Origin of the sequence: Dorea sp. BIOML-A1, from assembly GCF_009875615.1 — a bacterium.
Taxonomy (GTDB): Bacteria; Bacillota; Clostridia; order Lachnospirales; family Lachnospiraceae; genus Dorea_A; species Dorea_A amylophila.
Map to the genome: position 1 here is coordinate 173,015 of NZ_WWSA01000004.1, position 57,671 is coordinate 230,685.

Here is a 57,671-nt window from a genome sequence, read left to right on the forward strand (position 1 = left end):
CAGTTGCTCCTTTTTCTCCACTCACTACTGGTTTTGCAGAATCAAAATCATAACTTCCATCTGCTTTCTTTGTAAGGGAAGATTTCAGATAAACTGTAAATCCAGCTCCGGATAACAGATCTGCATCTGTCTTTCCATTGTTGGCTGCTTTAATAATCTGGAATGGCTGCTTGATGACCTGCTCACTGGAAGTGCACTCTCTTTTCACTTCTGCTGTCATATCTCCTTCATAACTGCACGTAAGATCATGCTCTTCTGTATCTGCCAGGTATCCGGTCGGAGGTGTAATCTCTTTGATATAATATTTGCCAAGATACAAGCCATTTACAGAAGCCTGTCCTTTGTCATCTGTTGTAAGAGATGCTATCTGTTCTCCTGCTTTATAAATAGTTCCGGTTGCTCCGTCCGGATGCACAATATCTTCACGGGCATACAGACCATAAACTGCACCTTTCAGTGTGGCATCTCCCTGCGGTACTGCTTTTCCTGTTTCTTTATCAACTTTGAATAAATTGATCTTTGCTGTCACACGGTCATTACTGAAGGTATGGGCAAAAGATACGGTTGCTTCTTTATCATTGGTGTAAGAAAACTTGAACGTATACACATCTTCTGTATTTCTTACATAGCCTTCCGGTGCCTGATCTTCTTTTACAAAATAGGAATATCCAATCGGAAGATCCGCTGTGAATTTTGCATTCCCATCTGCTCCAGTAGTTGCTTTCTCAATCAGTGTTCCTTTTTTCACAACAACGGTTCCGTCTGCATTTCTAATATCATCGGATGCATACAGAGCAAAAATACCGCCATTCAGTGGTTTCTTGGTGTCTTTATCCTGTTTTACTACGGAAACATCTGCTTTCTGTCTCTCGTTGTTAAAAGTCACATCTGCAAATACAACTTCTTTATTCTGTCCGGCATAGGTCAGAGTCACTGGCTTTTCTTCGCTGCCGTTATAGAAATTGTCCGGTGCTTTTGCTTCTTTTACCACATAGGTTCCAAGATGCAGGTTTTTCAGTGTGACAGAACCATTCTCACCTGTTGTCAGATTTTCTTTTACCAAGTCACCTTTGCTGTACACTTTTGTGCCATAAGCAGTTACGATATCCGCTCCGGCATACACGTTATATACTGCATTTTTCTGTCTGCGGTTCTCATACTGGAATACGGTTCCACTCTCACTGACTTCTGCACCGATAAGAACCTGACCTTCTTTGTAAATGGTAAGCTCTGCCAGCTGCTCCTTGTTTTCCACGGTCACAGCCGAGGTCTTACTTGCTACCAGTTTCACATTTGTTGCCGTTGCATTTACTACATATCCCTGTGGCGCTGTGATCTCTTTCAGATAAACGGTATCCTGTGTCTTGATGATCGTAACAGAGGATTTTCCATTCTTATCTGTTGCCGGCATCTGAGTGATCAGCTTTGTACATGCCTCATCGCTGTATACACCGAATACTGCACCTGCAAGATTGACATCCGCTGTATCGTCTTTCTTTACGATTTCGATCGTAGCCTGTTCAATCCAAGACACTTTGAAATCAATATATTTTTCATCTGTCACACCTTCACCAAATACCAACGCAAGATCCTGCGTGTCAGATCCGGTGGTGATTTTATAAGCAGAGTAATCTTTTGTAATACTTCCCTTCATTGTAGAAGACCAGCTCTGTGCCACGTCACTCACCTGTGTCAGTGGTGCAGAAAGATAAAACTTTGTTCCTCCGCAAATTTCTACACTTGCACCAGCTTTACTTGTTGTGCCTGTGCTTAGATTATGAAGTTTCACACCAGACGGAAGCTTCATCGTAATTGTCTGTAGCTTATCTGCTTTGAATGTAATATCTTTGGTTCTCTGTGAATTGCCATCCACATAAGCTTTTACATCTCCATCAGAAAATGACATTGCTACATCCGGTATTTCTGGCTGTGAAACACAATAATTATACAATTTCATTGCTAAATTCTTGGCTGTACTATTCGCTCCGGAAAAAGCGTCGCCACTTCCATTAGCATAAGAAGCCGCCAGATGAACAAGAATGAATTTTGCTCCAGCACTAAGATTTCCATAACCATTCTCTTCTGTAAAGAATCCTTCATCTCCTGCTGCCTTGGTTCCGTAATAACATACCTTAGCTAATGTTTTTCCATCTCCGACTTTACTAATCGTGTAATTACCTGTTCCTGGTCCCGGTTTTGATGGCTGTACACAGTAAGCAGTCGCAGATACATTTCCAAACTGAACCGTATACTGATAGGTAAGATAAGAACCATAACCATAATCCGCATAACGATACAGAGTTCCTCTTGTAACAGATACTTTCTGTACACTTCTTGCACTTGTCTTTGCCATAAAAGTGACTGTTTCACCAGCTTCCATGGCGTATAAATCAATTCCTTCCTCTTCCGCCTGCTCCATTGCATCCGATACTGTAAGACCTGTTTCCGAATCCGTTGTATTTTCAGTATCTTCTTCCATATCCGGTAATAGTTCGCTTGCCTGAGAATCAAATTCTTCTATCTCGCTTTCCGTCACTTCCTCTGTTGGAAGCAATTCCGAGTCTGCTTCTGAATTCTCCGTTTCCTCTGTCTGCTGTTCACTGCCAGCTGTTTCTGATTCGGTTACTGCTTCACTCCCTGCAGTTTCTGTCTGCACTTCTGTTTCTTTCTCACGCACAATCAGCTTTCGGCTGATCTGGTACTTCGGATGCTCCTGATTTACCGGTTCCACATAATAGACCGCTTTGTAAGTGTCCGCATGATCTGTCGTAAAATCCTCATTCTTATCATTCTTTGCTTCCTCAAATGTGACTTTAACCTTGTTATCATCCTTGATTTCCAGTCCGGTATAATCTGATTTCACATTAAATACACTGCCTGTTTCGATTTCATAATCTTTGGCAGTCACCACCTCATCTTCATCCAGAAGGTCTTTCACTTCCTCATAAAGTGGAGGTTTCTCCTCTGGCTGGATCTCCGCTGCATATGCCGTCATCGGAGATAGCACTGTACTAAGCATTGTCATGCCTGCCAGCAAGCCAGATACTACTTTTCTAAAATTACCTTTTTTCTTCATGCTAAGGTCCTCTCTTTCATATATTTGTATTAAAACAGACAGTCCTTAGACTGCCTGCAATACACTACTTATCGTTGTGGAAAAATCAGATTGAACTGTACATTTCCCTCTCCGGGATCAACCATCTCCACAGTTGCTTCGTACTGTCTCCCTGTTTTTCTTGATACCAGATCCTTATAATGGATTTTTCCTTTAGACAGGAACTTCTTTGCTGCCGTCTTATCCATCTTTTTTCCCTGACTCGCAAGGAATTTATCATTCTTCCATAAGGTAAAAGTACAGTTCCGGTCAGAACAGTAAAAGTTTACTTTCCCTTCCTGGACATCTGCTCCACATCGGGGACATTTGCCAATGACTTCTCCTTTTGCCTTTCCCTGAAACTGATTTTTCTTTTCTTCTGAAATTCCCTGATACCTGGCAACCAGTTCCTGCATCAGTTCTGTAATCCCATTTAGGAATTCATCTGCTGTCTCTGTATTCTGGGCAATGTGATTCAATGCCATTTCCCACTCTGCGGTCATCTTCGGAGATTTAATCTCATCTGGCAGAACTGTAATCAATACATTACCATCATCTGTCGGCACCAGATTTTTCTTTTCCCTTTTCACAAAACCAGACTGAATCAGTTTTTCAATGATTGCTGCCCTTGTTGCCGGAGTACCAAGTCCTTTCTTTTCTGTATCTTCGGTCAGTTCTTCATTCCCTGCACGTTCCATCGCAGAAAGCAGGGTATCTTCTGTGTACTGTTTCGGTGGCTGTGTGAAATGCTCCGATACCAAAGAATCACAGGGACCGTAATGCTTGCCTGCCCAGATATCCAGCTCCGGCTCTTCTTTCTCAATCTTTACGCCAAAGAACTGTTTCAATTTATTTTCGATCGCCTTGAATCCTTCCTGCTTTGTTTTCTTTGCTGTGAGATAAAACGTATGATAATTGCAGGTGATCTGGCATTTATGGCTTTCATAAATATAAGGATCTGCAGTTGCTGTCAGAACCCTGGCGCTGATCAGATACAAAATCTTGCGGTTTCGTTCTTTCAGTTCACCAATATCTGCTTTGGCTACTTCCATGGTTGGGATAATCGCATGGTGATCGGATACTTTCTTTGAATTTAATACCTTACTCACGTCTGGGTGATATTCCAGACCTTCAGCATAAGGCATTTTCCCAAGTAACATCTGAATCAGTGTTTCAGTGCTTTCTCCCATCTCATCTGTCAGATACTGGCTGTCTGTTCTCGGATAAGTGACCAGCTTCTGCTCATACATCTCCTGCACGGCATCCAATGTCTGCTGTGCGGTATAACCAAACATTCTGTTTGCTTCCCTCTGCAGAGTGGTCAAATCATAGAGCTTCGGAGGACGGACCGTTTTTTCTTTCACATCATCCTTTTCCACTTCGCACATACGCTCCATACAGTCCGCAGCCACTCTATCTGCATCTTCTTTTTTCTGAAAATGCTCTGTGACCGCATCCATCTCGTCAAACTTGATATGAGCCATATAATATTTTTCTTTGGTAAATTCCTTGATCTTCTGATTTCGATCCACGATCATGGCAAGTGTTGGTGTCTGTACTCTTCCAACTTTCAGATTCTGGTTATACAGAACGGAAAAAAGACGGCTCGCATTGATTCCCACCAGCCAGTCTGCCTTTGCCCTGCAAAGTGCTGACTGATAGAGACTGTCATAACACGAACCGTCTTTTAATGACGCAAATCCATCTTTAATTGCCTGTTCCTCCATGGAAGAGATCCAGAGCCGCTTCATCGGCTTTTTGCATCCTGCCTGCTCATACACCAGACGGAAGATTAGTTCTCCTTCCCGCCCGGCATCTGTAGCACAGATTACTTCATCTACTTTGGAATCTCGCATCAGTTTTTTCAAGATTCCAAACTGCTTTTTCGTGCCTTCCAATACCCTGTGTTTCCAACATTCCGGCACAATCGGCAGATCTTCATATCTCCATTTTTTATATTTTTCATCGTATTCTGATGCATCACATAATCCAACCAGATGTCCTACGCACCAGGAAACGAGATAACCGTTTCCTTCCACGTAGCCATCTTTTCTTGTTCTGGCTCCAATCACGGAAGCCAGTGCCATCGCAACCGATGGCTTTTCTGCAATCACTAACTTCATTTACTCCTGCTCCTCTTCTTCATCTTCCAGCACAGCATCATCAAAATCCTCGTCTCTCAGGATTTCTGGTTCTATACTTTCTTCCTGCTCATCTGCATCGTCTACTTCCCGCTTTTCAGATTCTGAATCTTCGGATTCATCTTCATCCTCTTCCATCTCATCCTCGTCATCATATTCATGCTTTGGTTTATAGACTTTGAAGTAATATCCTCCTGCCGCAGCTCCTACTGCAACCAGTGCAATCAGAAGATACGTTCCAAATGGACTTTTATCTTCTGGCATCTGGATTTCATCCTCTACCTTATCTTTCTCAGCTGTCTCAGTTGTTTCCGGCTTTTCTTCTTCAGCCTGTTTCTCTGGTTCTGCATAAACAGTATCTACTTCCGGAAGTGTCACGGAATCAGAAAGTGTGAAGTTCATCAGATCTTTCTCGCTGACTTCTGTAAGGAAATACACATTATCCTGAGATTTTGAATTGTCGATGATCAGATAAAAAATCTTACCACTCTTAGTTGAAATGGTATAAAACTCTTTTGTGCCTTCCGTAGCTGTTTTAGTAACAGAATCTGCTGTCTCGCCTTCTTTATTAAGCTGTTCCTCAATACCTGTCACTGTCCGATCATCCACAGTTCCTTTTGCATCTGTTGGCTCAGAAGCTTGTGCATCCTGCGGAAGCGGAGAAGTCGTTGTTTTTTCAGTTCCCGTTGCATCTGCACTGGTCGTAGTTGCCATTGCACCATTGCTGTCACTGGAGGTTTTCTGTTTCTCTGCCTGCTTCTTTGCCCATTCATAATAAGGATTCTGCAACACATACTTTTCAGAAGTATTTCCGGCACCGTCTGTTACCGTAATCTCAATCTGTTTTGTAGTAAAATCTTTCTGTGTCAGTTGCACTCTCAGCATTCCATCCTTCAGATCTGTATAAGTGGTGCCATTAACTGTTACTGCAGTAATCCCGGATACTGTATCATTCCCCTGAATCGTCAGCACACCATCTGTCAGGGAAGCAGAGAGTGTCGGCTTTTCCGTGTCATAACACTTAATAGAACGATTCTGCTCATACACCTTTCCATCACCATCTGTCACACGCACATACACTGTCTGATTTCCTGTGATCGTGATACTTCCGCTTCCAGTTACATCCTGCCAGCTTCCATCTTTTCCTGCTTTTGCTTCAATCTTTGCTATTGAGAAACCTTCCGGCATATGGCTGGCATCTACCGTAACAGCAATGGTTGTTTCTCCCTGTTTCCAGCCATCCGGTTTCTCAATCGTGATTGCAGGCGTGGTATTCTCAGCTGCATAAGCAGTCTGTGTCTGGAGCAAAGGTGTTGTCAGGCAAAGAAATGTCGTTGCTGCAAGCAGACTCTTTTTTACCCTGCTTTTAGTATTTGTTCTCTTCTTCTGTTTCATTTTTTCCAGATTCATCATCGGCTTTTATTTCCTCCTTCTGTATTTCTACCCTGCCGGGCAACTCATTTTTCATTTTCTTTTTAAAAGCTTCCAATTCCGGAATACTCATATCCATTGCACGGATAATTCTTACAATTTCCAGATTTTCTGCTTCTGTTTTTGCAATCTCCGCAGCCTTGAACCGCTTTAAATCTGCTTCATATCTGGCTTTAGATGCTTCCATTTTTTCCTTGGCTTTCTCATAATCTGCCGTTGCTTTTTCAAGACTTTTCATCTCTTCTCCTTTCCGGGCGGCTGTTATACCGCCCTTTTCCTTACCATCGCCCGAATCCATAGAAATGGCTCTGCCAGTATGGAGAGTTGATGGACGTGTACTGAACCGGATGCCCACAATGGATCATCTGACCATTGCCCACATAGATTCCAATATGCGTTACTGGTTCTCCTGCATCGTAGGTTCCGGTAAAGAAGATCAGATCTCCTGGCTGTGCTTCTGACTGGGATACTGGCGTACAAATGTTGTACAGTCCCTGTGCAGTCAGCCTTCCCGTATTTCTTACCCCGGAATGAACCAGACAGTAGCTGACAAATCCGGAACAATCGAATCCACTTGGGGAATATCCGCCCCACACATACGGTGTTCCAAGATATTTTGCAGCCTCTTCCAGTAAACGTTGCGCTGCTTCACTGGTATATTCATTACCACCAAAGCCTGTCCCTTCTCCTGTTTCCAGATAAAAGATCGGGTTTAACCGCTCTCCATTTTTCAAAAGTTCAATGTGAAGATGGCTTCCTGTAGAATTTCCGGTATTTCCTACAAGACCGATCTCATCACCTTTCGTGACGGATGCACCTGCAGATACACTCCGGCTGCTTAAATGTGCATACCGCAGTTCATAGCCTTTACTGTCCTTGATTACAACATAATTGCCATAGCTGTCGTTATAAGCAGAAGTTGTAACCGTTCCGGTCAGCCCTGCCATTACTTTTGTCCCTTCCGGTGCTCCGATATCCATACCATTGTGTAACTGATTTGCTCCTGATATTGGATGAATCCGATATCCATAATAGCTGGTCACACTGGAATACCAGTTAAAATCAACCGGTGTTGCAAACATCTGCAGGTTGCCTTTGGTATCGTTGTAGGCACTGAACAGTTCTTTCTGGAAAAATCCCAACCTGTCCTGACAGATTGACATCAGGTTTCCACTGGTCAATGTTACATTCAGCGTGTCCACATCTCTGATTCTGGTCACTTCGACTTCATTGCTTCCGTTATCATCTGCAAGATAACATTCCCAGGTCTGATGTCCATGTGCAGATGCTGCCGCATGACTGTCATAATAGACATCAAATTGTACACCGTATCTTGCGAAAGCTCCGGTATCTTCTACGGTATATTCGACACCATTCATAACTACCTTTGTTCCCATTGGAACAAACGGATTGGAAGCATCTACCGCTAAGGTATGATTGGCAGTTGGATATGCTCCACTGGCAGTCGGTCCTCCGCTCCAAATACCACAACAGATTGGACAGTTACAATATCCACTGGTCACAACCTGTCCCAAAGATTCTCCAACTCTTACTGTTGCTGTCTCCGTTACAGTCTCATTGACTGCTTCAGTAGTTAAATGATATTGCTCTGCAAACAAGGCGTCCAGCTCCGGCTTGACCTGTTCAAAAGTAAATTCTTCATACTTTGCAGACAGATAACTAATCAGGATAAACGGATCATGCTCAATAGGTCCGATGTTATATCGGTATTCCTCATGTCCTGGTTCTTCAGATTCCATATTGTTGATCCACTCCTGCAGATTAGCTTCCAGCTGTGTGTAATACAGTTCCGCTTCCCGGATTGCCTGATCCGATGACAGATAACTGGTTCCGGTGTAAGTGATCACATTTTGTAAAAACACTGCAGAGCATGACGTGACATTCGTTATGATCAGAAACATCAATCCGATCAGAACTGCTACACTGATATACACCTTCCGGTTTTCTTTAAAAAAGTTGGTGACTTTGCCGCCAATCTTCTTGATATAATCAATCGTACCTTTTGTAGCTGTTCCTACTGTCTGTTCACTTCGCTTCGCTTTGGCATAATCCCGTTTGATCTGTTGCTTCTGAATCTGTTTTTTCAGTTTCTTCTGTTCCTGACGGGCTGCCGCCTGTGTCTGTTTCTCTTCCTGTCTTTCAAGTCTGCTTCTTTTTCTGAATGCCCTCTGTTTCCTGCGTCTGGCACTTCTCTGTTCCAGCCGGTAAACACCTTCGCCGCTTTCTTCTAACTTATGGGCACCTTCTACCGCCGCATTATCGTCTTCATTTTTGCTGATCTCACGGTGCAATGCTGCGGAAGCTGCACTTCCTGCTTTCTTGACAACAGAAGTTTTTTCTGTTTTCACAGATTCCCCTTCGCCAAACTTCAAGCGGGATTTCTTCTTTCCAGGAGCTTCTCCATCATTTGCCTGATAGACCTGTGCCTTCTTGGAATGCTGCTTTGCTTCCTTCTTCTTTTTTGCTTCCTCATAAGAAAACTTTTTGGCTTTTTCCTTCTGTTTCTGATGTCGGAAATTGACTCCATCCGTATCCATCTGGTTCAATTTCTCCATATCTTTATCATTTTTCACAGAAGCACCAGTTTCCTCATAAGCAAACTTCAAACGCTGTTTTTGTTTTGGCTTTTTGCTACCACCGGTCTGATTTCTCCGGCTGTCTCCTCTGTTTTCTGATAGATCCGCACGTTTTTCTTTCAGTCTCCCTGACTGTCCGGCTTCGGATTTTTCTGCAAGTCTGGATTCTTTTCCGACTTCAGCACGGATTCTTTTTCTATTTTGCTGTTTTCTACTCTGTCCAAGATCCTCACTTTGCTTCTCTGCCCGTATCAGTTCCGGTGCATCTCTGGATTTTTGCACAGAGGGACGAATATTTTTCCCACTCCGTTCAGACTGGCGGGAAGACTTATCCACAAGGCTTACTTCTTTTTCCCCCTGTTTTCCTCCCATCTGCACATCACTGGCACGGTTACTGACACGAACAGAAGATTTATCCGTCAGGTTTTCTTCCACCAGACCATCCTTGGTCATTTTCTGGACTTTCTTATCCCTGACTTTCATTCTCTGTTCTGCCACTGATTACTCCTCCTTCTTCGGATACCCTTTCCCTGCCTGTAATAAACAAAGAAAAGCGATGCCAAATACAGCACCGCCACAAAATGTCAATCCATATGAAATTACCTGTAACATTGTTTTACTCCTCCTGTATTACCCTGCTTCGGCTGTTTCCTCCGGGCGGGTTGTCATAATCTTATAAAGGGAATTCTTCGGGAATCTGTCTACAAACGGAATAATCACATTTCCATAGAACAGAAGTCCTTCACCCTCATTACTGTTGGTTACATAAGACAGCTGGGTTGGTGAAATATTCAACTGTTTAGCCAGAATCTGCCTGTCACCGGATGCCTGGTTGAGCATATAGATAAAATCAGAGTTTTCAAAAATATTCTCGATTTCCCTGGAAGCTAAAAGATCCTTAATGTTCTGGGTAATTCCTGTCGGAATACCGCCCCATTTACGGAATCGCTTCCAGATTTCCACGCTGTAGGCTGCTGTCTGTTCTTCTTTTAAGAGAAGATGGAATTCATCCACATAGTAACGGGTGGATTTATGAGCGGAACGGTTGATCGTCACTCGGTTCCATACCTGGTCCTGCACAATCAGCATCCCGATCTTCTTCAGCTGTTTTCCAAGCTCCTTGATATCAAAACATACGATACGGTTGTTGATGTCCACATTTGTGCGATGATTAAATACATTTAGGGAACCTGTAACGTAAATCTCCAATGAAGTTGCCAGACGCTGTGCTTCCGGCTCTTCCTGTTTCCGCAACAGATTATATAAATCCTCCAGTATCGGCATCTTCTCTGGCACCGGATCAGCGAGATATTCCTGATAGACCAGCCGCACACAACGGTCAATGATCGTCTTTTCTACCGGTTCCAGTCCATTCTTTCCACCGACAATCAGTTCACACAGGGACAGAATAAAATCTGCCTTTAAGGACAGCGGATTATCTTCCTCTGAATAATTCAGGTTCAGATCCATCGGATTGATATACTGGTCTGATACCGGTGAAATCCGGATGACCTGTCCGTGCAGTGCCTGCACCAGTGGATAATACTCGGCTTCTGGATCACAAATAATAATATCGTCCTCCGTAATCAGGAAACAGTTCGTAATTTCTCTTTTTGCTGAGAAGGATTTACCGGAACCAGGTGTACCAAGAATCAGTCCATTCGGGTTCTTCAGACGCTTCCGGTCAACCATAATCATGTTGTTGGATAATGCATTCAATCCATAATAAAGAGCTTCCCCTTCCTGGAACAGTTCCTGTGTCGTAAATGGCACAAAGATCGCTGTTGCCGATGTGGTAAGCCCTCTCTGAATCTCAATTCGATTGACTCCCAGTGGAATACAGGACATCAATGCTGCTTCCTGCTGATAGTCCAGCTGTTTTAAGGAACAGTTGTATTTTTGTGCGATACCCTGTACCTGGAAGATATTGTTATCCAGCTTCTGACGCTTCTTTGCGGTATTCATCACCAACACTGTCACAAGAAACATACGCTCATTTCTGGACTGTAAATCTTCCAGCAGATTCTTTGCTTCTTCCCCGTAGGTCACAAGATCCGATGGAAGCACATCCATGTCATACCCGGAACGTACCGCCCGCTTCTGCTCTTCAATCTTCATCTTATCCAAATCTGAAATCTTGCTCTTGATCATCTTGATCGCAGAACTCTGGTCAATGGACTGGATATGAATATTGACATTGATGCTGTCATCCACATCCAGGAAATCTGCAAGCATCCGGTCTGTAAGCTCCGGTGCCAGGATCTGCAGATAACTCACGCTTCCCATGGTCTTTCCCATCAGAAATGTCTGATTCTTGGAAAAGTTAAAGGAAGTTGGTGCAATAAAGTCTTTGGTCTTTAATCCTGTTTCCGGCAGCATCTTGTACTGGAACTTAAATGGTTCAATCCGATCCTGGTTGAACACATGATACAGAATCTCCAGTCGCTCCAGACCATTTAAGGAATGTGCCTGTGCTCCCAGAACTTTAAAGTTGTTCAGGATATCGGCTTCAATCCTTTCAAGCCTTGGTCTTGCCACCTTCAGGCTTTCTGCTTCGATTCCAAAAGTGATATACTTGGTTTTCACCAGACCATTGTTTCCCTTGGAAAGCTGATTTTTTAACATGGTCCGGTACTCCTCACGAATGGCATTGAAGTCATCGTTCTGATCCGGAATATCAATACTTTTCTCAAATTCAGCCACATCCACCTGCTGATTGATAAATGACAGCTGCACACTGATGGAAGAATCAAAGTAATTTAAAAAATCACAGTAATTCTCAAATATCGTGGTCTTATCCTCATTTAAAGCCAGCTGATAATTGATGTCATAAAACTGAATTGTCTTAGAGAAAAAGGTCTTTGTCACCTGGCAGATACCATCCTGCAGCATCCGAATATACGGAATACTCTGCTGTGCAGTTGTAGGAATGTTTTTCTGTTTCCTACGATCCCGTTCCTGCTTCTTCCTACGCTTTTCCTGTTCTCTTTCTTTTCTGCTTTTTTTGTTTCTTCTTTCCTGACGGTTTCTTTTTTCCGCCAGGGACAGACGCTCCTGCTGAGCCTCCTGCTTTGTCTTTTTTGCCATCCGGCACACCCTCCTTTTTTACAAGGGTGGAAATCTCCTGATAAAAATTTTCTGTCTTATATGGTCTTACCGCTGGACATATAAACTTCTGTCGAATGATATTTGCCACCACTTTTTCAAAGGGAAGCCCGTCTTTTTCATACATCGCCATGAAGAAAAACGGAAGCATGATCGTTACCATCAGAATGGCAGCGATACTGGAACCGATTGGTTTTCTCATGAACAGATAAAACGGAATTCCCACAACTGCGGCAAGTGAAAAGAAAATCAACTGCCGCTTTGTCAGATTTAACGCTACTTTTGTTTTGACCTTGGTAAGGTCTTTTGGTACTGGTACATACGCCATGGTATGCGCTCCTTTCCTGCCCGTTAGTGGGCATTGAATATTGATTTGCTAAGGCTTCCGGTCTTGAATAATGAAAATGCAAGAATCACGGTATACGCCGCTACTGAAAACATTGCTGCATGAAGGTCACTGGATATGGTCATTGCATTTACTAAAACTGCATAAATTCCCACACAGACCATCATGAAGAATCCCTGAAATGCCAGTGCGAACAAGCCTTTTAAATAGTTGTTTCCGATATTGCCCCATTCCTTATTGGTCATGGTGGCAAACGGAATTGGTGCTATGGAAGTATAAAGGTAAATTTCTATCATTCTTCCGTACAAAATAACGGTTATGATGATCGACAGAATCCGCATGGTAATACTGATCAACAGCGTTTCCATGGATAGCAGGAACAAATCCCCCAGTTCCATATCTTCCAGTGCATCCACAATCCTTGCGACTGCTTCTGATGCATCCACCGCTGTGTTCCCGGAGATCACCCCGGCGGCATTGTTGACCACATGCTGGCCAACATCAAAGACCGCCATCGTGATATTGAACGTATTTGTCACCAAATAAATGGCTACATACGCCTTGAAAATCCAGAGGAAAATGTTGTAAGTCTCAAATTCATGGAAATTGTTTTTCTGCGTTACCATCGTAATCAGCTCATAGCACAAGACAAAGGTGATGATCAGTCCCGCAATGGGGACAATTACTGTCTGGGAAATGTTCTGGATCAGATTAAAGATCCCTGCATTCCATCCCTGCGGTGTCTGTCCCACCTGCCCGGCTATGGTTCCCACCTGCTCATTGACAGACGTGAACATGTTATCCAAACATGACTTGATAAGCCCGATCAGGATATCCTTTATCGCTTCCGTAATTCTCTCAATGATGGTGTTCATCTACCACTCCTCTTAAGAGAACAATGTTGCCAGCTGTGGAATCAGGGTAGTTCCCAGCAGCATGATTCCGGCACCAGCCATCAGCTGTTTGATGCCCTGGCTCTTAGCGCCGGGATTGTCATTCCCATATCCTTCCAGAAGGTTTACGACACCCCACACGCCAAGACCTGCACCGATTGCGACTACAAGAGTTTTTAAAGTTGTAATTGCACTGCTAAAAAATGCCATATACATTCACCAAAACTGACTTTTTTCAGGTGTTTACGGGAATGAAAAAACACCGACTAAAAAGCCGGCGCACCTAATGTCAGTTATTCCTTTCCTTATTATTTTTCGTTCATTCCCAAGGTTACTCCGACAGATCTACTTGAATTACTTCCACCTCTTCTTCAGATTTCGGTGTGTACTGCGGATTTAACTCTTTCTCAACCTTGTATCGGTTCTTCTCGTTTTCATCTGCAAGAAGCCGATAGTTTTTGTGTTTCGTAATATCATATTTGTCTGAGAAAAATGGTCTGGCACCACGGATCTGCAGGATACATTTTCCTCCATCCATGACTGCAATCTCGTCCTCTGTCATCAACTGTTTCCCCAGTTTCTGATAATTCAGTCCAAAAGATTTCTGATTGCTTCTTGTCTCCGAAGTGTTATACAGGTCAATGGTTTCCTTACCCAGAAGCTCACTCATTTCCTTTAATGTGGTCTTCTCTTTCCCACCAAGGAATAAAGTCGTATCACAGTTGCCCAGAATGGTATCTGCACTATCCTTATACATTGCCTTTAACTGGCTCTGTGACTGCAAAATAATAGAAGCAGAGATTTCCCTGCTTCGGATGGTTGCGATCAGCTTGTCAAACTGAGGAATTTGTCCGATGTTGGCAAACTCATCAGCGATGACACGCACATGCACCGGAAGTCTGCCGCCATATTCATCATCTGCCTTGTCGCAAAGCAGATTGAAAAGCTGTGACTGCAGCATCGCAATCACAAAGTTGAATGTGGTATCCGTATCGGACATAATCAGAAACAAGGCTGTTTTCCTGTCTCCGATCTTATCCAGTTCCATTTCATCGTAAGACATGATCTCACGAAGCTCTGCGATATCAAATGGGGCAAGTCTGGCACCACAGGAAATCAAAATCGACTTCGCCGTTTTGCCAGCCGCCATTTTGTATTTTTTATACTGTCTGACCGCAAAGTGCTGCGGATCTCTTTCTTCCAGTTCCTGGAACATCATATCTACCGGGTTCTGGTAAGTTTCATCCTCTTCACGGGTTTCACTTTCATTCAGAAGATCCAGAAGAGTATTCAGATTCTTCTCCTCTTCATCACCCTCATACCAGATGAAGGCAATCAGTGCTGTGTACAGCAGTTTCTCCGCTTTCACCCAGAAATCCTCGGAAGATTTTTCTCCCTCCCCTTTGGTGTTTGCAATAATTGTCGTCACCAGTTTCAGGATATCTTTTTCAGACCGTATATAAGCAAATGGATTGTAATGAAGAGACTTAGAAAAGTTGATCGTATTCAAAACCTTAATCACATAAGGCTCATATACCACTTTCCCGGATTTATCTTTGATGACATTTCCATCTTTATCCCTCTTCGGCGGTCCCTTTGCTAACATCTTCCCGCACTCCTCGATCAGAGTGCCTTTGGGATCTGTAATGACCATGGAACAGTTCATCTGCATGACCGATGGTTTTACGAAAAAACGTGTCTTACCGGAACCACTGCCGCCGATAACTACAATATTTTTATTTCTTGCATATTTCGGTTGCTTCGGTCTGCTCTCCATCGTCAGTGCTTCTGTTGCTGTCAATGGAATGTTCATCCACGGATTTTCCGACATATAAGGTTTGATATCCTCAGCGTTTCCCCATCTGGCTGAACCATACTCGATTCCTTTTCGGAGTTTCTTTGCATCTGACTGTTTCTGCCAAACCAGCACTTTCAAAACGACTGCAACCGTAATCCCTGCCAGCAGATCTTTCCAGTTATTGCTTAACACAAAACCAGCAAAAATCCGATCTGCGTGTTCCATAGCATATAAGAGTTTGTTCCCCATATCTTCTCCCGGACTATTCCGGTAAAGAAAAAATGCCCGGTCTGCATAGAACGCAGCCAGAGCATATGGGAGATTGGTAAGAACCAGTTTCTTTTTATCCAGGGCGGACAGCCTGACCCCGATCTTATTCTTCCACTTCTGCATCAGAGGTTTGCCGATCTGTTTCTTCATCGACTCTGCTCCTGATGCCGGTTCTTTACTTTGTCCTTCGTCTTCTTTGGCATCATTGCCCGGTAAGCTGCCAGACGCTTGTGAATCGAAGGTTTATTCGCTTTTTGAATCTGTTTCTGGGAAAACTCACGGAAAGCAGCATTGAGGGCATCCTGATCACGTCCTTTGAAAAATACCAGATAAACTGGCGGCTCTTTGCTCTTGTCCTTTTTCAGAGCATAGTTAATTCCATATTTTCTGGCATAGCGTTCAAAGGACTTGATATTTTTGTTCGTGATCTCGATATTGACCATCCCGGCATTCTGCTTTGCCAGCTCTTTTACCGTGACCTTTCCCTGTTTCGGCTGATTTTTCTGTGCTTTCTTCTCTACCGATTTCTGCTTATGATGCCGCAGATACGCAGCAAGAACCTTTCTCAACAGGTCTGCTGTGATTTTGGTAGTCCGAATACAGAACGTGACCGTTTTCTGAGTTACCTCTTCCTGCATGACTTTTCCCTCCTTTCAGCGATTTAACTGCTGTCCAGATCTGTAATCATGGCAATCACCCCCTTTCAATAAAAAAGGACAGATTAACCGGTAATCAGGCTCTGTACCTGTACGAGTTTTTCTGTCCCTTCTTCTTTTCTCTTATCTTCTCCACCACAATAGATGGGAACACACATTTCAAGTATTCTGCTATAAATACGCTGATGGGCAGTATCTAAATCTGTGGATTTCATTTCATTCAGTCCCAGATTCGTTGTTACGATCAGCGGAAGCATTTTACAATAGCGGCTGTCTATCACATTATAGACCTGCTCCAAAGCAAACTCGGAATTTCGTTCTATTCCCAAGTCATCAATAATCAGCAACGGATAATCCACAAGATTTTGTATAATCTGGTTCTTATCTGCCTGATAGCTGGTCATTTCATTTAGGATCCTGGAAAAATTTGTCATCATGACACGTTCTCCCTGTTCCAAAAGTGCATTTGCAATACAGCCTGCAAAGAAACTTTTCCCGGTTCCAACTGGTCCCATCAAAAGCAATCCTACATTTTTTCTCTTCATATCTGTCCAGTTTTCTACATACTGCCTGGCAATTAGTATCTTCTGGTTGCTTCCGTTGTCATTTTCAAATTTCCATTCCCAGAATCTTCTTTCCCGAAGTCCGACGGATTTTCTCTGATAAAGCAGTCGCTGTGCTTCTTCCCGCTGCATCTTTTCATCCAGTTCCTGTCTGGCTTTCACCTCGCATTCGCACAAACAAGACACTACATGCTCAAATCCCATCAGACTGACTTTCATCTGTTTTCTTTTTCCACAGATGCCACAATGAAGACATCCCTCTTCGTCCACATAATCTGCTGTTACTTTATTTTCCATCACAGGCTTTCTCCTTCCTGAAATTCATATTTATCCATTCCTATCCTGGTTCCATCCCTTTCTGCCCAAAGACAGATTGTTGCAAAATGGTTCTGATATTCTTTTCCACTGGATTTCATATAAACAGAAAGATGATCAATCCGTTTCTGGTAATCCCATGGAAATAGCGTCATCAGCTCCTGCAGTTCAGCTTCCGACAGAACAACATTTTTAAATCTACCATACTGACTGAATTTTTCTTCCAAAGCGGGAGTATTGCCCTTACTCTTATCAGTATGATTCTTTTCAGTCTTATTTATCTTAGTATTACTTCCATCCAGATTCTTGCAGTCCGGACTTCTATTTTTTTGCGTTCCGGACTTCCAGTTTCTTGCAATCCGGATTTCCAATTCCTTGCAGTCTGGATTTCCAGTTTCTGGCGTTCCAGAAGCAAAGTATCTTACTGGCTTTCCTCTGCTCCGTTTCACAAAATTTTTCACGTATATGACAGAAGGACGATTATTCCCCTGCCGATACCGTTCGATCAATCCAATCCCATGCACACTGTCAAGCTCATAAAGAAGCTTTGTCACTGTCGTATGCGACATTCGCAACAGTTCCTGCAATTCTGCGATCGTATAAATGATATAGACATAACCATCATTGTCAATCCATCCATTTTTCTTGGATAGGCTGATTCGATCAAGCAGAATTCCATAAAGGAGCTTTGCGTCTGTGGACAGGCTTGCAAACTCTTTTTCTGTGAACAGAGCTTTGGGGATCCGAAAAAAAGAAAACTGGTCAGATTCTTCTGCTCTGAAATATTCAAAATCTGCCATAGCTTATTTCCTATTCTTCCTCACTATTAAAATCACACCCTGCTGCACTGCCTGTTCCATGACACATCTCATTAAACACAAAGTTGAAGCACATCATTAACTCGCTCAGATAATAATTCCTTGCTTCTTTATTGCAGGCATACATATCCTCGATATAAACCTCCTCGTTTCCATTCATTCGTGCGATTGTTTCCAGAACTTTCATAAACTTCTTATTAGAACAGCACTCATACTGTTCATTTACATATTTCTGAATTTCCAGCACATGTTCAGGCTTTCCTTCACAAACAGATAACACGCCAAATGCCAGATCCATACCAAACTCATAGCCATCGGCTTCTACGGCATCAATATCAAGATTACCTTCTTCATCGTAATAGCCTCGCTCTTCCATAGGAGTCAGTGGTGTCTCATATTCATCCAGATATCCCATATCTGCAATTGTTCCCAGAATATCTCTGGATGCTGCCACCATCTTGTCCATGATAATTTCTCTTTCTTCCATCGGCATATTTGCCATAATTCTGTCTAATGTCATCATTGATTCTTCCTCCATCTCATTTTCATAAATATCATTGATATAAAAGTGGTTCGCCTTTCCATTGTTTTGAACAATACGCACCAGCTTTCCAATCTTAACAAGTTCCTGTACTGCCTGATCTACGCCATATCGAGTCGTATTCAGGTCTTTCTTCATTTCGCTTTTTGGATAGATAACAAACAGATCTCCGTTATGATCTACCCAGCCATTCTGCACCGCAAATTTCAAACGATCCAGAAATAAGCTGTATAAAATTTTTGCTGTATTTGACAGATTTTTGAATTTTTCCACCTGGAACAGCATCTTTGGCACCTGCAGACAATCTACCGGCATATACTCCACCTTACTCATTGATTATTTCCTCCTTCTGTTTGTACAGCACTTCGGCTGAATTAATATTGATTTCCAGCATCCCTACAAATACCTGATAGTACAGCAGGCATATCTGTTCATCCTCTCTTGCCAGATACAATCCTTCCAGTTCATCGGACGGATGTTTCATTCCATATACCGCCTGACAGATATCATGGATTTTCTCACATTCCACACTTCTAAGATGCATCTCCAAGGTGTGGTTAAATCTCTGCCAGTCCTCCAGTTTCTGATTTACTGACATCATGCACTGGAACAGTTCCGCTGCTTCACATGCTGCTGACAGCACTACATTTTTGTTATTGATACTTCCATCGGCATTTTTCATATGCCCTACCATATACGCCTGATCTACTGAAACCATCTTTTATCCTCCTCTATCTAAACGGCATTTCCTCTTCCATGCCCTCTGGGATCTCTAAGAACCCTTCCGCATCTTCTGGAAACGGTGGTCTGTCAACTATTTTTGCACCTGCAAATTCGATCCGATTTGCATACACTTCAGTTGTATAGATCTTTTTCCCGGTATCCTTATCTTCATAATTACCTGTGACAATCTCGCCTTCCACCATGACCTTCGTTCCCTGCATCAGATAATCTCTGGCAAATTCTGCTTTCTTTGCAAAAGCCTTTACCGGAATAAAACTGACTTCATCGGAATAATTTCTTCTGACTGCCAGAACAAACTTGGCAATCTTATGAAGTCCTCTTTCATTCTCCACTTCGTTGTATCCAGGATTTCTTACCAATCGCCCGGAAATAACTGTTGTATTCATTGGCTTAACCCTCCTATGCTTTCATTGATTTGTAACAGATACCGATACATGGTCCACATTTTCCATAGGCACATCCGTAACATTCATCTTTTTCCAACTCTTCCTGCTTCATTTCATCGGCAAACATTCCTAACAGCGTTGTGTAAATCTTTTTCATTGCCAGGAACTTCTCTTCTGCTTTTTCCATCTTCTCTTTGTAAAATGGAATCAGTCCACGAAGAACTGGATGGAAACGTTCATTTTCATCATCCCAGGCACAGATTTTCATCATACAGCGTGGCTGTTTCTCATAATTGCCCAGATAATACGGGCAGAACGTACAACCTCTTTCTTTAACAATTTCCACCGGAATCACTGGCATCTGACTTTTGATTTCTTTTGTTACATGCTTACTTTCAATTCGCTCTCTCATCTTAAAAATCCTCCAGGTATATATATTTGCAAAAGGGATTTCCCCTGAATTGCCTGATTTTGGGTACAAAAAAAAGAGGCAAGCTTACGATTTTATTTTCGCAAGCCTGCCTCTTATCAAATATTCAATTATTTTCCGATGATATATCGTAAGAAAACGTATACCGCACGGATTACATACACTGGAATCATGATACTTCCAATCAAAGCTCCAATGATAACACTTAATGCAGCCATCCCAAGTGTTGCTGTTATATCCATTCCTTTTGGAATCAGGACCAGCCGCATTTTATGTATTCCAAATGGAAGTCCGGAAAGAAATATCCACCAGAATAAGTCTGTCTGTCCACTGACTTTCATGATGGTGGATACCATCCAGAACCAGAATAGCATAAATGCCAGTGGCAGTATTGATTTTTTAATTACATCTTCTATCATCATCTTTTCATTCCTTCTGTCCAACTTCGCATATCATATTATTGTTTTTCTGCCCATGATGCCAGGAGCATAAATATCACTTCTTCCATCTGAGCTTTAGAATATGACTCAGGAAAATACTGTTTCAGCTTTTTCGCCGGAATCTGTACCTGTACTTTCTCAGTACTTTCATTCATACAGATCTGGTCAATCTCTGAATATGTCAACATCTGCTCTTTTGCAATCTGCTTCAATTCCTTTGCCTGCTTCATAGACGGTACCATATTGTGATTACTCATATACTGAAGCAATATCTGTTGTTCTTCACTTCTCAAATATGAAACTTCAACAGCTGTATTAAAGGGAAGCTTCTTCTCGTCTGCCAGTTCTAAAAGTTCTGCGATTAACTCTGTCAGATGAATATATCGAAGAATCTGTCTGGAACTATCTCCTGTATTCTGACTGACTTCTTCTGCCGCCAACTTCTTGCCAACTTGGCAAGAAGTTAAATCAGACCGTTTTCCCTGACGCTTTAACGCCTCATATTTCATTTTATAAGCGAATGCCTTTTCACTGATCAGCAGCTCTTCTCGTTGAATGTTGGAATCTACCATGATCACCGTCGCTTCATCATCTGTAAGATCTTTGATGATAACAGGCATTTTCTCTAATCCCGCAAGTTCACATGCTCGTTTTCGCCTATGACCAGCTACCAGCTCATAACCACCGGACTCTCTCAATCGCACAATACCAGGAACCAACACGCCATATTGTGTAATGCTTTCTGATAATTCTTCCATTTTCTTATCATCTTTTACTTGAAACGGGTGATTTGGAAATGGATGAAGGCTTCCTATTTCTATCTCACAAATTCCATTGTTTGTTTCTTCGTTTGTTCCAAATAACGCATCAAGTGGCTGTAAGGAAATGGGAGTTGCTCTTTTTTTAGATGGCATCTTTCAGCACCTCCTCCGTCACTCTCCGATAAGCTTCTGTAGCTTTGCCTTTCGGATCATAAGAGAAAATACTCTGTCCTTCTCTGACTGCTTCCTTCATTCTTACAGAAAATGGAATATAATTATCAAAGATATGAATTTGACTTCCATATACATTTCTGAGAAGTTCCATGTTATTTCTGGCATCATTCGTATGAGCATCGACCATCGTAAACAAAATACCTCCGACTTGCAGCTTCGGATTAATCTGCTTACGGACCTTACCGATTGTTTTTAACAACTGCTGCAATCCTTTGATTGGCAGGTAGGATGCTTCAACTGGAATGAGGACTTCATCTGATGCAGCCAGCGCATTAATCGTAATCATTCCCAATGATGGCATACAATCAATGATGACTACATCATATTGATCTTTGATACCATATAAAATCTGTTTCAATACATATTCTCTACTCATTGCATTTACCAACTGTACTTCCGTACCTGCCAGTCCAATGTTAGAACAGATAATGTCTATCCCCTCTGCCTGATGTCTGATAAAACATTCGGAAGGAATATCTTCATCTTTCATTACAGCATCCATAAGAGCAGTAAGTGTTTCATTACTGTCATCACAATCACGATATCCAAATCCTGCGGATACATCAGACTGTGGATCGGCATCTACAATCAACACTTTCATATTCTTTTGTGCTAATCCTACTGCTAAATTAGCTGTACATGCGGATTTTCCCGTTCCCCCTTTTTGGTTTACAATAGAAATAATTCTAGCCATTTTTCATCACCTTTCATCGTCATCAATCAAAAAGAGGACTGAATTAGACATCCGGAATCTATATTCCGTGCGAGCTAATTCAGTCCTATAATTACAATAATTCTGTTGTTTTTACTCTTGTCTTACACAAATCCATTTCCAGTCTGAATCTGTAATAATTCATATTCTGGAATGACAGCGCTGCTTTATTTTTCCCTTTTCAGGAAATTAAAAATAAGGACTAAATTAGTGCAACCCCTTGTATTTACTGGAGTTTTCTAACTTGTCCTTATTATAACTCGACCATGGGGCGTTATCTTTGGTAAGCTGTCCTCATGGCTCTTGTTATATTTCTTTCTCAGATTAGCGAAAGTAGAAGTATAATAGGCATTCGTCATAGGAAAGCCTTTCCCGTTCAGAAAGAGGAAACCACTGTACCCGTCTATCTCTGTCGGCTCTGCCTTTGCCTTGTTTGCCATGACACGCTCAAATGCCTGTTTCACTTCCTCACTCATGGGAACATCACGCACACCGCTTTTTGTCTTTGGTGTTTCGATATAATAGCCCGTTTCCTTGCTGGATAATAGCTGGTGGTCTACATGGATAACGCCGTTTTCAAAGTCTATATCCTGCCTTGTCAGTCCGCACAGTTCCGAGATACGAAGCCCTGTCTTTAACAGTATTACGATTGCGTCATAATACTTTTTATATACCCTGTCCCTGCTGGCAAAGGACAAGAGCCTTTCTTCCTGTTCCTCGGTCAATGCCTGCCGTGGTGTCCTGTCGTCCTCTATGACCTCATTCAGCTTGAAATCAAAGGGGTTCTTCCTCACGAGGTCGTCCGCTATGGCAATGCGGAATGACGCATTTAACGAGCGTTTATAATTGCTTATGGTCTGATAAGCATAGCCCTTGTCTTTCATGCGTAACGCCCATTCCTTAGCGTCTGAAAGGCGTATGCTGTCAATGCTCCTAGCCCCCAGTATATCGCCCTCTAATGTCCGCATGAGCTTTTTCCTGCCCTGTCTTGTGCTTTCCTTTACGTTGGCTCTCTGGGCGTTCTGTTTGGCGTATAGCTGGCACAGCGTCATTTTTCCGCCTGTTGTGTCGATACCGTCCTGTAAATCCCTTTGTATCTCCGTTTCTAATTCCCTTAGGGATTTCCCGTCCCTCTTGCCTTTAGGTACGAGGTCTGTCGGCACAAGTTTCCATGAATAGGCATACCTTGTCTTTCCTGCCTTGTCCACATATTTGTATAAGTATCTTCCGTCTGCTCGCTGGCTCTCTCCTGTCTTTAAGAGGCGACCTTTACTGTCCCGTCTTTTTTCCGACATTTCTTATCTGCTCCTTTCGTAAGAAAGAGCCTTGATATGACTTACTGAAATAATATCACATACAAGGCTCTTTTGCATTAGATTGCGTCTGTTTTATCCATAAATTTCTCAAACTGTTTTTTCTTAATCAAGATACGGTTGCCGTTCATCACATACCAGTCGCCGTGTCGGTTTTCTTCTACCAATCGGCGTAGCTTGTTCTGTCCGATTGTGAAGTATCTTGACGCTTCCTCAATGGTAAGGGTGTATTTTTCCCATACAGGAATATCAATCTTTTCGTTCATCATGCCACCCCCCTACCTGTTCTTTGTGTCATACTGGACGTAGGGTATCAATTCTGTCCTGTCTATCCGCTGTAAATGGGCGGTCAGCTTGCTGGAAAGGGAAGTGCTGTACCTTGCCTTATCTACCATATCCCCGACACGTTCCAGCCCACCTAAAGCGTCATGGGATTCGAGGAAGTAAAAGCCTTTGACAGCGGATATGACACCACCCTCTGTAAGCCACTGTTGCGTTTCTTCAAGGGAATTATGCGGTGTGGGTACATGGAGTTTTAAAAGTTCCACAGCCCCTAAAAAGCGTTGCCAGAAACGGCACGTTTTCCACCTGCTCTTGTTGCTCTCATTCCTGTTTGCTACGACAAAACGCAGGTTGTCCGCCAGCAGTCCGAAAGCCAGTTCCCCAATCTCCAGCGGTCTTGCCTGAAATGCCATAGCAAAGGCATGAGCCTTTTCATCACGCAGTTGCATTTCCGTCCGTTTCCAACTCCCGACTTCATCAAGCGTCCTGTTGTATTTGCCGCACACTTCCTTGTCCTTGTCATAAAAGCGGTAGGAAAGCCCCGATTTTCCAGCCCCGATATAGACGGTCTTTGCGGTGTCAAAATCATCAAACTTGCTCTCGTCAAAATGGTAGCCCTCACTGTTGGCGATAAATTCCTCTTTTTCACATTTCTTCTTTATCTGCTCTATGGTAAAGAACGGCGTTTCGTTCCTGTCGTCAATGGCAACGTCCAGCCTTGTGAAATGGTAGTTTCCAGCCCCATATCTCCTTTCACAGCGTCCGAACATATCCCCAAAGGTCAAGCCGTTGTTATCGAGGATACGGAAAATATCATCACACCCCCTGCCTGTCATCACGAGATAACAGCCCAGCCCTTGTGGGTTGTCCTCTGTCTTTTTTGCGTCGCCCGATACATAAATATCTCCGATTTCCCAACGCGCCTGATACGTCTTAAATTTGACCGTTGCAGGATAGACATTAAAAATATCGGTCGGCAAGCATAAAATGTGCCGTATCACATCTTCTGCCGTTGCCGTATCAAAGACAATGCTGATGTAATCAATCTTGACGGATAAATTTTCATGTGTTGCGATAGTGCATTACTCCTTTCGTACTCCCCGTTTTTTTGCGGGGTAAAAATCGTGTTTTGTCCTTTATTTATCACAGTTTCTAGGTACTATGACATGTATGCGCAGGGCGGTGTTACATATACGCCCTGTACGGAACGCCTACGGCGTTCCTTTTCTTCCTGCACCAGCCCCGTTCTTAACGCTCACGAGCCTTTGGGAGGCTCGTGGCTAAACGGGGCAGGCACAGGAAGAAACACCGTTTTCGGTCGGATAGTCCATGCCTATTCATGCTATCAAAGCGAAAATAACTCTTTTCTATGCCTACTCAAGCGTGTGATTGACCTCATTGTGCTTAATCACTATATCCTCCATGATAATAACGCCGTTAGAATTACTTGTCAAGAACTTTTTCTTGACTTTTTCGGCTATAATAAGTATGATAGGCTTATAAAGGAACGAAAAAGCCGGGAAAGGAAAAGATATAAGAAGTTATGGAGCATGACACAAAGAAAATAAATTTTTTAGGGGAGAACATACAGACCATAAGAAAACACAGGAAAATGAAACAGCAGGAGCTTGCGGACGCCATCGGTATCAATATGCAGAGCCTTTCTAAGATTGAACGAGGGGTAAACTATCCCACCTTTGACACGCTGGAAAAGATAATGGACGTACTGGAAGTAACACCGAATGAATTGTTGTCGGGAGAATGGAAGTTTGTCCAACAGGCGGAAAAAGAGGTATGCAAGTTTTTACGGACGGAAGAACGCCTAAATGCAGAACTGAAACACGGACACTATGATAACTTCTTTGACAGTGAAGAAGAATGGCTAGAGTATGAGTTGGAGCAGTTGCGGAAATACATCACAGACTATATCAAGGGAGAGGACATACAAGCGTCCGACCTTTACCCTATCAAAACATTTATCCAGCACTTGAAATTTCAGAAAGTATTAGACCGTTATGATGATTTATACAGCATGGATATGTTCGGGGAAAGCACAGACGGACACAAGTACGGTACACCTTATCAGGTTGTAAAGAGGATAAATCCCAACTCAAAAGAAGATATGGAGCTGTTGCGGGAAGTCTTAAAGGACAGCCATTTTGACAACGGGGACGAGTAGCCTTTTTCCTCTTGCAAAAAGATACAGCAAACAAAAAGCCCAGATCAAGAGTGCAAGCACCACTTCTAAAGAAGTGGCAGGCTCTTGACAGGGCTTTTTCTTTTCTGTTTATGGCAGACAAGAGAAAAAAGGATAGCTATATTGTATAGTTTCTCTAATAATTTTAGAGCAATGAATTTATCACAGGTACTTCGTCTTTTCATTGTAAAAGTACAATCGTGGAAAGCACTAATATTGGCGCTTTGATTTTGTGCATTATGCACAAAATATGATAGCAACAAAGAGGTCATATATAAAATAGAAACAAAAATAACTTGACATTTAATGAAATATATGTTATGTTGAGGTTAGTAAAAACAGTACGTGACATAAAACTATCAAAAAGTAAAAAAGAGAAAGGAGGTTTATCGAATGAGAGCAAAGAAGTTGAGAACGAAAGTAGTTGGTCTTGTAGCAGCAGTTATGGTTGTCGGCGCTCCACTTACAGCGTGGGCTATTGATGTAGCGGGTGGAGATTTGTACTACAATGGGGAGGGCAAACAGACACCATTGTATATTCCGAAATTGGGCGTAAAGCAGGTATTAGTCGCAACTACATGGTAAAGGCAACTGTAAAGGTCGGCGGAGATACATATACCAGTGGATTCAAGTCAAACTACGCTTACAAAGATGCAAAGAGAGTTTGGTGGGCGAACGAAACATCTTATTATGATTATTATCCATATTGAGTAAAATAGTTCAAACACCTAGGGCGGGGCTATTTGTCCCGCCCTATTTTATACATTTCTTCAAAGAAAGGGGCGTATGTTATGAAAAAATTTTTAAAGATTTTTATTTTCCTTGAAGTCATACTCTTTGCATATATTTTTAATACTTCTATTTACAACATTTATGAAAAGAATAACATTGCTACTGAGAATTTAAAAGGGTATGTTTTAGAAGAAACATCGCCAGAAATTCTCGACAAATTTTATACAATATTTACAGAAGAATATTCTCAAAATAAATTAGAACTCATTAACAATACGCTCACTTCCACAGATAAATCTGTTTATGATTTATATTGCTATCCATTAAATGAGTTTACACAAAAACAGCCTATATCTTCCTCTATTTTGTTTCAATATCATGAATTGCAAAAGGAAGATTTTTTAGATAGTGTTGGTGTATTCTATACAGATTTACCAGCTAACGCAATTAAAGAGATAGCTTCTCAACTGTCCGTCGCAATAAATAACTTTGAAAATGACGCTATTCCGTATAGTATGGTATTAGAATTGAATCTTCTGAATTTTGTAATCTTATTTATTGTACTTCAAATCATATACTGTATTTATACGTCTTATAGTTTGAAAAAAATAGGTATTAAAAAAAGCATGGGCTTTTCTACTATACATATTTTAAAGGAGCAAATTACCAGTGTAATAAAATATTTTGCTGTAATATGTTTAGTATTACTGTTCTTGCTAAATTTATATTACGCATTAACAAACAGATATGATTTTTCTTATTTAGCAACAAGTGTACTGTTCTTTATTGGTGTTTTAGCTATAAATATACTTTGTGTTTTAATTACAAGTATTTTAATTAAGTTTGTTTCTTTAGAGGCAATGATAAAAAATAAGACTTTAAATAGCGGCACAAATATTGTAGTTCAGGCTATAAAAATAATTTTTTCGGTAATAATCGCTATCACTATTATTTCATTGCTGAATCAGGGGAACTCATTTAGACAAAGCCAACAAGCTGTTTTAGATTATAAGTATCTGGACGGATATTATACCGCTAATGGTTTTAATTCATCGGAGTATGATTATGCGTTAGCAAACACAGACATATTAGAAAAATATTCTGAACAAACATTAGAGATGTATAATCATAACCATTCACTACTATGTGATTTTAGGACAGACGGTGGTTTGCAGACATCACGCCCCTATTATGAACAACAGCTTGTTATTGCAAATAGAAATTATCTGAATGAATTTTCAAATATCCAGCTCAGTGGAAAACCATTGGGAGAAGATATATTTAGTGAACCAACAGTATTAGTTCCACATAAATATAAGAATGATGAAAATTCTATTAGCGAATATATTAAGCAAGAATATTTCCGATTGATGAATTACAATCAATTTTATGGAATACCGGGAGAAGAAAAAACTATTGATAAATTTAATGTTGTTTATATAGACGATGATTCTACGATAAAAGTCAATACAGAAAATGGTTTTTCGGATATGGCTAATCCTGTTATCATTGTTGATACGGGCAATTTTGCAGGACTTTACTATTTGGATTCTTTAAATACAAGGTGTTTATTTTTTCAAATGGAGTCAAGAGAAGATTTTTCTTCTTTGTTATCAGAATATGATTTAGAGCAATTAGTTACAGCTGGAACATTACTTACACCTTATTTAATGCAACTTGAAAATGTGACATTCGTTCTTAAAACACTCACTATGTTTACGATTGTCTTTATAGTGTCTTTACTGTTTATTTTGTATATTTCAAATTATGTGGACATTTTTGTAAATCGAAAGAGATATGCGGCAAAAGAGATTTTAGGATTCTCTCATTTTAGGACACTGAAAAATCGGTATATTTTTTGGGGAATCGAAATAATTATATCAGGCGTATTAACTGCTATAAATTATTATTTTGCTTGCCTTTTTGCGATTATACTTATTGACTACATATTCTGCGAATTGCTTTATAGAATTTATATCTCAAACGCTTTATATGAGATTGAAAAGGGGGCATAAGTATGTCATTGATTACATTAAAGAACGTCAAAAAAGAATATGGGAAAAATCAGGTTCTATTTGAAAATTTATCTTTAGAAATAGAAAAAGGCGAATTTGTGGGGCTTGTAGGGAAAAGCGGGGCAGGTAAAACGACACTTTTAAATATAATAGGATTGATTACTGATATATCCGAGGGAACAATCACTATTGATAGTCATAAAAATTTGTCCATGAACGGTAAAAATGCTATGATTTTGAGAAGATATACAATAGGCTATCTATTTCAAAATTATGGACTAATAGAAGATGAAAGCGTGTTGTGGAATTTAAAATTAGCTCTTGAATATAAAAAAGTAAAAAAAGAAGAAAAACTGAAACTAATCAATAAGTATTTAAAGCAATTTGAGCTAAGTGACATGCTTAACAAAAAAGTATATCAGTTAAGCGGTGGAGAGCAACAGCGAATTGCAATTATTAAATTGATTTTGCAAGGAAGTCAGATTATATTAGCTGATGAACCAACTTCTGGACTTGATAAAGAGAACGAATTGATAGTGATGAAACTTTTGAAAGAATTAAATGAAAAGGGCATTACTATAATCATGGTCACTCACAACATGAATTTGTGCGATTGTTTTTCCAGAGTTATAAATGTAGAAAACTTTAGATAGTTTGTTAAAGGGAGATACGCGGTTTTATTATACGTGCAATCTCCCTTTATATTTCGTCATATCAAGACTCATATTCAATTATGGTAAATTCGTGGTAAAACACTTATTTTTTCAAGTGATGAACAGCCCTTAAATGCTGTATTTATGCGGATAATCGGATTTTCTATATCAAGTTTGGCATAATAATGAGAACAAAAAAGAGGAATCCCGGATCAATATAATCTTCGGAATTCCTCTTTTTTATGCCGGTTTCCTATTATATAAAAAAATACAGTACCCATATCAGATACTGTATCATTCAATCGGAGTGACGTGATTCGAACACGCGACCTCTACGTCCCGAACGTAGCGCTCTACCAAGCTGAGCCACACTCCGATATATACAATTTTTAAAAGTAACCGGACACCTTCTAAAAAGTATCCGGCGCCCCTGCCAAGGAACTACGGATAGAGGACTCGAACCTCTACTAACAGAGTCAGAGTCTGCTGTGCTGCCATTACACCAATCCGCATCAGTGTGATGTTCTGCATTGTTCAGCGAACAAATATTATTATACCAATTTTTTCAAAAAAGTCAATAGGTATTTTTGATTTTTTTCTATAACGAAAAACCGGATACTTCTTAATGAAGTACCCGGCATCATAACTACGGATAGAGGACTCGAACCTCTACTAACAGAGTCAGAGTCTGCTGTGCTGCCATTACACCAATCCGCATCAATAAGACTTTTCTCTGCTGTCCTTAAGTTGTCCAGCGAATATTAATTATACTCGTTTGCAGAGAAAAGTCAATAGATATTTTTAAAAAAATTATTTTTTTCTGTACCACTGATATAACCCGGCTGATAACACCAGACAGCAGCTCTCCGCGATCAGCGGTGCCCACCAGATAGCTTCTCCTCCAAACACAGCTGTCAGAAATACCAGACTGATCACCAGTGCGATCAGACTTCTGGTAAGTGAGATCAGCGTTGCAAATCCAGCCTTTTCCACAGAGGTAAAATATCCTCCCAGAACCACATTGAGTCCCGCAAGCAGAAATGACAGGATAAAGATGCGGAGCACCCGCACCGAATATATACTCAGAGATGCTTCACTCTCTTTTAAGAACAATCCCACAATACTTTCTGCTCCAACATAACATATGACTACAGCCGCCACGGAACCTGCCGCAGCTGCCACCATTCCATACTTCAGAAGCTTCTTATATTTTTCCGATTCGTTTTTTCCATAGTAGTAACTGATCAGTGGCTGGGTTCCCTGCGCAATGCCTGCCATGGACATGACAACGATCGTATTCACATATGAGATGATCGTATAACTTACCAATGCATATTCTCCTATATATTTCAGGATTGCCTGGTTAAAAAAGAAGATGATAATCCCGCTTGAGAATTCTGTTATCCCGGAAGACATGCCGTTACGGATCTGCCTCCCGATTTCCGATGGCATCAGATGGAACTTCGAGAATCTTATTGTTCCTTTCGGTCCCAGAAAATGCCACAGATACAAGAGGATCACTGCTGCCTGCGAGATCCCGGTAGCAAATGCCGCACCCCAGACGCCTTTATGCAGCACCATGACCAGAATATAATCCAGGATACAGTTCAGCACAGCCCCGGATGTCACATAGATTGTCGCAAGCTTTGGATAGCCATCTGTCTTGATCAGCGTCTCAAATGAATAAGATAGGATATATACTACAGAAAATGGTGCGATCGTTCCAATATATGTTCTCGCATATGGAAGAATATGATCCGTTGCTCCAAGGAATCTTGCAAATGGATCCAGAAATATCATAACCAGTATTGTAATCAACACCGACAGAATACATAATAAGACCACATTCTGCGTAAAGACTTCGTTCGCCTTCTGTCTTTCCCCCTGTCCTAGAAAGATTGCCACAATCGTCGAATTTCCGACTGCAAACAGGATGGAGACAGAAAACAGTCCTGTTGTAAACGGCATGGAGATATTCACCGCTGTCAGTGCCACTTCCGATACCCCTCTTGCCACAAAGATACCATCTACCATGGTATAAAGCGAGAATACCCACTGGGCGATAATTGACGGGATGATAAAACGCAAAAAATCACTCTTCAAAGACTTTCCTTCGAGTCTCATATTAAAACCTCATTTCTTTTACCTGTTTTTCTTTCATTCATAGTCTAAACCCTGGTATAATACTAAGGTCAAGTATTATGTATCAACAGAATTTTGTTTTCAACAGGTGAATATATGAAACAGTTTTTTAAGATCAACGAAATATCCAAACTATACAACATCGGACCGGATTCTCTCCGCTATTATGAGAAGCTGGGACTTCTGGCTCCAAAACGCGGAAAAAATAATTACCGGCTCTATACGCTTGATGATCTGTGGCGTCTGAATATCATACGTGATCTGAGACGTCTGGGATTTCCTATGGAAAAAATCCGGGAATACATGGACAATCGAAGCGTTGAGAACACGCGTAAGCTGCTCACAGAAGAACTGGATGTCATCCATCAGCAGATTCAGGAATTAAACCGTCTTCAGAAAAATGTAGAAGAACGGCTTCTGACATTATCCGGTGCGGAAGACCAGGCACTGCTTAAAATCCGTCTGCAGACGTTTCCCGACCGTTATTGCCATACCTTGCATATTCCCTACCACACAGACGAAGAAATGGATCTTCTGGTAAAACAGTTGTTGAATAAAAATACAGAAAATCTTTATATTATCAGCAACCATAACATCGGATCTTTTCTTCCGTTAGAAGAAATAAAGAAAGGACAGTATGAAAATTATTCTGGAGTGTTTATCATTGATAATTCGGGAGAGTATTGTCTCCGCGGCGGTACTTATCTTACCTTCACCTATGCAGGTGATTACCGTCAGAACACCACTTATATTCCGGAACTTCTCAACTATGCAGATGGTCATGGTCTTGTTCCTGATGGACCTATTCTGGAACTGATCTGGGTAGACAATCATCAATCAGCAGATATCCGCGAACATATTACAGAACTTCAGATAAGAGTATATCCAAAATCCTGACCACATCTCTCTGCATTTGTTGTGGCGCCATCTGCGGAACACATAACGTTAAAAAAACCGGTATCCCGTACTTTTTTCAGCATAGGAATACCGGCCGTTTTTTTATTACATCTTCTTAATTCTCTCAATCGCTGCAACTGTACTCTCATAGGTTCCAAATGCAGTCAGGCGGAAATATCCTTCTCCGCTTGGTCCGAATCCTGATCCAGGAGTACCTACTACATTAGCCTTATCAAGCAGATAATCGAAGAAATCCCATGATGTCATTCCCTTTGGTGTCTCAAGCCAGATATATGGTGCATTGACACCGCCTGATACATTGTATCCGGCATCTTTGAGTCCTTCTTTGATTACTTTGGCATTGTTCATGTAATAAGCAACCTGTGCACTCAACTGTTCTTTTCCCGCATCAGAGTATACGGCCTCTCCTGCTTTCTGGATGATATAAGAAGTTCCATTGAACTTTGTTCCGTGACGTCTTGCCCACAGAGAATGTAACATCACATCTCCTGACTTGATATCTTTTGGAATTACTGTTGCACTCAGACGTACTCCTGTAAATCCAGCATTCTTAGAAAAACTTCTGATCTCGATCGCACATGTTCTTGCGCCCTCGCACTCATAGATAGAATGCGGCACTTCTTTTTCTGAAATATATGCTTCGTAAGCAGCATCATAGATGATCACTGCGCCTGTTTTATTTGCATAATCAACCCATGTCTGAAGCTGTTCTTTTGTTACCGTAGATCCTGTTGGGTTGTTCGGGAAACACAGATAAATGATGTCCGGTGTCTCTTTTGGAAGCTCCGGTGCAAAGTTCGTCTCTTTTGTACAAGGCATATAGATGACATTGCTCCATGTTCCTGCTGCAGCATCATATGTACCTGTACGTCCTGCCATAACGTTTGTATCTACATAAACCGGATATACTGGGTCGCACACAGCGATCTTGCTGTCTTTCGAGAAAATCTCCTGAATATTACCGCAGTCTTCTTTTGCCCCGTCGGAAATGAAGATCTCATCCGCTTTGATGTCGCATCCTTTTGCCTGATAATCATTCTTCGCCATTGCGCTTCTTAAGAACTCATATCCAAGATCCGGTGCATATCCATGAAATGTCTCTGCATGTGCCATCTCATCAACTGCCCCGTGAAGAGCCTCAACAATTGCAGGTGCCAGAGGCTGTGTTACATCGCCGATACTCAGCTTAATGATCTCGGCTTCCGGATGTGCTGCCTGATATTCACGCTGTTTTCTTGCTACTGTTGAGAACAGATAGCTTCCTGGTAACTTCAAATAATCCTGGTTTACTTTAAACATCTTCTTACTCCTTTATCTCTGTAATGTCTATCACGCCGTCGAATACAACTGTTGCAGGTCCTGTCATAAATACACGATCCTTTTCTCTGTCCCATTCGATCTGCAAGTCTCCACCTAATAATTTTACCGTAACTTGTGTATCTGTCAAGTTATTTAATATACTGGAGACAGCTACGGCACATGCTCCGGTTCCACATGCAAGGGTTTCACCCGAGCCGCGTTCCCACACACGCATCTCTACCGTCTGTCTGTCGATACAGTGCACAAACTCTGTATTGATACGCTTCGGAAATCTTTCATGATTCTCGAACTTTGGTCCGATTTTTTCCAGATCCAGTCCCTTTACATCATCCACATAGATAACTGCATGCGGATTTCCCATAGATACTCCTGTCATATGGTACTCTTTCCCATCCACCTCAATTGGTTCGTCGATCACCTGTTCCCGCTCTGATATGATTGGAATCAGATCAGCTTCGAGTTCCGGTTTTCCCATGTCTACTTTTACCAGTGACACTTTCCCGTCTTCCACGGTAAGATCCAGATATTTTATTCCTCCAAGTGTTTCCACGGAAATCTGTGTCTTATCGGTCAGCCCGTAATCATAGACATATTTCGCCACACAACGGATTCCGTTGCCGCACATCTCGCCTCGGGAACCATCTGCATTGTACATCTCCATCTCGAAATCAGCTGTTTTTGACGGATTGATCATAATCAGTCCGTCAGAACCAATACCGAAATGTCTGTCACTGACGAATCTTGCCACCGCCGGCGGATTGTCAATCTTTTCTTCAAAACAGTTGACGTAGACATAATCATTGCCAAGTCCATGCATCTTTGTAAATTTCATTTGTTCTTTCTTCCTGCCTTTCCTGCATCCGTTTTCTCTATAATATGTTTACTCTTTCATCCCTTACTCTGCCATAATGCTCAGTACCATCTCTGCTGTCTCTACCATATTCGTTCCACTGTCCATACTGCTCTTCTGAAGATAGCGGTGTGCTTCTCCTTCAGACATATTATTACGTTCCATCAGGAGTTCCTTTGCTCTGCGGATCGTCTCTTGCTGCTTTGGATCACGATTCTTTGATTCTTTCTTCCGTTTTTTTCGTTTTCTGTCCATGGACTGAAGCATCATGTTCATGGTATTCATAAGGTCGTATACCTTGATTGGGGTAGAAAGCCCTACAATTCCTTCTACATCCCCGCTGCTCCATTTATCCTGCGATGCGATCAGGAGCATTTCAAACGAATCCGGTAAATATTCCCGCAGCTGTGTATACATCATATCTTTCATGCGGTAACCGCAGACCACGACCCCGTTATCCACGGTATCTGCATAGTGCATAGCCTGTGCACCGGTGGAACACACGCCAATTACATCCATACCGCCCCTGGCAAGCAGATTTCTGATATTTGTTGCATTATCTTTATTCGGGAATACAACAATAATCCCTGTCACTCTGCCACCTCCTGTCAGATACTCTTTTGCGCGTTTCTGTTAAGTGCAAAATCGTATTACAGTAAGTGCAGATATTTTTCAAGCTCCCAGTCTGTAATCTGGATTCTATACTCATAATACTCTCTGGTCTTTGCTTCGATGTATTTTCTGGAAAGATCTTCCCCTAATATCTCCTGGATAAAGGTATCCTTCTGGAATTCTATTGCTGCCTCTCTCAGACTTCCCGGCATTTTCTCAATTCCAAAGATCTTACGTTCTTCATCCGTCATCTCATATACGTTGCGGTTGACTGCTTTCGGAGGCATCAAGCCCTGTTTGATCCCGTCAAGACCCGCCGCAAGACATACCGCCAACGCCAAATAAGGATTCGCTGAAGGATCCGGATTACGAAGTTCTACTCTTGTATACTCTCCGCGGCTTCCCGGAATCCGGATCAGTGGTGTACGGTTCTTTGCAGACCATGCGATGTATACCGGTGCCTCATATCCCGGAATCAGACGTTTGTAGGAATTGATACTTGGATTCGTGATAAATGTCAGCGCTTTCATATGTTTCATGATTCCGCCGATAAAGCAATATGCTTCTTTACTGAGTCCATACTCATCCTTCGCATCCTGAAATACATTGATTCCATCCCTGCTGATCGACATATTCAGATGCATGCCGGAACCATTGATACCGAACTTCGGCTTTGGCATAAATGTCGCATGTAATCCATGGCGCTTGGCAATCGTCTTTACAACCAGCTTGAATGTCATAATATTATCTGCAGTTGTCAGCGCCTCATCATAACGGAAATCTATTTCGTGCTGTGCCGGTGCCGCCTCGTGATGTGAAGATTCGATCTCGAATCCCATATCCTCCAGCGTCAGAACCATATCACGTCTTGCATTCTCGCCCAGATCTAAAGGCCCAAGGTCAAAGTATCCGGCACTTTCATGAGAAAGCGTAGTCGGAAGTCCGTCGTCATCTGTATGGAATAAAAAGAACTCCAGCTCCGGTCCCACATTGAATTCATACCCCATCTCTTTTGCTTCGGCCATGACCTTTTTCAGAATATATCTCGGATCACTTTCATATGGCGTTCCATCCGGTTTATAGACATCACAGATCAGTCTTGCAACCTTTCCCTGCTGCGGTCTCCACGGAAATATCTCAAATGTATTCAGATTCGGATACAGATACATATCCGACTCTTCCACTCTTGCAAATCCTTCAATAGATGAACCGTCAAACATAATTTCATTATTCAGGGCTTTGTCTAACTGACTTGTGGTAATTGCAATGTTTTTCATGGTTCCGAAAATGTCTGTAAACTGCAGACGGATAAATCCTACATCCTCTTCTTCTACCATTCTTAATATATCTTCTCTTGTATAATTATTCATTCTACTGACCTCCACTCGATATACATCTTTTATGTGTCATGACTTCTTACATTGCATCAATAATCTGCTGTGCAAATGCATCCAGGTTTTCTTCCTGATCTGCTTTTAATGTCGATTTAACAGATAACTTCTGATCGAGTACTGTCATATTTTTCATCTCTTCTAACTGTTTTACAATCTGCTTCCCTGCTGTAGCAGCCCAGGTTCCGTTATCCATAACCGCAACTGTTCTGTTCTGCACCGCCAGTGCTTTCATATGTGCAAGCAGATTTTCAATCGGTGGGTAGATACCTCCATTGTATGTCGGGCATGCAATTACCAAATGGCTTACCCGGAAGATTTCTGCGATCAGTTCCGACACATCTGTTTTTGATGCATCGTAAACTGCAATATTTTTCACGCCTTTTGCACCAAGCTTTGCTGCCAGCGCATCAGCTGCCTGCTCTGTATTGCCGTAAATCGAGCCATAGATAATGGCAACTGCCTGCTCTTCCGGCTCATACTTACTCCACTTGTCATGTTTCTCGATAAAGTAATTCAGATTGCTTCTCCATACCGGTCCATGAAGCGAACAAATCATCTGGATATCCAGACCAGCTGCTTTCTTCAGAAGTGTCTGTACCTGCATACCGTATTTTCCGACGATATTGGTAAAATATCTTCTTGCATCATCGATCCAGTCTTTTTCAAAGTCCACGTCATCATTGAACAGGTTACCGTTCAGAGCCCCGAATGTTCCGAATGCATCCGCAGAAAACAGTATCTTCTCCGAAGCTTCGTAAGAGACCATAACCTCCGGCCAGTGTACCATCGGTGCCATTACAAAATGAAGTGTATGGCTTCCAAGTTCCAGTGTATCTCCTTCTTTTACTACAATCTTCCTGTCTTCCAGATCTACATCGAAAAACTGTCCGATCATCTGCATGGTCTTCGCATTTCCGACTACTTTTACTTCCGGATATAATTCCAGGATTCTCTGGATATTGGCACAGTGATCTGGTTCCATGTGCTGTACAACCAGATAATCTAAGCTTTCTCCGTTTAATGCATAAGCCACATTTTCGATAAACTGCTTGGATGCAGATGCATCTACAGTATCCATCAGAGTATTCTTCTCATCTTTAATTAGATAAGCATTATAAGATACCCCTCTCGGAATCGGAAATAAATTCTCGAATAAATTTAATCTTCTGTCATTTGCTCCTACCCAGATAATATGATTTGTTACATTTCTTGTACATTGCATGATTGATTCCTCCTGTCAGTTTCCTGTTTTTATTTTTTAATGATTCAGGTTTTCTTTTCCTGATGATAGATTACATAGGTATTCCGTCCCTGTCTCTTAGCCTCATATAACGCCTCATCCGCATAATGATACAATTCATCAAAATTCATTCCATGATCCGGATAATATGCGGCTCCTATACTACAATGGATTGCTCCACACGGAATACTTCCTATTTTAAGATTTTCAAATTTATGGCATAATTCCTGCAACTGACGTTCTATGACTTTATCCCATCTGACATTTTTCATCAGAACCATAAATTCATCCCCGCCTGCACGGCCTACAATGTCACTGGATCTGAATGTATCCTTCAGTACTTTTGCCGCAGCCTTAATAACTTCATCCCCCAGTGCATGACCATATGTATCATTAATATTTTTAAATTGATCCAGATCCAGCATGAGGAGTGCCTGGATACCTTCTTTTTCTCCATGTTGCAGCCAGTCATTGATCTGATACTGGATACTGCTTTTGTTCAGTATATTGGTCATCGAGTCCATCTGTGCACGATTTATCAGATCTGTTTGTTTCTTCTGATTCAGCTTCCACAAAACCAGCAGCATGATCAGCACACCAACGATCACAGCACCGAGCAGTCTATACTCATAAACAGTGATAAAAGAATACTCCTCCGACGCAACAGACACAGGCACCGTATAACACAACATCCACTGATTATACCCTAATGATTCATATGCGATATAATAAGCCTGCTTCTTATATTTTACTTTTATACAGTTTTTTCTGTGAAATTTGAAATCTTGTCTTGCCGATTCCAGTCTTTCTCTGTTTCTGCCGAATTTTCCCTGATATATCTCAAATAAATTCTCATCCTGCAAATCTTTGATTTCATCGGATTCTACTGCTATTATTTTGCCCTCCCAGGTTGTGATCATCGGATAGCCTTTTCCCTGGTATACATCTTCAAACAATATCTGGCTTAACTTTACCATATCAAAAGAACCTGCCACAGCACCAATAATCTCACCATTCTTTTTGATTGGGACTGATAACACGACTCTTCGTTTTCCATCCAGCGAACTGTATAAGGGATCACTTAACACTTCTTCACCTTTCATGGTTCTTTTAAAGTAATCTCTATCTGCAACTTTCTGTTCTTTTCCATCATTCGTAACTCCATTTCCATCTGTGTCAATAATAGAAATAGCATGGAATAATGTATCCTGCGTCATGCAGGACAAAAGTTCCTGATTTTTCTCACACATCAGACTGTCTTCTTTTGCCACATAATCTGCTATATTACCCAAATTTATAAACTGCGTGTTCAGCATGAATTTCAACTGGCTTTGTTGATGATCTGTATTGTAGTCCAGCAATTCTTCCACATTCTGTTCGGTTCTCACCTGCACATTATAAGAAAACACCAACAGACTCACAGCAAGCCCTGCAATGAATACGAACAACACACGCATATACTCCCAAAAAGAATACTGCTTTAATCTCTTCATCCGTTTACTCCTTTTATCTATACGCTTCCCGTCACATAATATCATATTTTTCAGCGCATTAACGCACAAACTTTTAAAGTTTACGCATTAAATTTCATACAATATTATAATACATTCATTTCTGATTACAATTTCAGTATAGCATAGTTCTAATAACGTTTTCCACTTATTATATTCTTTCGGATGTCTCCGTTTCGTATTTTATGATACAATGAACACACTATATCTTATATTTTATATTGCAGACATTTGCAGAAAGGAGTCCTTTTGAAACATACCGCACCAACAACTACACTTGAGTCCAGGACATTATGGCACAATATCATATCTACCATAATCATACTAGCCATTGCAACCATACTGGCATTTTCTTTTTTTCATATCACGCAAAGTGACCCTGCCAATATCGCATTGATCTATATTCTTGCACTGATCATAATCGCAAGGATCACTACCGGCTATTTTTTCGGAATTATTTCTGCTTTTTTTTGCGTGATATTTATCAACTGGTGTTTTACCTACCCATATTTTAAAGTAAGTTTTGCAATCAGCGGATATCCTGTAACATTTGTATTTCTTCTTACCATCTCCATGATCGTCTCTACCCTGACTACGCGATTAAAAAAGCAGGATAAAATGATCCTTGACCGGGAGCGTGCGATCAATGAAGCCGACAAAGAACGTATCCGTGCCAATCTTCTGCGGGCTATTTCACATGATCTGCGCACACCCCTTACATCCATCATCGGATCTTCTGATTCTTTTACTGAGAATTATGCAGCACTTTCCGATCAGGAGAAGTTAGATCTCGTCTCCTCCATTAACGAGGATTCACACTGGCTTTTGAACATGGTAGAAAATCTGTTGTCCATTACCCGGATCCAGGGAGATACCGGAAGAGTCCGAAAAGAAGATGAACTGGTAGAAGAAGTAGTAGCTGAAGCGATCACCCGTATAAAAAAGCGAATTCCGGATATTGAGATTCACGTAACTGCACCCGATAACATACTGATCATTCCAATGGATCCTCTGCTGATTGAGCAGGTGCTTATGAACCTTATGGAAAATGCTTTTGTCCATTCCGAAACTAACCGGCCGGTTGAGTTGCAAATATCAGAAGAATCTGATACCATTACATTCCATGTCATTGATTACGGAAAGGGAATTGATGAACAGACCCTTCCTCTGATATTAAAAGGGGAATATCATGTTCCCAAAACATCGGATACACACCGTGGTATGGGAATCGGCCTCTCCATTTGTAATACGATCGTCCAGGCTCATGGCGGACAGATTGCCGCTCACAACCATGCACATGGTGCGGAATTTTTATTCACACTACCGAAAGGGGATATTTAATTATGACTGACAGTTATTCCATTCTGATTATAGAAGATGAAAAAAACATACTGGATTTTATGGCAAGAACTTTAAGATCCAATGGTTACAAAACCATCACCTCCGAAACCGGACAATCCGGACTTTCTATCATCAACTCCCAATGCCCGGATCTTATCCTTCTGGATCTTGGTCTCCCGGATATGGATGGCAATGACATCATTTCATCCGTCCGGAAATGGACAAGCTGTCCGATCATCGTAATCTCTGCAAGAGCCGGAGAACAGGATAAGGTTGCTGCTTTGGATCTCGGTGCCGATGATTACATTACAAAACCTTTCGGTACGTCCGAACTACTGGCACGTATCCGTACTTCTCTGCGTCACAGTAACCGTATGGCTTCCAATTCTCCTCTTTTTATCCGGCCATACAAATGTCAGGGACTGATGCTGGATTTTGAAAAACGTATGGTTACTCTGGATGGGAAAGAAATACATCTGACTCCGGTCGAATACAAGATTGTAGCCTATCTTTCAAAGAACTCCGGAAAGGTTATGACCTATGCTTCTGTCATGGAAAATGTATGGGGACCGTTCACGGATAACAACAATCGTATCCTGCGCGTAAACATGGCGAATATCCGGCGGAAGATTGAACGCAATCCATCCCAGCCACAGTTCTTATTCACCGAGGTCGGTGTCGGCTACCGGATGTGTGAAGATGAAAATGAGATGTAAACTGCGGACTCTGCACCGTTAAGAAGGTGTTAAGGAATCTTCACATATCTGTACATTCAGATCAGATATGTTATTATAGAAGTGAAGTGGCATATCGTAAAAGAAAAGCCTCATTCATTATTCTCTCAAAAAAAGGATGCACGTGCATGCATCCTTTTTTGTTACTTTTTTCTTCTGTTTTAATTTGAATGAAGCTTCTGAAAGAATCTTACATTTTACACATGCCAGATATCTCTGTTGTACTCTGCGATCGTACGGTCTGATGAGAAGAATCCTGCTTTGGCAATGTTCACGATCATCTTCTTCGCCCATGACATACGGTCTTCGTAATCTGCAAATACTCTTTCTTTTGTCTGAACATAATCCTTTACATCCAAAAGTGTCATAAACCAGTCTTTCTGAATCAGTTCTGCATGAATCTCAAGAAGTGTACGTACATCACCGATCCTCATCATCTCAGGGCTGATGATGAAATCTACCCACTTGCGGATATCCGCATCATTGATATAGTAATCTGCTGCCACATAGTCTGATTTTGCATAGTGCTCAATTACCTGATCACTGCTCTCACCAAAGATATAGATATTCTCATCTCCGACAAGCTGATGGATCTCTACGTTTGCACCGTCTTCTGTTCCGAGTGTTACTGCACCGTTCAACATAAACTTCATGTTACCTGTTCCACTTGCTTCCTTCGATGCCAGTGAAATCTGTTCAGATACTTCACATGCAGGAATCAGTTTTTCTGCCATTGTTACGTTGTAGTTCTCTACCATTACAACCTGCAGATATGGTGCCACTTCCGGATCATTCTTGATCAGTTCCTGCAGACACAGGATTACATGAATGATGTCTTTTGCAATAATGTATGCAGGCGCTGCCTTGGCACCGAAGATCATTGTGATCGGTCTCTTTGGTTTATTTCCGGCTTTAATATCCAGATATTTGTAAATAATATACAGGACGTTCATCTGCTGTCTCTTGTACTCGTGAAGACGTTTGATCTGGATATCAAAGATTGCATTATCATTTAATACTACTCCGGATTCTTTTTCCAGATATTCTTTTAATGCAGTCTTATTCTGCTGTTTAACATCCAGAAGTGCGTTCAGAGCTTCTTCATTGTCAATCTGTGCAAGAAGTCCTTCCAGTTTTGAAGCATCTTTACGGAATTCCCCGACTCCATATTTATCCATCCATTCTACCAGTTTCTTATCACAGTGCATCAGCCATCTTCTAAATGTGATACCATTTGTCTTATTATTGAATTTTTCCGGATAAATGTCATAGAACGGCTTTAATTCTACGTCTTTCAATATTTCTGTATGCAGTGCCGCAACACCGTTAACACTGAATCCATAATGCATATCCATTCTCGCCATATGCACGCGGTTCCACTCGTCGATGATCTGTACATCTTTGTTATTATATTTTGCCGCTACTCTTGCCGCCAGTTCACGGATGATCGGCATTAAGTGTGGAACAACTGCCTCCAGATAATCAACCGGCCATTTCTCCAGTGCTTCTGCAAGGATGGTATGGTTGGTATATGCACAGGTGTTTGTCACAATCTCAATTGCCTTATCCATAGAGATTCCTCTTGCTGTCAGAAGACGGATCAACTCCGGAATTACCATAGAAGGATGTGTATCATTAATCTGGATCACTACATGTTTGTCGAGTTCTTCCAGTGCATATCCTTTTTCTTCACATTCCTTCAATATGAACTGTGCACCATTACTAACCATGAAGTACTGCTGATAGATTCTGAGCAGTTCTCCCTGTTTGTCACTGTCATCCGGATAGAGAAACAGTGTCAGATTCTCGCGGATATCATTTTTGTCAAATGTGATTCCATCTCCTACGATATTCTCATTTACAGATTCAATGTCGAATAAATGGAGCTTATTTGTTCCGTTTTCATATCCGGTTACATCAATATCATATAATTTAGAATGCAGGCTGAAATCTTTGAACGGTACATCGAATCCGATTCCTGTATCAGTAAGCCAGCTTGTATTCTGGATCCATGGGTTTGGAGTCTCTTTCTGTTTGTGATTTTCAAATACCTGTTTGAACAGTCCAAGATGATAGTTAAGCCCGATTCCGTCTCCTTCCAGACCAAGTGTTGCAATGGAATCCAGGAAGCAGGCTGCCAGTCTTCCAAGTCCTCCGTTACCCAGTGACGGTTCCGGCTCTACTTCTTCAATCTCACAGATATCCTTTCCATTTGCTGCGAGAAGTTCTCTTACTTCATCGTATACCCCAAGGTTGATCAGGTTATTGGATAACAGTTTTCCGATCAGGAATTCTGCTGATATATAATATACTTTCCTTCCGATTTCCGAAATATTTCTCCCTTTATCTGCCGCAGCTTCTTTTACTGTTGAAAGAAGTGCTGCGTAGATCTCTTCATTTGCCGCATCTTTGATTGATTTACCAAGTGTCTGCTGTAATTTTTCTGAGAAATTCATAATTAACCTCCTGAATCTGCGCTGCCGCATCATTATCCCGAATCTGTGTCTGATTCATTTCTATAAATTCTTTGTTTATCAGTTTCCGTTTGCTTTACACTGATATTATAATCAGATTATAACCATAATCTCTTGCATCATAGTAGTAAAAAGTAATACAATACTATCAAATAAACAACTTTTTGACAGTAGAAAGGACTCCAGTATCTGATTATGAACACACTCACCTACGAAAACCTCCACGAAGTAAAAAAACACGTCAGCACCCAGTTTCCATACAACACCTATCTGTGCTCCATTCCATTGGACTTCACACAGGTTCCGCTTCACTGGCATAATGACGTGGAGATCATTGTAATAAAAAAAGGCTGTGGTATCATTTCCGTTGATACCGAGCCCAGAGCTGTGAAAGCCGGCGACATCATCCTGGTCCGCCCGGGGCAGCTTCACTCCATTTCCCAGCATGAAAAAGACAGTATGGAATATGAAAATATCCTGTTTCAGAGCAGTCTTTTATATTCTGCTGATTCCGATCCCCGGACAGTCGGATATTTCCAGCCGTATTTTACACTGGAATATAAACTTCCATGGCTCTTTGACGATACCTGTTCCTCCCATGAAGAACTTTCTTCCTGTATTGATGCAATCGATGACCTCTGCGCTAAGCGTCCGGACTATTATGAATTATCAGTAAAAGGACATCTCTTTCACTTCTTTTACCTGTTATTCTCCTCCCAGGGATCACCTGTCACTTTCAGTCGCAGCAAATCTCTGGATAAGGTAAAACAGATTGTTTCCTACATTGAATCACATTATACAGAACCAATTACCGTTCAAAGCGCAGCAGACTATATGGGATTCTCCGAATCACATTTTATGAAATTCTTTAAGCAGCACCTGCACACAACGTTCACCAGTTATCTGAATAGCTACCGTCTTACCATTGCCGCCAGACTTCTGCTCACGGAAGATGACAGTATTCTGTCCATCTCGGAACGCACAGGATTCAATAACCTGTCTTATTTTAACCGTTTATTCAAAAAAGAATATCAGATGTCACCGAGAGAATACCGGAACCGTTAGTAAACAAAAAAAGAACAGCGTCTGAGATATTTCCCTCTCAGATTCTGTTCTTTTTTTATTTTTATAAGATAAACTTACCTCTGTCTTACTTATATGCTCTTATGCAAATCCTACTCAACCTCTTCCGGTTCCATGCTTCTCATATGTTCCCCGTCTTTTTTGATCTCATATTTCTGATTATATTCATTCAGATAAGTTTTATATTCAGTGCTGTCGGAAGGATATACCTTCGAATCATGAATATGTGTATCCATATTTTCTTTATCGCTGTTCATAAGTGCAACCATCGCACTTGCACAGTGTGCCGCAATACGGTTAAAGCTATTCAGGATATCTGTAAATACTGTTCCTTCTTCCAGACCGCATCCACCACTGCTCATACGCTCCACATGGCGCATCTTCAGTTCATCACACAGTGTTGTAATGACCATACCAAGCGGTGCTACTCTCTGTGCCATCTCTTTATCATTCTCAAGGAACGCCTTGCATGTAAGATTGATCTCCTCACGTACCGCTTCCATGACAACATTCAGTTCATCCCAGGCATCTTCTGAGAACTGTGTCTTATTCTCATGCATATCACTGGACATATATGCAATATAAGAAGCATGATCTCCGATACGTTCAAAGTCATTGATCGTATGCAGATAAAGTGAAACCTGCCTTGTCTGTGCAGTGTTCATCTCATGCTTTGTAAGCTTGATCAGATAATCGCCCAGACGGCTTTCATACTTATCAATCAGATCTTCCTTTTTCTGAACCTTGTCGAACTTACTCTGCTGGTACTCATTCAGAAGATTCATTGCACGGTTAACATTCTTACGAAGCTTCTTCGCCATACCGCTCATTGCTCTGTGGCACTGACCGATCGCAAGTGCCGGATACGCAAGAAGACGCTCTTCCAGAAGATCAAAGTCTGCTTCATCTTCCAGTTCTTCTGCGCTGTCTTTTACCAGCCAGCATACCAGCTTCTCAAGTTTATTAATAAACGGAAACAGAATACATACCGTTACCAGACGGAACACGGTGTTCAACAGGGCAATCGATACCGGCGACATAATATTGTCCAGAAAATCAAAATGGACAAATGCATTGATCGTATAGAATCCGATCGACCAGATCAACATTCCGAAGGTATCATTTAATAAATACACAAGTGCGGTTCTCTTACCATTCTTATTTGCTCCGATCGCTGAGACCAGTACCGGACAGGATGCTCCTACACCGATACCAAGAATAATCGGAAATGCACTGGAAAATGTAAGTATTCCTGTTACCGATAAAGCCTGCAATACACCAACGGTAGCAGATGCGCTCTGCAGGACGGCCGTAAATGCAACACCTACCAGGATACCTGCGATTGGATTCGAGAACATCGTCAGCATATCAATAAATACTTTACTCTCTCTTAATGGTGTAACCGCACCACTCATTGTCTGCATGCCTGTCATCAGAATTGCAAAACCAAGCATGATATTACCGATGTTCTTGTGTGTCGTTCTTTTACAGATCATCCGCATGATCGTACCAATTACCGCCACGACAGCCGCTATCGTTGCAGAAGATAAAATCTTTGCAATACCATTCGATCCTTCAATATAGGAAAGACATAAGATCCATCCGGTGATACTGGTACCGATATTGGCTCCCATGATGATACCGATCGCCTGTTTCAGTTTCATCATACCGGAGTTAACAAAACCGATGACCATAACGGTTGTTGCGGAAGATGACTGAATGACACTGGTCACTCCTGTTCCAAGTGCTACTCCTTTGAGCGGTGTGTTTGTCATTTTGTAAAGGAATGCTTCCAGTTTATTACCGGCAACCTGTTTCAGCCCATCTCCCATAAGAGACATTCCGAACAGAAACAAAGCGACTCCACTTAACAATGACAATACCATAGAAAATATTTCCATAATTTTCTCCTTTGTTGTCAGCTTATTTTACGCTTACTTAACATTCTTTTAAAATATTCTTAACCTTTTCTTTTTTATTATGTCACGTTAAACGTTTGATTACAATCGTATATTTGTCAGAAATCACATTTTTTCACATCCCGTAGAAAAACGAATCCCGTCAATTCCTCTTTTTTCATCAATTTATCCAAAAATTACGTTCTGATTTTATAATTCTTACCTTGCACTCAGACTGAGAATAAGCTATCATTTTGTCTATATGGGTAAATGTTTATACGGAGGAATATATTTGTGAGAAAAAAGGAACAGGAACACCTGATACAGACCGTCTATCCGGGTTCTATTGCTGAAGAACTGGAAATCGAACCCGGCGATGTACTGTTAAAAATAAACGGACAGAAAATTGAGGATGTCTTTGATTATCGTTATCTGATGAAAGATGAATATGTCGAAGTCCTGATCCGCAAGCCTTCCGGGGAAGAATGGCTTTTGGAAATCGATAAAGAGTACGACGATGAACTTGGAGTTGAATTCGAGAATGGACTAATGAGTGAATACCGCTCCTGCAGTAATAAATGTATGTTCTGCTTCATCGACCAGATGCCTCCGGGCATGCGTGAGACTCTGTATTTTAAGGATGATGACTCCCGTCTTTCATTTCTGCAGGGAAATTATATCACCATGACAAATATGAAGCAGGCAGATATTGACCGCATCATCCATATGCAGCTCGCACCGATCAATATCTCTGTACAAACAACCAATCCGGAGCTCCGCTGTAAGATGCTGCATAACCGGTTTGCCGGAGAAAAGCTAAAATTTCTGCAGGATCTGTATGAAGCACATATTGAGATGAACGGTCAGATTGTATTATGTAAAGGCGTAAATGACAAAGATGAATTAAAACGTTCCATTGAGGATCTTTCCAGCTATCTTCCTTTTATGAGAAGTGTATCCGTTGTACCTGCCGGACTTACAAAATACCGTGAAGGTCTCTATCCGCTGGAACTCTTTTCAAAAGAAGAAGCCGGTGAAGTCATTGATATGATTGAAAGCTATCAGCCAAAATTCTATGAAGAATATGGTCTGCACTTCATACAGGCAAGTGATGAATGGTATATTCTTGCCGAACGTGATTTTCCGGAAGAAGAACGCTATGATGGATATATCCAGCTGGAAAACGGAGTTGGTATGATGCGTCTTTTAAAGACAGAATTCCATGACGCTCTGGAAGCACTGAAGCAGAATGACAACTATGAGACCTGGAAAAATGAGACCTGCCGTACACTTACCATTGCAACAGGCAAGCTGGCCTACAGTACCCTTGCCGGATTCGCAGAGGAGATCATGAAAGCATTTCCATATATTAAGATCAATGTATTTGCGATCCGCAATGATTTCTTTGGCGAGACTGTTACCGTATCCGGTCTGATCACCGGTCAGGATCTCAAAGCCCAGCTTCTGGAAAAGAAAGCCTCCGGCACCGATCTTGGTGACACCCTTCTTATCACATGCAATATGTTAAGAAGCGGAGAACAGGTATTTCTGGATGATATGACGGTACAGGAACTGGAAGATGCATTAGATATGACTCTGGTCGCCGTAGAAAACCAGGGACAAGAACTTATCGAAGCCATGCTCAATCATCACTATACAATGCAGCGTGACAATGATACAGACAGCTTTGTATACGTAAAAGGTTATAACTCATAGCACAAACGCAACCGTACTTTCATTAGCAGGATTAAATTTTTCAGACAACACCAACAAAGAAAAAATACCACAGCTTTTTCAAAATTTGAAAGCTGCGGTATTTTTTCCATTATGCCGGATTTACATGAATCATAATATGCTTTGTATTCGGAAACTTCTTTTCTACATTGTCGTGCACATCCTCTGCAATTGCATGCGCATCTTTCAACGAAAGTGTTCCATCTACTGCAATCTCTGCATCGATATACACCTTGTTGCCGAACATTCTCGTTCTTAACAGATCCAGTCTTTCTACTCCCCGGCTCTTTCTGATATAGTCTGCCAGTTTCTCTTCATATTCTTCACTGCATGAAGTATCCAGCATCTTATCCAGTGCATCTTTGAAAATATCAAATGCTACTTTCAGGATAAAAATACAGATAACTACACTTGCCAGCGGATCCAGCACAGGAAATCCAAGCATTGCACCACCTATACCAATCAGTGAACCAACAGAAGAAAATGCATCTGATCTGTGATGCCATGCATCTGCCATGAATGCTGCGGAATCCAGAATCTTCGCATAATGTCTGGTATACCAGAACATCCCCTCTTTTGTAAGAATCGACACGATAGCTGCCACAAGTGCGATCGTTCCCGGTGCCTGCAAATGACTGTAATCACCGGCTATGATCGTCTTCACACCACTCATTCCAATACCAATACCAGTTGCAAGAAGAATGGCTGCAAGCACCATCGATGCTACACATTCCAGTCTGTCATGACCGTATGGATGTTCGCTGTCCGCCGATTTCTTAGATAATTTTACCCCGAGAAATGCAATGAATGTGGCAAACACATCCGATAATGAATGAACCGCATCGGATATCATGGCTCCCGAATGTCCGATAATTCCTGCCAGCAGTTTGAACGCTGTCAGAATGACATTTCCAAGAATTCCCACGGTTGATAAATGATTGATCATTTTCTGTTCATTTAATTGTTGTTTTTGACTTGTCATAAGATAACCTCCATTTTTAATAATGTCATGTCTCCTATGGCACCTAAGGTGAGACTACTGTTCCTCCGTATTCTATTTACAAGACTGCTTTTTTGCAAAAAAATACACCTGTGGAACTTTCTACTTACTGTCCCACAGATGTATGATATATCGTCTCATCTGCTGCCGGTAATTGACCGGCCCGGCATGCACATCATTTTTCTCGATTTTATTCTTATAAAAAATGAATGTAGCCTGATCAGTTTGTACTGTTATCCCTTATCCGTATTGGATATATTCAGTGCAAAGAGATTCTATATATAATATTCGATTTTCACGAAAAAGTCAACTGCTTTTTCTGGTTTTCATTCTCTTTATAACCTCTTAAGTTCTTCTTAAGATTTTTCCGATTTCTTTAAGGAATTTAACATACTTTAGACATATTTGTTTTTTATAATAAATTTAGATAGTTGAGAGAGACAAATTCAACTATCTCCCCCTCATAAAGTAGCACACCGGGAATCCGGTGCAACACTTTACTCTCATTCCTTTAGATAACTATAAAACAACGAAGCCCGTTAGCCCTTGTGGTTAGCGGGTTTTCGCTGTTCTGTACTTGTTGCAAAATCCGCTTCGGTCAAATCTCGGTCAAATAATTTTCTAAAGAAATGTTGCACCTTTTCTATTCTCTTTCTTATTCTTGTTCTGATTATATGATTTCCTTATACAAATTCTGTAATTTATCCATTTCCGATTTTGCTTTATCATCTGTGACGTGCGTATACAAATCCAGTGTGATTGCTATGGAATAATGTCCGAGGAATCCTTGTACTACCTTTGCGTCAATCCCGGCTTCAAAACAACGCGTTGCAAAAGTATGACGAAGTGCATGTGGATAAAAATGCGGAATCGGTATAAACACTGTCTTGTTTTTCTCTGCCTGCTTTTTTCGTTCCTTATTGATAGATTTTTCTATCCAGTCTAACGTCACTTGAAAGGTGTGTTCTGTAATCGGTTTTCCGTTCTTTCCAACAAACACAAGATTTTCAAATCCCTCTAATGGTTGCCATTCACTAGCTGACAACTGCATTTCTTTCAACTGAATCCACTGACGTTTTAAAGCCTTATACACACTGTCCTGCATGGGAATCGTCCGTATACTGTTCTTTGTCTTTGGTGTCTGGTACTTGAATACATACTTCTTTGTTTCCTTATCTTTGATATACACCAACGTTTTATTTACAGAAATTTCCCGTTTCCGAAAATCTACATCATCCCATGTAAGCCCAAGCAGTTCTCCGCCACGCATTCCCGTTCCGAGTGCTACCTGTATGAGATTCTCGTGTATTCTCTCCTTTGCGTGTTCCAATACTTCCCGTTGTTCTTTCACAGTCAGTACCCGTATCTGTTTTGTCTTTGTTTTGGGAACTTCCACTCCTGCACATGGGTTGAATGTAAGAATCCTGTTATGCACTGCATATTTGAACATAGCATTGAGAATATTATACACATCCCGTATAGTCTTTGTGCTGTAATCATCATCTGCCATATTCTGAAGCAGACGTTCCAAAATAATCGGATTAAAATCTGCCACACGTTGTTTTCCTATCTGCTTCTTTATGTAACGTCTGTAAAAATCATCATAACGTACTTGTGTACTCTCCTTGATAGTCCGCTTCTTATGGGTATTCAGCCAGATATCAAACCATGTATCCAGAGTGATATTATCGCCCTTTCCTTTCAACCCATGCTTGACTTCATAGCGTAAATCTTCCATTTCTTGAACTAACTTTTTTAAGTCCGCATTATCTTTTGTATACGTTTCTCCTTTGTAATAAAACCGCCCTCTGTAAATTCCGCTTTTTCTCTGCATAATTCCCGGCGGTAATGGATTTCCTTTTAAGTCCTTGCCCAATCTGCACGCTCCTTTCCGTGCAAGGACTATCAGAACTGGTCTGACAGTATTATATGCTTATTTGTGTTTATACTGCAATTACTTCATATTTATTTTTCAGATTATGCCCTTCGTTTTTCTTCAAAAACTGGTCTAAAACCTCAGAGCGTATAAGAATCTTATTTCCAATCCTTATGACCGGAATCTTCTGCCATGTAATCAGCTTTCGCAGATTATTTCTTCCAATTCCCGTATACTCTGACGCTTCATTCACTGTAAGGGCTTTCTTTGTCTGTATCGTTTTCTGTGTATGTTCTGTCAAAGATTCTCCTTTCTTCTTCCCTCAAAAGGAAAGATTTTTTATAGTCCTCATATATGCGTTGTTGTTCTTCGTTCATCTGCCCCCGTTCTATTAGCTGGCGGATATAATCTCTGTTATCCAGTTTTCCGATTTTATCCATTAGCTTTAAAGAGGGCGAAACTGCTACGTTCAGCCACTGCCATGTTCGTTCCAGTGTCTTTTTCTCTGAATTCATGGTCAACTTTATCTTCCCTACATCCTGCATGAGTTCTTCCCACGGGGGATAAGTAGGATAAAGCCGTTTTCTTGTAACCGTGCTGTTTTCCGGCTTCTGTAAAAACCGCACTTTCTCGTTTAATACAGACAACGCAATCCGTGCCACATCCCTGTCTTTCAGAAGTTCTTCTACTAATCTGACCGCTTTTTTGTGCCGGAATCGAAGTTCATATCTGTTCCAGTCCGGGTTGAGTTCTTTTCCGAACTTTTCTGCCTGTTCATATCCCTTTTCATAGAATGTAATCCGAAAATCACTGTGTTTACTGCCGAGATATAGTGTTTTTCCCTGCGCTTCTATTTCATCCTCTTTCAGTCTATCAGAACGATTCTCTGCTGTATCACGCAACTGACTAGATATCAGCCCCTCGTTTTTCAGACGAATCAATTCCGGGATAGACAGATAAGGCTTTGTATCGTCGATTGCCAAGTCTATCCTCGGAAAATTCACCGGGTATCTGCAAACTCTTTCCAGAAAATCAAACCATGTTTCCTTATTCATCATAAGGAAATTTTCATAATTCCTGCACCCCGAACCACTCATAAGAATCTGAAATCCCTCATACTGTGCATTTCCTGTCGGTTTCAGAATCTTGATATTGTCAAATCTTGCTATCAGTTCGTGTCCAGCAATTCCTTTTTCCTTACCATGCAGTTCCATAAAACTCAGTGGAATCCGCAAGATATCTTCTATGATTATGAACACGTCTACACCTTTGACAGTAATCTGACACCAGTCAATCAGTGCTGTCAAATCTTCTTTCTGACGAGTTACCCCCCTGTTAGTATAGGGGGGTTCTGAAATTTTCATTACCTCTGTTATCATCATCCCTGCCTTTCGTAGTATGCCTTGGCTTTCGCCACGTTCCCGGAACTTCTCTACTCCCTTTGCTCCTTTCACGCTGTACGGAGCAGTCCGCAGAGAAGTTCCGGGAACAGTCTCTACACGTTTCCTTTTCCGGTAACAACACGGATACCCTTGCAGGAGATTCTGTCCACCAATACCGGGAAGTTTCCTCTCTGCACATAAGGGGCATATACCGCTTCTTCTAGTTCTACCACTGTGTAAGGCTCTACCTTTGGAAGTTCTGTTGCTTCCAGACGGATATCTACGCTGTTTCCAAGTTTCATGCTTCCGAGGTGAAGTTTCAATGCTTCCACTTCCTCGGTTTTCTTCCGGGTTTCCTTATCATACTTGTAGCAGTAGTCTGCTCCCATGTAACGGAGTTCCCCGAACGCTTCTCTGACCTGTTCTTTTGTCAATGTAATCTGCATGCTACATTTCTCCTTTTTTGAAATCATGGTGAATGAGTGTCTGTAAGTGTGACAAGTCCTTTTCATATCCACGTCTATATTTATTTCATTACTTTTCTCCTTACCTCTTAACCTCATCATAGACCTGTTTTTTCTTCTTGTCAACAATTATTTTACTTTTTCCCTTACTTTTTATTTTTGTATTTCAAACGCTTAACTATATCTTTTTATAACTTATTATAATTTTACCCTTACATTTATCCTTATCTTGTGTTATGATGAAAACAGAAACGAGGTGTGCATATGTTTGTGAATAAAGAAGCAGTAGGAAAACGAATTTTACAGATACGCAAGAAATACGGTTACAGTATGCAGAAGTTTGGGGAAATCATAGATAATGCCCCGAAAGGCTCTGTAAACAGTTGGGAAAAGGGTGTGAATCTTCCCAATGAGAAACGCTTGAAGCAGATTGCCACGTTGGGCAATATGACGCTGAATGAACTTCTGTATGGTTCATTTAAAGAATATGTAGATATGCTTATCACAGAAAAACTGGGGATTGAACTGCCGGAAGAATTTACCAGAACTTTCTATTCTCTTTTAGAGCAGAACGGATTTACCTACGGGGATGATATCGAGATTGTCCGGCTTGTAAACGGCTTTCTGACTTATCATAACCTTACAACAAAAGAAACCGCCATTTTCTATCAGCCAACTGCATACTCCGGCGATTATTTTGACGGTATCATACAAAAAGCGGATTCTTCCGTTCTGGTCTGCCGGGCATATGCAGATAAGGCAAACAACACCTTACATATCATTCCGGCTTTTGAGAATGGACAGACTGAGGAAGTAGCAGACTTCTTTCATGCACTGAAAAGCATAACCGCTCCACACAACAACAATTATTTCACTTCCGGCTTTCTGACACTCGGACTGGCATTGAGAGATTCCAAAGTAATTATCTATGGAATTGATGAAAAACAGGGAACAGCACAGGTAATCCCTTACGAATATGATTGCGAATCAGACGCTTATATCCAGAATGAACATCTGTCATATACCAGACAGGATAGCTTTTTCCGAGAAGCCACGAAAGAAGCGGTCTATTGGAAAATGCAATCCGACAGAAGTAACCCATAAGATAAACAAGAGGACTTGCAAGGTTTGTGACCTTTCAAGTCCTCTTATGTATCATGATGGTATTGGCTGTGTCCGTTCCGTAAAGGACTGCCCTACGGCGTCTCGGCTTCGCCTTGTTCCTTTACCTCACTAATAATAATGTTCTGATAGCAGAACTCTTACTTATACTTTTATCTTACTATTCTTTCAATTTTTACCGTTTCACCATCAATATTATACTTAAAAAAATAAAATTTAATAACATTTCCTTCTGATACTTGTTCTAGATCACCTTTACACTTAGTACAATCTAAACTAACTTTTGTCGTATCAAAAAATAGACTACTTTCTTCCTTCTCATTTAGTTCTATTAAAAGTGTATCAAAAGTTTTCTCTACAACAACCCCACTCAAATGAAACCAATGAGAATTATCATCTCCACTAGAACGCAACTCCATATTTTGACGATTCTCCTTAAAAACATTTCCTTTTACGCCAAGCACAATTAATACTATTGCAAGCAAAAGTATGATTAACAAAATCAATCGTTTCTTATCCATTAAATGTAGTCCCCGATATGTCTGTCCAACTATCAAAATCAAAATTCAAATAACGTACTGTATCCCCCCATCCATCAAATACCATCAATGTATGTACTGTATTTCCAGAATTATATGCTCGCAAAGTTGCATATCCCTCTGCTGCCATTGAATGCCCCGCACGTTCTCCAGTATCACTGCTAATTATACCACAATGGACAACTGCTATATCTCCTCTATCAATGCAATTAGTGAAAAAATTATAATTGGGACTATAGTCAGTATTTTGTGTTACAGAAACATTCTTTCCAGCACAAAAGTCCACAAATCCAGGTCCAATATTGCCAATAGTTGTTGAACCATATGTTATTCCTCCACTCTCCGATGAAACTGTCGTTCCTGTTGAATCCCAAATATCCATATAATCACCTGCAATATCTGTATAATCAACAGCATTATAATATGCACCACATGCTAATAATGCACTAACTGCACATGCATAATGTCCTGTTACACTTTCTATATACGGCTCATTAAAGGAAATAAATTCTTGAAGATGATTTGTTGAAACAAGCGTGTAGTTTTCATAAACTTCATCAATATCTAGCAAAACCTCATCCCAAGTAGCTGGGTCTTTTCCCCTACTCTCATTCAAGGACAGTACTGTTTTTTCTAATGTTTCACCATAATTCGTTCTAATCTTTCCCAAATTATCAACAATACCATATTCAAACGGAGCTATTTTATATATTTCAGAGGTATTTGCTTTTTCACTAAATACATTTGCTTCACTTTGATAAATCACCTCATATGGATTTGCTGAATTATTACCAAATGAGTATTCTGATATCAAAGATTCACACGTAGTATCAAAAACTACATATCCATATGGTTTGTTTTCTAAATTGTAATTTACAATATATCCAATAGCTTGACCTGTTGTATCATAAAATTTTCTCGGATTATTAGCAACAATATTGCTATTTTCTCCTATTCCCTTTGCAAAACGTTCTGCCATCTGTATCGCCAAATCATCCGTAACATTTACAACAGAAGTATTCTCCGATGCATGGACAGGAACTATTGACATAATAGTCAATATAAAGATTGTCAAAAGTGAAGCAAATCGTTTAAAAATTTTTCTCATAAATATCCTTCCTCCTTAGATTATATATTTACTTTAATATTATATCTTATTCCCTATTTTGTCTATATTTTTTTATGTTTATTTCAAATATTTCATTCTATTTTATTTTTATCAAACTATTTTCAAACAAATCCAAACAAAGAATCTCGGGGCAAATTTCGGTCAAATCAGGATAAATAAATATAACACTTTATATGTAAGTCAATTTTAAAAAAGCCTGTAATTCCGGGCTTTACAACACTTTGTAACACAATATAAACCAGTTCGATAATCCCTCATTCCTTTAGATAACTATAACGACAACGAACGCCACAGACTGGAAGGTTTGTGGCGTTTGTCGTTTCTTTTTTCTTTTGCAAAATATAATGCTTAAATCTATAACAAATCATCCTGAATATCTTCCTCCAGCATCCGTATCCCCGCAACACTGGTCACCGGCAGCGAGAACACAATCGTACGTTCTTTGCTGTCGAGACCGGCCTGCTCCATGATTGCTTTCATGATCTGATTCTTCTCTCTGCTCTTCGTTACGATCAGAATGACTTCTTTTTCTTCCACCAGTGACACCCCGAGATACTTTTTTGCAAGTTCCATCCCGGTTCCTTTTGCATGGATCACAGTCCCTCCGCCGGCTTTTGCTGCTCTTGCCGCATCCATGACTGTATCGATATATCCCTGATTCGCGATTGCTACCAGAAGTTCATAGTCTGTATCTTTCATCGCTGTCTCCTCCTCTTTTTCAAATTCCTGTTCATTTACAAGAAACTGCAGTGTCTTTCTTCCGCCCACGCTGCTAAGCGGCACAATGAACGATACCCCTGTCCCCGGTACATCGATCAGCATCTTCGTGATCAGTCCCCGGCGCAGCTTTTTCCACGTCTCTCCTGTAACGATTGCAAGAAATAACAACTTTTCCGATTCTTCCAGGCCGAAATAATCCAGTACTTCACTCTGTGCCGTCCCTCTCCCGGTCGTTTCCAGGAATACGGGAAGACCGTGTTCTTTAAAAAATGTTCGGAAATCTTTTCGTTTGTTTCTGTTCGTGATGGTCACCATCATATATACCTTACTCATAAATTCTCCCTTACAGCTCTATAATATCCGCATCCCCATATGCCTCCAGCGGTAATACCTTAACAGGCTGCGCGAGCATCTCTTCTTTATCCTTCTTACGCTCCTGATACTGATACACCACGCCCAGGATCTGTATCGTGATAAGCGGTGTCATTGCTACCATTGCCACGACTCCGAATGCATCGGTTACTACATTTCCGCCAACGGCTTCACAGGCTCCCTGTGCAAACGGAAGTAAGAAGGTTGCCGTCATCGGTCCGGATGCAACACCGCCGGAGTCAAATGCGATTGCCGTAAATATCTTCGGCACGAATAACGTCAAAATTAGTGCCAGTGCATACCCCGGTACCAGAAACCACAGGATCGAGATACCTGTCAGCACACGTAT

Annotated in this window: 52 protein-coding genes, 3 tRNA genes, 1 pseudogene and 1 riboswitch (2 of these 57 running past the window's edge); of the genes and pseudogenes, 11 read left to right on the forward strand and 45 right to left on the reverse strand. The window is 41.1% G+C overall.

What is annotated here, in order from left to right:
* From GT508_RS03025 to GT508_RS03140, 24 genes and pseudogenes are all read right to left on the reverse strand, one after another.
* Positions 1 to 3,076, reverse strand: partial view of a SpaA isopeptide-forming pilin-related protein gene (locus GT508_RS03025; RefSeq protein WP_118569184.1) — the beginning only. 3,254 nt of this gene lie to the left of the window's left edge; 3,076 of the gene's 6,330 nt are visible here — the first part of the coding sequence; it begins with the start codon at positions 3,074 to 3,076; its stop codon lies off the left edge, out of view.
* 68 nt (positions 3,077 to 3,144) lie between these two features.
* Positions 3,145 to 5,217, reverse strand: coding sequence for a DNA topoisomerase 3 (locus GT508_RS03030; protein ID WP_012744292.1), 2,073 nt, complete (start codon positions 5,215 to 5,217; stop codon positions 3,145 to 3,147).
* Positions 5,218 to 6,648, reverse strand: coding sequence for a CD1107 family mobile element protein (locus GT508_RS03035; RefSeq protein WP_023922641.1), 1,431 nt, complete (start codon positions 6,646 to 6,648; stop codon positions 5,218 to 5,220).
* On the reverse strand, positions 6,602 to 6,964 hold the full coding sequence (locus tag GT508_RS03040; RefSeq protein WP_012744294.1) for a DUF4315 family protein: 363 nt from the start codon (positions 6,962 to 6,964) through the stop codon (positions 6,602 to 6,604). The genes GT508_RS03035 and GT508_RS03040 overlap by 47 nt, the downstream gene beginning before the upstream one ends.
* A complete protein-coding gene (locus GT508_RS03045) occupies positions 6,945 to 9,746 on the reverse strand; it encodes a CD1108 family mobile element protein (protein ID WP_012744295.1) in 2,802 nt (933 codons plus the stop codon). The genes GT508_RS03040 and GT508_RS03045 overlap by 20 nt, the downstream gene beginning before the upstream one ends.
* Before the next feature lie 18 nt (positions 9,747 to 9,764).
* Positions 9,765 to 9,875: a hypothetical protein gene (locus GT508_RS03050; RefSeq protein ID WP_023922645.1), complete on the reverse strand. Its 111-nt coding sequence runs from the start codon at positions 9,873 to 9,875 to the stop codon at positions 9,765 to 9,767.
* An 18-nt stretch (positions 9,876 to 9,893) separates the two neighbouring features.
* Complete coding sequence (locus GT508_RS03055) at positions 9,894 to 12,350, reverse strand: VirB4-like conjugal transfer ATPase, CD1110 family (protein ID WP_027090295.1); 2,457 nt, start codon at positions 12,348 to 12,350, stop codon at positions 9,894 to 9,896.
* A complete protein-coding gene (locus GT508_RS03060; RefSeq protein WP_012744297.1) occupies positions 12,232 to 12,696 on the reverse strand; it encodes a PrgI family protein in 465 nt (154 codons plus the stop codon). Before GT508_RS03060 ends, GT508_RS03055 begins: the two co-directional genes overlap by 119 nt.
* Before the next feature lie 23 nt (positions 12,697 to 12,719).
* Positions 12,720 to 13,589 (reverse strand): VirB6/TrbL-like conjugal transfer protein, CD1112 family, encoded by an 870-nt coding sequence (locus tag GT508_RS03065; protein ID WP_012744298.1) that lies wholly within the window; start codon positions 13,587 to 13,589, stop codon positions 12,720 to 12,722.
* Positions 13,590 to 13,601: 12 nt separating this feature from the next.
* Entirely contained in the window at positions 13,602 to 13,817 is a 216-nt protein-coding gene (locus GT508_RS03070; protein ID WP_017144663.1) for a Maff2 family mobile element protein, read from the reverse strand.
* Between the two features lie 121 nt (positions 13,818 to 13,938).
* On the reverse strand, positions 13,939 to 15,798 hold the full coding sequence (locus GT508_RS03075; RefSeq protein WP_330362118.1) for a VirD4-like conjugal transfer protein, CD1115 family: 1,860 nt from the start codon (positions 15,796 to 15,798) through the stop codon (positions 13,939 to 13,941).
* 23 nt (positions 15,799 to 15,821) lie between these two features.
* Entirely contained in the window at positions 15,822 to 16,313 is a 492-nt protein-coding gene (locus GT508_RS03080) for a PcfB family protein (protein WP_012744313.1), read from the reverse strand.
* An 83-nt stretch (positions 16,314 to 16,396) separates the two neighbouring features.
* Positions 16,397 to 17,191: an ATP-binding protein gene (locus GT508_RS03085; protein ID WP_012744314.1), complete on the reverse strand. Its 795-nt coding sequence runs from the start codon at positions 17,189 to 17,191 to the stop codon at positions 16,397 to 16,399.
* The gene (locus GT508_RS03090) at positions 17,191 to 18,009 is read right to left on the reverse strand and encodes a replication initiator protein A (protein WP_012744315.1); all 819 of its coding nucleotides are present in this window, start codon (positions 18,007 to 18,009) and stop codon (positions 17,191 to 17,193) included. The genes GT508_RS03085 and GT508_RS03090 overlap by 1 nt, the downstream gene beginning before the upstream one ends.
* A gap of 10 nt (positions 18,010 to 18,019) precedes the next feature.
* The gene (locus tag GT508_RS03095) at positions 18,020 to 18,901 is read right to left on the reverse strand and encodes a replication initiator protein A (protein ID WP_012744316.1); all 882 of its coding nucleotides are present in this window, start codon (positions 18,899 to 18,901) and stop codon (positions 18,020 to 18,022) included.
* Positions 18,894 to 19,286: a hypothetical protein gene (locus tag GT508_RS03100; protein WP_012744317.1), complete on the reverse strand. Its 393-nt coding sequence runs from the start codon at positions 19,284 to 19,286 to the stop codon at positions 18,894 to 18,896. The genes GT508_RS03095 and GT508_RS03100 overlap by 8 nt, the downstream gene beginning before the upstream one ends.
* A 13-nt stretch (positions 19,287 to 19,299) precedes the next feature.
* The gene (locus GT508_RS03105) at positions 19,300 to 19,698 is read right to left on the reverse strand and encodes a single-stranded DNA-binding protein (protein WP_012744318.1); all 399 of its coding nucleotides are present in this window, start codon (positions 19,696 to 19,698) and stop codon (positions 19,300 to 19,302) included.
* A 13-nt stretch (positions 19,699 to 19,711) separates the two neighbouring features.
* Positions 19,712 to 20,110 (reverse strand): hypothetical protein, encoded by a 399-nt coding sequence (locus GT508_RS03110; protein ID WP_012744319.1) that lies wholly within the window; start codon positions 20,108 to 20,110, stop codon positions 19,712 to 19,714.
* A 128-nt stretch (positions 20,111 to 20,238) separates the two neighbouring features.
* Positions 20,239 to 20,550 carry a DUF6050 family protein gene (locus tag GT508_RS03115; RefSeq protein WP_012744320.1) on the reverse strand — a complete coding sequence of 104 codons (312 nt, stop codon included), beginning with the start codon at positions 20,548 to 20,550 and terminating at the stop codon, positions 20,239 to 20,241.
* Between the two features lie 35 nt (positions 20,551 to 20,585).
* Positions 20,586 to 21,482 (reverse strand): ParB/RepB/Spo0J family partition protein, encoded by an 897-nt coding sequence (locus GT508_RS03120; protein WP_012744321.1) that lies wholly within the window; start codon positions 21,480 to 21,482, stop codon positions 20,586 to 20,588.
* Positions 21,472 to 22,257 carry a ParA family protein gene (locus GT508_RS03125; RefSeq protein ID WP_008703831.1) on the reverse strand — a complete coding sequence of 262 codons (786 nt, stop codon included), beginning with the start codon at positions 22,255 to 22,257 and terminating at the stop codon, positions 21,472 to 21,474. Before GT508_RS03125 ends, GT508_RS03120 begins: the two co-directional genes overlap by 11 nt.
* A 284-nt stretch (positions 22,258 to 22,541) precedes the next feature.
* Positions 22,542 to 23,570: pseudogene (locus tag GT508_RS03130) on the reverse strand (integrase DNA-binding domain-containing protein); the annotation flags it as partial.
* A gap of 77 nt (positions 23,571 to 23,647) precedes the next feature.
* Positions 23,648 to 23,854 carry an excisionase gene (locus tag GT508_RS03135; protein WP_101629282.1) on the reverse strand — a complete coding sequence of 69 codons (207 nt, stop codon included), beginning with the start codon at positions 23,852 to 23,854 and terminating at the stop codon, positions 23,648 to 23,650.
* 12 nt (positions 23,855 to 23,866) lie between these two features.
* On the reverse strand, positions 23,867 to 24,916 hold the full coding sequence (locus GT508_RS03140; protein ID WP_257963366.1) for a replication initiation factor domain-containing protein: 1,050 nt from the start codon (positions 24,914 to 24,916) through the stop codon (positions 23,867 to 23,869).
* Positions 24,917 to 25,482: 566 nt separating this feature from the next.
* Between GT508_RS03140 and GT508_RS03145 the strand changes: the two genes are divergently transcribed.
* The 5 genes from GT508_RS03145 to GT508_RS03160 all read left to right on the forward strand — a co-directional run bounded on the left by GT508_RS03145 (position 25,483) and on the right by GT508_RS03160 (position 29,467).
* Entirely contained in the window at positions 25,483 to 26,049 is a 567-nt protein-coding gene (locus GT508_RS03145; RefSeq protein WP_412659886.1) for a helix-turn-helix domain-containing protein, read from the forward strand.
* Positions 26,050 to 26,460: 411 nt separating this feature from the next.
* The gene (locus GT508_RS14585) at positions 26,461 to 26,652 is read left to right on the forward strand and encodes a hypothetical protein (RefSeq protein WP_243144055.1); all 192 of its coding nucleotides are present in this window, start codon (positions 26,461 to 26,463) and stop codon (positions 26,650 to 26,652) included.
* Positions 26,646 to 26,777 carry a hypothetical protein gene (locus GT508_RS14790; protein WP_279283721.1) on the forward strand — a complete coding sequence of 44 codons (132 nt, stop codon included), beginning with the start codon at positions 26,646 to 26,648 and terminating at the stop codon, positions 26,775 to 26,777. The genes GT508_RS14585 and GT508_RS14790 overlap by 7 nt, the downstream gene beginning before the upstream one ends.
* An 81-nt stretch (positions 26,778 to 26,858) precedes the next feature.
* On the forward strand, positions 26,859 to 28,814 hold the full coding sequence (locus tag GT508_RS03155) for a hypothetical protein (RefSeq protein ID WP_101629281.1): 1,956 nt from the start codon (positions 26,859 to 26,861) through the stop codon (positions 28,812 to 28,814).
* A 2-nt stretch (positions 28,815 to 28,816) separates the two neighbouring features.
* Positions 28,817 to 29,467, forward strand: coding sequence for an ATP-binding cassette domain-containing protein (locus tag GT508_RS03160; RefSeq protein ID WP_009243732.1), 651 nt, complete (start codon positions 28,817 to 28,819; stop codon positions 29,465 to 29,467).
* 302 nt (positions 29,468 to 29,769) lie between these two features.
* On the opposite strand, the gene GT508_RS03165 is transcribed toward GT508_RS03160, so the two are convergent.
* The 4 genes from GT508_RS03165 to GT508_RS03180 all read right to left on the reverse strand — a co-directional run bounded on the left by GT508_RS03165 (position 29,770) and on the right by GT508_RS03180 (position 31,591).
* A tRNA-Pro gene (locus GT508_RS03165) sits at positions 29,770 to 29,843 on the reverse strand.
* A 65-nt stretch (positions 29,844 to 29,908) separates the two neighbouring features.
* A tRNA-Gln gene (locus tag GT508_RS03170) sits at positions 29,909 to 29,979 on the reverse strand.
* Between the two features lie 134 nt (positions 29,980 to 30,113).
* Positions 30,114 to 30,184: transfer RNA gene (locus GT508_RS03175), tRNA-Gln, on the reverse strand.
* 93 nt (positions 30,185 to 30,277) lie between these two features.
* Positions 30,278 to 31,591, reverse strand: coding sequence for an MATE family efflux transporter (locus tag GT508_RS03180; protein ID WP_161143534.1), 1,314 nt, complete (start codon positions 31,589 to 31,591; stop codon positions 30,278 to 30,280).
* A gap of 114 nt (positions 31,592 to 31,705) precedes the next feature.
* Between GT508_RS03180 and GT508_RS03185 the strand changes: the two genes are divergently transcribed.
* A complete protein-coding gene (locus GT508_RS03185) occupies positions 31,706 to 32,506 on the forward strand; it encodes a MerR family transcriptional regulator (protein WP_138375587.1) in 801 nt (266 codons plus the stop codon).
* A gap of 105 nt (positions 32,507 to 32,611) precedes the next feature.
* Here GT508_RS03185 and GT508_RS03190 read toward each other — a convergent pair whose 3' ends face one another.
* The 6 genes from GT508_RS03190 to GT508_RS03215 form a co-directional block, all read right to left on the reverse strand.
* The gene (locus GT508_RS03190) at positions 32,612 to 33,826 is read right to left on the reverse strand and encodes an LL-diaminopimelate aminotransferase (protein ID WP_055284415.1); all 1,215 of its coding nucleotides are present in this window, start codon (positions 33,824 to 33,826) and stop codon (positions 32,612 to 32,614) included.
* 4 nt (positions 33,827 to 33,830) lie between these two features.
* Positions 33,831 to 34,679: a diaminopimelate epimerase gene (gene dapF / locus GT508_RS03195; protein WP_028086310.1), complete on the reverse strand. Its 849-nt coding sequence runs from the start codon at positions 34,677 to 34,679 to the stop codon at positions 33,831 to 33,833.
* A 63-nt stretch (positions 34,680 to 34,742) separates the two neighbouring features.
* Positions 34,743 to 35,291: an ANTAR domain-containing response regulator gene (locus GT508_RS03200; RefSeq protein WP_161143535.1), complete on the reverse strand. Its 549-nt coding sequence runs from the start codon at positions 35,289 to 35,291 to the stop codon at positions 34,743 to 34,745.
* A gap of 56 nt (positions 35,292 to 35,347) precedes the next feature.
* Complete coding sequence (glnA, locus tag GT508_RS03205; RefSeq protein WP_161143536.1) at positions 35,348 to 36,679, reverse strand: type I glutamate--ammonia ligase; 1,332 nt, start codon at positions 36,677 to 36,679, stop codon at positions 35,348 to 35,350.
* A gap of 46 nt (positions 36,680 to 36,725) precedes the next feature.
* Positions 36,726 to 37,925, reverse strand: coding sequence for an FprA family A-type flavoprotein (locus GT508_RS03210; RefSeq protein WP_161143537.1), 1,200 nt, complete (start codon positions 37,923 to 37,925; stop codon positions 36,726 to 36,728).
* A 44-nt stretch (positions 37,926 to 37,969) separates the two neighbouring features.
* Complete coding sequence (locus GT508_RS03215) at positions 37,970 to 39,436, reverse strand: sensor domain-containing diguanylate cyclase (RefSeq protein WP_161143538.1); 1,467 nt, start codon at positions 39,434 to 39,436, stop codon at positions 37,970 to 37,972.
* 267 nt (positions 39,437 to 39,703) lie between these two features.
* Between GT508_RS03215 and GT508_RS03220 the strand changes: the two genes are divergently transcribed.
* Both GT508_RS03220 and GT508_RS03225 read left to right on the forward strand, forming a co-directional pair.
* Positions 39,704 to 40,795 carry a sensor histidine kinase gene (locus tag GT508_RS03220; RefSeq protein WP_243144056.1) on the forward strand — a complete coding sequence of 364 codons (1,092 nt, stop codon included), beginning with the start codon at positions 39,704 to 39,706 and terminating at the stop codon, positions 40,793 to 40,795.
* Between the two features lie 2 nt (positions 40,796 to 40,797).
* On the forward strand, positions 40,798 to 41,511 hold the full coding sequence (locus GT508_RS03225) for a response regulator (RefSeq protein ID WP_161143539.1): 714 nt from the start codon (positions 40,798 to 40,800) through the stop codon (positions 41,509 to 41,511).
* A 215-nt stretch (positions 41,512 to 41,726) separates the two neighbouring features.
* On the opposite strand, the gene GT508_RS03230 is transcribed toward GT508_RS03225, so the two are convergent.
* Complete coding sequence (locus GT508_RS03230; protein WP_161143540.1) at positions 41,727 to 43,985, reverse strand: glycogen/starch/alpha-glucan phosphorylase; 2,259 nt, start codon at positions 43,983 to 43,985, stop codon at positions 41,727 to 41,729.
* Positions 43,986 to 44,198: 213 nt separating this feature from the next.
* On the opposite strand from GT508_RS03230, the gene GT508_RS03235 reads away from it, so the two are divergent.
* A complete protein-coding gene (locus GT508_RS03235; RefSeq protein ID WP_161143541.1) occupies positions 44,199 to 45,068 on the forward strand; it encodes an AraC family transcriptional regulator in 870 nt (289 codons plus the stop codon).
* 110 nt (positions 45,069 to 45,178) lie between these two features.
* On the opposite strand, the gene GT508_RS03240 is transcribed toward GT508_RS03235, so the two are convergent.
* The gene (locus GT508_RS03240) at positions 45,179 to 46,987 is read right to left on the reverse strand and encodes a Na/Pi cotransporter family protein (protein WP_161143542.1); all 1,809 of its coding nucleotides are present in this window, start codon (positions 46,985 to 46,987) and stop codon (positions 45,179 to 45,181) included.
* Between the two features lie 291 nt (positions 46,988 to 47,278).
* Here GT508_RS03240 and GT508_RS03245 point away from each other — a divergent pair, with 291 nt between their 5' ends.
* Positions 47,279 to 48,700, forward strand: coding sequence for a DUF512 domain-containing protein (locus GT508_RS03245; protein WP_172674940.1), 1,422 nt, complete (start codon positions 47,279 to 47,281; stop codon positions 48,698 to 48,700).
* A 109-nt stretch (positions 48,701 to 48,809) separates the two neighbouring features.
* Here GT508_RS03245 and GT508_RS03250 read toward each other — a convergent pair whose 3' ends face one another.
* The 5 genes from GT508_RS03250 to GT508_RS03270 all read right to left on the reverse strand — a co-directional run bounded on the left by GT508_RS03250 (position 48,810) and on the right by GT508_RS03270 (position 53,422).
* Positions 48,810 to 49,700 (reverse strand): cation diffusion facilitator family transporter, encoded by an 891-nt coding sequence (locus GT508_RS03250; RefSeq protein WP_055284388.1) that lies wholly within the window; start codon positions 49,698 to 49,700, stop codon positions 48,810 to 48,812.
* Positions 49,701 to 49,825: 125 nt separating this feature from the next.
* A riboswitch (NiCo riboswitch) is annotated at positions 49,826 to 49,952 on the reverse strand.
* A 436-nt stretch (positions 49,953 to 50,388) separates the two neighbouring features.
* Positions 50,389 to 51,594 (reverse strand): tyrosine-type recombinase/integrase, encoded by a 1,206-nt coding sequence (locus GT508_RS03255; protein ID WP_009244191.1) that lies wholly within the window; start codon positions 51,592 to 51,594, stop codon positions 50,389 to 50,391.
* Positions 51,595 to 51,661: 67 nt separating this feature from the next.
* Positions 51,662 to 51,895: a helix-turn-helix domain-containing protein gene (locus tag GT508_RS03260; protein WP_009244192.1), complete on the reverse strand. Its 234-nt coding sequence runs from the start codon at positions 51,893 to 51,895 to the stop codon at positions 51,662 to 51,664.
* Entirely contained in the window at positions 51,840 to 52,958 is a 1,119-nt protein-coding gene (locus tag GT508_RS03265; RefSeq protein ID WP_243144057.1) for a replication initiation factor domain-containing protein, read from the reverse strand. The genes GT508_RS03260 and GT508_RS03265 overlap by 56 nt, the downstream gene beginning before the upstream one ends.
* Before the next feature lie 131 nt (positions 52,959 to 53,089).
* Positions 53,090 to 53,422 (reverse strand): hypothetical protein, encoded by a 333-nt coding sequence (locus GT508_RS03270; protein ID WP_009244196.1) that lies wholly within the window; start codon positions 53,420 to 53,422, stop codon positions 53,090 to 53,092.
* Positions 53,423 to 53,704: 282 nt separating this feature from the next.
* Here GT508_RS03270 and GT508_RS03275 point away from each other — a divergent pair, with 282 nt between their 5' ends.
* On the forward strand, positions 53,705 to 54,544 hold the full coding sequence (locus GT508_RS03275; protein WP_004844111.1) for a helix-turn-helix domain-containing protein: 840 nt from the start codon (positions 53,705 to 53,707) through the stop codon (positions 54,542 to 54,544).
* A 170-nt stretch (positions 54,545 to 54,714) separates the two neighbouring features.
* On the opposite strand, the gene GT508_RS03280 is transcribed toward GT508_RS03275, so the two are convergent.
* The 4 genes from GT508_RS03280 to GT508_RS03295 form a co-directional block, all read right to left on the reverse strand.
* Complete coding sequence (locus GT508_RS03280) at positions 54,715 to 55,083, reverse strand: hypothetical protein (protein ID WP_004844112.1); 369 nt, start codon at positions 55,081 to 55,083, stop codon at positions 54,715 to 54,717.
* Positions 55,076 to 56,209: a hypothetical protein gene (locus GT508_RS03285; protein ID WP_004844113.1), complete on the reverse strand. Its 1,134-nt coding sequence runs from the start codon at positions 56,207 to 56,209 to the stop codon at positions 55,076 to 55,078. The genes GT508_RS03280 and GT508_RS03285 overlap by 8 nt, the downstream gene beginning before the upstream one ends.
* A gap of 375 nt (positions 56,210 to 56,584) precedes the next feature.
* Positions 56,585 to 57,283, reverse strand: coding sequence for a P-II family nitrogen regulator (locus GT508_RS03290; RefSeq protein WP_118309942.1), 699 nt, complete (start codon positions 57,281 to 57,283; stop codon positions 56,585 to 56,587).
* Positions 57,284 to 57,293: 10 nt separating this feature from the next.
* Positions 57,294 to 57,671, reverse strand: partial view of a DUF1538 domain-containing protein gene (locus GT508_RS03295; RefSeq protein WP_243144058.1) — the end only. 1,143 nt of this gene lie beyond the right edge of the window; 378 of the gene's 1,521 nt are visible here — the last part of the coding sequence; its start codon lies beyond the right edge, outside the window — the gene reads right to left on this strand; its stop codon occupies positions 57,294 to 57,296.

What these genes read in the sequence shown, in the direction of transcription:
- GT508_RS03120 (WP_012744321.1), bottom strand. Translation starts at nt 21,482, where the DNA reads ATGCCATCTAAAAAAAGAGCAACTCCCATTTCCTTACAGCCACTTGAT.
- GT508_RS03060 (WP_012744297.1), bottom strand. Translation starts at nt 12,696, where the DNA reads ATGGCGTATGTACCAGTACCAAAAGACCTTACCAAGGTCAAAACAAAA.
- GT508_RS03265 (WP_243144057.1), bottom strand. Translation starts at nt 52,958, where the DNA reads ATGAAAATTTCAGAACCCCCCTATACTAACAGGGGGGTAACTCGTCAG.
- GT508_RS03095 (WP_012744316.1), bottom strand. Translation starts at nt 18,901, where the DNA reads ATGAGTAAGGTGGAGTATATGCCGGTAGATTGTCTGCAGGTGCCAAAG.
- GT508_RS03115 (WP_012744320.1), bottom strand. Translation starts at nt 20,550, where the DNA reads ATGATGATAGAAGATGTAATTAAAAAATCAATACTGCCACTGGCATTT.
- GT508_RS03155 (WP_101629281.1), top strand. Translation starts at nt 26,859, where the DNA reads ATGAAAAAATTTTTAAAGATTTTTATTTTCCTTGAAGTCATACTCTTT.
- GT508_RS03090 (WP_012744315.1), bottom strand. Translation starts at nt 18,009, where the DNA reads ATGGCAGATTTTGAATATTTCAGAGCAGAAGAATCTGACCAGTTTTCT.
- GT508_RS03100 (WP_012744317.1), bottom strand. Translation starts at nt 19,286, where the DNA reads ATGGTTTCAGTAGATCAGGCGTATATGGTAGGGCATATGAAAAATGCC.
- GT508_RS03185 (WP_138375587.1), top strand. Translation starts at nt 31,706, where the DNA reads ATGAAACAGTTTTTTAAGATCAACGAAATATCCAAACTATACAACATC.
- GT508_RS03285 (WP_004844113.1), bottom strand. Translation starts at nt 56,209, where the DNA reads ATGAGAAAAATTTTTAAACGATTTGCTTCACTTTTGACAATCTTTATA.
- GT508_RS03080 (WP_012744313.1), bottom strand. Translation starts at nt 16,313, where the DNA reads ATGCAGGAAGAGGTAACTCAGAAAACGGTCACGTTCTGTATTCGGACT.
- GT508_RS03145 (WP_412659886.1), top strand. Translation starts at nt 25,483, where the DNA reads ATGAAACAGCAGGAGCTTGCGGACGCCATCGGTATCAATATGCAGAGC.
- GT508_RS03110 (WP_012744319.1), bottom strand. Translation starts at nt 20,110, where the DNA reads ATGAGAGAGCGAATTGAAAGTAAGCATGTAACAAAAGAAATCAAAAGT.
- GT508_RS03230 (WP_161143540.1), bottom strand. Translation starts at nt 43,985, where the DNA reads ATGAATTTCTCAGAAAAATTACAGCAGACACTTGGTAAATCAATCAAA.
- GT508_RS03160 (WP_009243732.1), top strand. Translation starts at nt 28,817, where the DNA reads ATGTCATTGATTACATTAAAGAACGTCAAAAAAGAATATGGGAAAAAT.
- GT508_RS03035 (WP_023922641.1), bottom strand. Translation starts at nt 6,648, where the DNA reads ATGATGAATCTGGAAAAAATGAAACAGAAGAAGAGAACAAATACTAAA.
- GT508_RS03190 (WP_055284415.1), bottom strand. Translation starts at nt 33,826, where the DNA reads ATGTTTAAAGTAAACCAGGATTATTTGAAGTTACCAGGAAGCTATCTG.
- GT508_RS03070 (WP_017144663.1), bottom strand. Translation starts at nt 13,817, where the DNA reads ATGGCATTTTTTAGCAGTGCAATTACAACTTTAAAAACTCTTGTAGTC.
- GT508_RS03055 (WP_027090295.1), bottom strand. Translation starts at nt 12,350, where the DNA reads ATGGCAAAAAAGACAAAGCAGGAGGCTCAGCAGGAGCGTCTGTCCCTG.
- GT508_RS03225 (WP_161143539.1), top strand. Translation starts at nt 40,798, where the DNA reads ATGACTGACAGTTATTCCATTCTGATTATAGAAGATGAAAAAAACATA.
- GT508_RS03270 (WP_009244196.1), bottom strand. Translation starts at nt 53,422, where the DNA reads ATGCAGATTACATTGACAAAAGAACAGGTCAGAGAAGCGTTCGGGGAA.
- GT508_RS03075 (WP_330362118.1), bottom strand. Translation starts at nt 15,798, where the DNA reads ATGCAGAAGTGGAAGAATAAGATCGGGGTCAGGCTGTCCGCCCTGGAT.
- GT508_RS03250 (WP_055284388.1), bottom strand. Translation starts at nt 49,700, where the DNA reads ATGACAAGTCAAAAACAACAATTAAATGAACAGAAAATGATCAATCAT.
- GT508_RS03235 (WP_161143541.1), top strand. Translation starts at nt 44,199, where the DNA reads ATGAACACACTCACCTACGAAAACCTCCACGAAGTAAAAAAACACGTC.
- GT508_RS14585 (WP_243144055.1), top strand. Translation starts at nt 26,461, where the DNA reads ATGAGAGCAAAGAAGTTGAGAACGAAAGTAGTTGGTCTTGTAGCAGCA.
- GT508_RS03105 (WP_012744318.1), bottom strand. Translation starts at nt 19,698, where the DNA reads ATGAATACAACAGTTATTTCCGGGCGATTGGTAAGAAATCCTGGATAC.
- GT508_RS03135 (WP_101629282.1), bottom strand. Translation starts at nt 23,854, where the DNA reads ATGAACGAAAAGATTGATATTCCTGTATGGGAAAAATACACCCTTACC.
- GT508_RS03065 (WP_012744298.1), bottom strand. Translation starts at nt 13,589, where the DNA reads ATGAACACCATCATTGAGAGAATTACGGAAGCGATAAAGGATATCCTG.
- glnA (WP_161143536.1), bottom strand. Translation starts at nt 36,679, where the DNA reads ATGAATAATTATACAAGAGAAGATATATTAAGAATGGTAGAAGAAGAG.
- GT508_RS03085 (WP_012744314.1), bottom strand. Translation starts at nt 17,191, where the DNA reads ATGGAAAATAAAGTAACAGCAGATTATGTGGACGAAGAGGGATGTCTT.
- GT508_RS03180 (WP_161143534.1), bottom strand. Translation starts at nt 31,591, where the DNA reads ATGAGACTCGAAGGAAAGTCTTTGAAGAGTGATTTTTTGCGTTTTATC.
- GT508_RS14790 (WP_279283721.1), top strand. Translation starts at nt 26,646, where the DNA reads ATGGTAAAGGCAACTGTAAAGGTCGGCGGAGATACATATACCAGTGGA.
- dapF (WP_028086310.1), bottom strand. Translation starts at nt 34,679, where the DNA reads ATGAAATTTACAAAGATGCATGGACTTGGCAATGATTATGTCTACGTC.
- GT508_RS03275 (WP_004844111.1), top strand. Translation starts at nt 53,705, where the DNA reads ATGTTTGTGAATAAAGAAGCAGTAGGAAAACGAATTTTACAGATACGC.
- GT508_RS03125 (WP_008703831.1), bottom strand. Translation starts at nt 22,257, where the DNA reads ATGGCTAGAATTATTTCTATTGTAAACCAAAAAGGGGGAACGGGAAAA.
- GT508_RS03030 (WP_012744292.1), bottom strand. Translation starts at nt 5,217, where the DNA reads ATGAAGTTAGTGATTGCAGAAAAGCCATCGGTTGCGATGGCACTGGCT.
- GT508_RS03280 (WP_004844112.1), bottom strand. Translation starts at nt 55,083, where the DNA reads ATGGATAAGAAACGATTGATTTTGTTAATCATACTTTTGCTTGCAATA.
- GT508_RS03210 (WP_161143537.1), bottom strand. Translation starts at nt 37,925, where the DNA reads ATGCAATGTACAAGAAATGTAACAAATCATATTATCTGGGTAGGAGCA.
- GT508_RS03240 (WP_161143542.1), bottom strand. Translation starts at nt 46,987, where the DNA reads ATGGAAATATTTTCTATGGTATTGTCATTGTTAAGTGGAGTCGCTTTG.
- GT508_RS03215 (WP_161143538.1), bottom strand. Translation starts at nt 39,436, where the DNA reads ATGAAGAGATTAAAGCAGTATTCTTTTTGGGAGTATATGCGTGTGTTG.
- GT508_RS03050 (WP_023922645.1), bottom strand. Translation starts at nt 9,875, where the DNA reads ATGTTACAGGTAATTTCATATGGATTGACATTTTGTGGCGGTGCTGTA.
- GT508_RS03045 (WP_012744295.1), bottom strand. Translation starts at nt 9,746, where the DNA reads ATGAAAGTCAGGGATAAGAAAGTCCAGAAAATGACCAAGGATGGTCTG.
- GT508_RS03290 (WP_118309942.1), bottom strand. Translation starts at nt 57,283, where the DNA reads ATGAGTAAGGTATATATGATGGTGACCATCACGAACAGAAACAAACGA.
- GT508_RS03040 (WP_012744294.1), bottom strand. Translation starts at nt 6,964, where the DNA reads ATGGATTCGGGCGATGGTAAGGAAAAGGGCGGTATAACAGCCGCCCGG.